Here is a 57,671-nt window from a genome sequence, read left to right on the forward strand (position 1 = left end):
ATCCGGCAGATCGCCCGAAGCTGCCTGTATCTCCTCCCATAGCAGCTCCCGCAAATGCGCGTCATTGGCGGCAGAACGGAGAAAATCAATGGCCTTGTTATGCGCCACCCTGAACAGAAATGCATCAAAGTGCTGCACCTGCGTCAGCAACTCACGGCCTGTCCATATCTTCATAAATACGTCCAGCACCAGTTCTTCCGCTACCTGCTCCGATTTGATAAACCGGGAAATGTAGTGGAACAAACGGCCACGATACTGGTCAAATAAAGCCCTGAAAGCTCTTTCATCGCCCGCCGCTATCTCCTGCAGGCTCACCTGTTCATAATTTAATACTGCCACTGGCTAAGGAATATCAGGTAAATATCAAGTGTGAAAAGCTATTGTAAAATCCTGTGCAACAATTATCTGGTCTGTGAAAATGCTGGTGTATTAATATTCTGGCTGATTCGAGTAAAACGTTTTAGTTTTCATGTCAAACGTAGAATAAAAAAATTAATCAACCAAATCAGACTATGTTATAGGGAGATTTATACCGGTAAACATTGGTGTGGTTTATATGTTTACATTTAGTATACTGAATACGATATTTACTGTTATGGCAGATACAATCAATCCGGGAAAACAGATCAGAACCGCAGTACCCCGCACTGCGCAGGGAGATTGCAGCGTTTCGCCGAAACGCCCTTCCATACTGACTTACATCAGGGAGTCAAACCGTGGCCGTATCAAACAGCTGATACCCATCCGCCACGGACGTATGAGCGCATCGCCATTTGCCTTTTACAGGGGCACTGCCGGCATCATGGCACACGACCTCTCCTTTCTGCCCCATACAAAGTTGAAAGTACAGGCCATTGGCGACTGTCACCTCATGAATTTCGGCGGCTACGCCACCCCGGAGCGCACCCTTATCTTTGATGCCAACGACTTCGATGAAACTCTCCCCGCACCCTGGGAATGGGATGTGAAACGCCTGGCCACCAGCTTTGTACTCGCCGCCAGAAACAACAGTATGAGAGAAGCCGACGCCCGCGACATGGCCATACACATGACGGCATCCTACCGCCAAGGCATATACGAATTCGCTGCCATGCCCGCACTCGACCTCTGGTATATAAAATTTGAAATGCACCAGCTCATGAACAACACGTCCAGCGAAAAGATCAGACAACTGCTGAAAGACGCCATCAGCAAAGCAGAGAAGGCGACACCGCAACAGGTGCTTTATAAGATTACACGCAACGTGCGCGGCTCTTACGAAATTGCAGACCAGCCACCACTCGTCTATCACCCTATCAAACTGGAAAAAGAGAAAGCCGCTATCAGGGTCTTCCTCGAAAGCTACAGCCGCTCCCTGCAAGCCGACAGGCGATTCCTCTTCAGTAAATATCACCTCGTGGATATCGCCCTGAAAGTAGTAGGCGTAGGCAGCGTAGGCACCCACTGCATGATAGCCCTCATGATGAATGAAAAGAATGAACCGCTGCTCCTGCAGGTAAAAGAAGCCCGGCGCAGCGTATTGGAAGACTATACCGCCCAAAGCAGGTACAAACATCCCGGCGAGCGCATCGTGCAAGGCCAACGCCTCGTACAGGCAGCCAGTGACATCTTCCTGGGATGGAGCTCCGACCTCGATGGAAAGGATTATTATCTCCGCCAGCTGCGGGATCGCAAAATAACACCGGATGTAACCCGCTTCGACAAAGAAGTAATGATGGCCTATGCAGGGCTCTGCGGCCGTGCACTGGCCCGCGCCCACGCCAAAACAGGCGATGCAGGTATGATCAGCAGCTACCTGGGCAAAAGCGATGTCATGGACCTTGCTATAGGAAAGTTCGCCGTTGCCTATGCAGATCAGACGGAGAAAGACTTTGAAGCATTCGTCAAAGCCATTAAAGCAGGGAAACTGCCAGTGGAAAAAGTTTAGTTATTATCAGGTGCACTATGGCTATTGTTGCTGCCGCTATGCCTGTTACCATTGCGGTTATGAGGCCTGCGGTTACCGCTTCTGCTATCCGGCCTGCGTTTCGGCCGCTGACTGGCAGGTCTGGGCGCAGTGGCCACTTCAGGATTACGCGCCCCCGTTTGTACAACCTCCTCAAAAGGATGGCTCACCGCGGGTATGGTTTGCTTAATCAGCTTATTGATACTGAACAAAAACGGCCTTTCTTCCGCAGCACAGAATGACAATGCCACACCCGCCGCTCCGGCTCTGCCGGTACGGCCAATACGGTGCACATACGTTTCAGATACATTGGGCAGATCAAAGTTGATCACATGCTCCAGCGCATCCACATCAATACCTCTCGCCGCAATATCAGTAGCCACCAGCACGCGAAGGCGTCCGTTCTTGAAGTTGCTGAGCGTAAGCTGACGGGATGTCTGCGACTTGTCGCCATGCAAGGCATCCGCACTCACATTGCTCTTACGCAGGTTCTTCGCAATTCTGTCTGCACCATGCTTAGTCTGCGTAAACACAATAGTCCGCCTGATATTTTTATCTTGCAGCAGATAATCCAGCAACTGCTGCTTATCTTTCTTCTTCACAAAATACACAGACTGCTCTATCCTCTCCGCTGTTGACGACACCGGCGTAATGGTCACTTTTTCCGGGTTATACAACAACGAATTGGCAAGCTTGGAGATATTGGGTGGCATAGTAGCTGAGAAGAAAAGGGTCTGCCGCTGGTCTGGCAGCTCACGGATGACCTTCTTAATATCATTAATAAAACCCATATCCAGCATCCGGTCCGCTTCATCCAGCACAAATACCTCCAGGTGACTCAGGTAAATATAGCCCTGGTTCATCAGATCCAGCAGGCGGCCCGGCGTGGCAATGAGAATATCCGTACCATTACGCAAGGCAAGGACCTGGCTGTGTTGTGGCACACCCCCGAAAATAACATCATGCTTAAGACCAGTATGGCGGCCATAAGCTTCAAAGCTTTCGTCGATCTGAACCGCCAGTTCCCTGGTAGGTGTCAGTATCAGTGTCCGTATATGCTTATATCCCTGTACAGCAGATCTGGTGTTGTACAACTGTTGCAGAATAGGAATAGCAAAAGCAGCGGTTTTACCGGTGCCTGTCTGGGCGCAGCCCAGGAGGTCTTTCCCCTGCAATACTACAGGGATAGCCTGTTGTTGGATGGGGGTTGGCGTAGTATAGCCTTCTTTCTTGATCGCTTTTAAAATAGGTTCAATCAACCCTAATTGCTCAAACAGCATATAATTATTCAAGTTCTGTAATAAAATAGAACGCCTTCACATAATATACCAGGCGTATCATAATTGAGGAGAGCAGTAAAGAAATGAGTTCCGGACAGGAGAAGAAAAGTGTTTCAGTGCTTTATGCCTTTATCTCAACATACAAGTGCAAAGGTATGGTTTTCCTTTCAGAATGCCCTATTGGACAAAAACTACTCATTTTTTTAACATAAAAGGCCGCTACAGGCGGCCTTTTACACAATTTATTTGGCTGTAGCCGCTTCTTCCGGCTTCGATTTAGGCTCTTCATTGCCATGATGGCAGGTATAACACGTTACCGCCATCACTTCCGTATTCTTAAAGAATTTCTTATTAATACGTTTTGTCATACGCATCATATCACGGGCCACATCCTTATGCGGATTGTCATTACTGGCGAAGTCCAGCTTCTTGGCATCGTCCTTCTGTGCTGCATGACAGAAGTTACATTTCACGCCCAGGGCGGCATTGAATGAGCGCATAACCGTCATCAGCTCATCATGACTGATATTTTTAGGCAATACCTTCAGGTTCTTCGCCTTTTCATGTTCATGGTCCTGGGGTAAGGCCAGGGAACATAGCGTCACCGCAGCTGACAAAGCGGCTACTACTATGAAAGTTTTCTTCATTTTCATGACCAATGGGTTTTAAGTATAATGCTTCCTTGGCCTGAATCTACAAAAAATAAGATTGGCTGCAGCATTTTTTTGATAACCCGCTCGTTTATATTTTATATCTTAACTGTGTTATCTTCACTACTACAGTTGATATTCCAAAAAATCCACACCATGAAAAAAGTTACCGGTATTGGCGGTATTTTCTTTAAATGCCAGGACCCACAGAAAGTAAAAGACTGGTACCAGCAACACCTCGGATTAAATACAAACGATTACGGCGTCAGCTTCACCTTCCGGGAAGACGATGATCCGGAAAAACAAGGCATCCTGCAATGGAGTCCCTTTCCTGCAAATACAGAGTACTTCTCCCCGTCTTCAAAAGAATTTATGATCAACTACCGCGTAGAAAATCTAACCGCCCTGGTAGAAGAACTCAAAAAAGAAGGCGTTACCATACTCGATGACATTGCAGATTACGACTATGGAAAATTCGTACACATCATGGATGTGGAAGGCAATAAAATAGAGCTGTGGGAACCGAAAGACTGATTCCCGTCTAGAAGAAATAAAACCAATAAAACGGATCGTTTATATCAATCGGGAAGCTATGTATCATCCATCTGGTGTGCATAGCATAATCTGTTTGCAGAAAGTTTAATTGCAGACATATGCTCAATGCGCCTTGTTCTGCGGTCAGAACAATCGGCTCTGTTACCATATCGCCACAGCGCCGGTAACGGATTACAACGAACAACCAGTCTACGCACCGGCTTCACTACCGTTTTCGGTCGACACATTTTCGTCAGCTCCGCAATAATCACATCATTGGGCATACCCGCCCGTAACAACAGTAATGCCTTCCCGGTGAGTTGCCTGTAAAAGGTATGTATCTTTACCGGTATTCCCCAACAACACCAAGTATTTGAATACTATACTTTCCTTGTGCTCCCCTACCGTTCCCTGCCTCCAGCTATGGGTCTACTAAGGATCAAAGGCCTGTCAACTCCCTATTAAAAGCGCACTTCCCTTAGTTCTCCTCCGCTGCTTCTCCTCCACTCCCTTACCGCTTTCAGCAAGATCCGGGTTTTCTCCTTTCCATAAGGACGATAATTTTATCACCCCATAACAAGTTATTTTTTAAACAGAAGCCAAATGTCGAGGGCTGTTCACTCCTGAACGGCCCCTTCCTTTTCAGGGGGTAAACATAAAAAAGGGCTGCCCACTCGTGAAGGACAGCCCATATTTGCTTATGAAAGAGGACCAGCACTTAAAAGCGCCCGCCGATATACACAAGGATAGTCGTAACGCAAACAATCAAAGATTGTCTACACATAATTTATTATACACAAGTTCGTCAGAAGAGATAGGCCAGATATATCCTGCTACTGAAGGCGGCACAGCAGGCACTGTACTACTCTTCAACGGGAAAGGAATACCCTGGCGGATGATCTCAGCAGCTCTGAAACCTTCTCCCAGCAACTCGATATGTTTTTCCTTCTGAATGGCAGCAATCAATATAGCAGGGGTGCCAAAATCAGCTGCAGTAAAGGTCGTACTAGCATCAGAGCGGTTCCTTACTGCGTTCAGAATAGCAATGGCGGTAGGATCTACAGCATTAGCCACACGAACTTTTGCTTCTGCAAGATTCAGCAGCACTTCCGCATACCTGATCACCGGAATATAGTCCAGGTAAGGGCTTGGCTGAGGATACTTCAGCAGCCAGGATTTACCTGCTGCCGTTACGATGAATGTACGGCGCGCATCAGCTGCCTTCCAGCCTGCATCTGCAATGATACCGGTAGCGCTCAGGGAATATTCGCCGTTACCACCGGCAGAACTGGGAGAAAAGTAATACCCCAGCTGTGTCTGCGTTCCGGGGAAGTCGCCGGGAGACTGCGTGAAAGGCATTGACAGCACTGCTTCCGGACCACCATACTTCGGTGTGAACACAGTAGCAATACTCGGCTCCAGCTTATAACCAACCGGTGAATTGAAAGGCGCTGTAGCTGATACGATCTTGCCCGCTTCCGCAATTACTTTATCATACTGCTCCATATAGAGGTATGCTCTGGTTTTCAATGCCACCGCACTGTAAGCATTCCCCTTACCGGTAATCTTCGCATTCTTTGGCAGCAACACTTCTGCCGAATCCAGATCACGGATGATCTGTGCCCATGTTTCATTCACAGTACTGCGTGCACGGCCATAGCTGCCTAACTTTGTAATAGCTTCCCAGCGCAATACCAGGCCAAGCTTGGTTCCGGCGGCATCCCAGTGAGGTCTTGTAAATAACTGTGCAAGCGCCATGTAGGTGAGCCCTCTCACAAACTTGGCATCGCCTGCATATATCTTACCGATAGAATCACCCACCACTTTGTTGCCTAGGGCATTCATCCCTGCAAGGAACACGTTGGCATTGTTAATCGCCATATATCCCTGTGACCAGATCTCTTTCACTTCCTGCGCCTCGCCGGTGGTGCTCATTTTCCAGGAAGCATTCAACGTAACGTTATTGGTCAGCTCATTCACAAAATCTTCCCCCCTCACCTCATTCGCGATAATAACTTTTCCTCCGAGGAACTTACCATTCTTCATCACGGTATATAACCCGTTGGATTCACCGGCTATACGTTCTTTGGTTTCAAATGCGCTGAAATCAGGAACGTTGGTCGTAGGCACCGGATCAAGCAGGTTCTTCTGGCATGCTCCCAATCCTGTTATAGCTGCTGCTACTATATATATGCTGTATTTTCTCATCTTCGTTCGGTTTAGAAATTAACATTTAAGCCCACTGTGATCGTACGGCCATTGGCAAGTGTGTTACGGTCCACACCCTGGCCGGAGGCATTGTTACCGTTAGATGAAACTTCCGGATCAGGACCAGGATACCTGGTAATAACAGCCAGGTTCTGCGCTCTTACATACACTTTAGCGCCGGTCATATGCGCTCTCTTCAGAAAATCTTCCGGTAAAGCATAGCTCAGTCCAACAGTACGCAGCTTAAGAAAATCTCCTTTGAACACATTCGCAGCAATAGCAAAGGAAGATCCATTGGAAATGTTATCACCATTAATAAGTTTAGGTATCTCTGTCTTATCGCCCGGATTCTTCCATCTGCTCAATACGTCAGTACTGTTGTTCCAGTAACGCTGGTCTTTCAGACCAGCATAGCTGCCATAGTACACGTAGAATCCCGTCTGATAAGTGAGCAATACATTCAGCTCAAAACCTTTGTAGCGGAAGGTATTCTCAAAACCACCCACGAATTTCGGGTTAGTGTTTTTATACGCCACGGCATCTTTCACACCAACAGCCGGGGCAATTTTTCCGTCTGCATACTTATACTTATCGTTACCGACATTAGAGAAGTAAACCTCTTCTCCCGCAGCATTAATAAAGATCCTTCTGCCTGTTTCAGGATCCACACCTTTGGTACGTACCACATACAACATACTGGCAGGATACCCAACTTTATTAATACTGGTTTGTTCCAGCGAACTGGTTACAAACGGAATAGCGTTTACATCCCCTGCCAGCTCTGTTACTTCATTCTTGTTGTAGGCAATATTGAAGGAAGAAGTCCAGGAGAAGTTCTTGCTGGCAATAACACCGGCATTCACATCAAACTCCACACCTTTGTTATACATCTTGCCCATGTTGGCCGGTATAGTGGCAACAGAGCTGGTGGAAGGAATACCGGCAGAAGGTATCTGCGGTACGTTCAGAATCAAACCGTCGATATTGTTATGATAGTACGCGATATTACCGGTAATTCTGTCATTCAATATACCAAATGAAACGCCGATATCAGTTTTCTTACTTACTTCCCAGCTCAGATCAGGGTTACCTGCCTGATTGAAATAGAGCGATGGGCTGCCCCCATATGGTAACGCCCTGTAAAGCGTCATGAAGCTGTAGTCGCCCAGTCCGTTAAAGTTACCGACCTTACCATAGCTTCCTCTCAGTTTCAAACTACTGAACACTTTGCTGATACCGCTATTCACCCAGAAGTCTTCTTTGGCAATTTCCCATCCGGCAGAAAAGCTATAGAAGGTACCTTTCTTCTTGTTGGGACCAAACGCTGAATATTGGTCCTGTCGAAGGTTTGCACTGAAGTAGTATTTCTCCTTGTAATTATAGTTAAGACGTGAGAATGCTGATAACAGGTAATTTTCTGAACGTAACATACCGTTCGACAGGTCTGTTACCCAGCCACCTCCTGCATTATTGAAATAATCATCCATCTGGTTCTGGCGTTTGATACCGAAATTTTCACGCTGATCGCGCTGCTGTTCTGTACCCAGCAACAAGCTGAAGTTATTTTGTCCGAAGCTGTGATCAAGTTGCAGTGTATTGGTCCACAACCATCTTTTATACTGACTGTGAGTACTTGTGGCGTCACCATTGGATGAAAAGCCGTCTCCCTGTTTGTTGTTCAGATACACATCATTATTCATGAGCACATAGTCTATACCATACTGGGTACGTAATGTAAACCAGTCCCAGGGTTTCAGTTGACCATAAATGCTGCTCTGAATATGGTTTGCGTCTGTGTTCGAATGATCCAGGTCGAGCAATGTTTTGGGGTTGTAGATACCAACGGGCAATGTGTTTTTACCGCCGCCAATGTTGGCGCCGCCATTGGTATTGTAGGTACCGTCGGGGTTATAGGGTCCTACGATGGGGGAAGTGAGGAAAGCCAGCCTGGCCAAGCCACCGGAGTTAAATGCTTCTCCTTCCAGTGATCCGGAAGATCCGGAGATCAGGCTCTGTTCATTGGAGAAAGAGATTTTACCCCCGGTAGAAAATATCTTACCTAGTTTCTGATCGAGATTGACGAGAATGTTTTTACGAATGAAATCATTTCTCTTTAGGATACCTTCCTGTTTGGTGTAACCGGCAGAAAGATAATAACTGGTGTTCTCAGTGCCACCGGAAACACCGAGGCTGTGGCTGTGAGAAACAGCCTGGTCGCGGTATACTACATCCAGCCATTTTGTATCGATAGTATTTCCGTTCGCATCTTTGTTTTCCACATAACGCCTGGTGCTGCCTGCATTAGCAAGACCTTCATTCTTCACTTCAAGATACTGCGCAGCATTCAGGATAGAAGGCAGGCGTGTAGGTTTCGTGAAGCCCACCCAGCCATCGTAGGAAACGCGCAGTCTGCCTGCTTTACCCTTCTTTGTTGTGATCAACACCACACCGTTGGCGGCGCGGCTACCGTAGATAGCGGTGGCTGCTGCATCTTTCGCAATGTCGATAGACTCAATATCAGTAGGATTGATACTCCCCAATGGATTCAGCGGCGCATTGGAAGAACCCACATCACCGGTAAAAGTAGGAATCCCATCCACCACGATCAGCGGGTAGGCGCTTAACGATAATGAATTGGCGCCCCTGATACGGAATACCGGCGGGTTGTTCACCACGCCGTTGGGTACAGTAATCTGTACTCCTGCAGCACGGCCGCCCAGACCAGCTTCAAAGCTCTGCACCGGCAATTCCGCCACCGCATTACCTTTGATGGAAGCAATATTACCTGTTACCTCCTTCCTGCGCTGTGTACCATAACCAACTACCACCACTTCGGAAATAGCCTTGGTATCGGCTGACAATACAATAGTGCCGAGGTTATCAGCTCCCACAGGAACTGTCTTGGATTCGTATCCCACAAAGGAAATCCTTACCGCTTTGGATTCTTTAGGTACAGAGAGGGTAAATGTTCCTTTCGCATCAGTAACAGTACCGGATTTACCTCCGGGAAGGCTTACAGAAACGCCCGGCAGCGGGCTGCCTGCCTCGTCTGTAACCTTTCCTGAAATGGTGCGATGGGATTGAGCCAGCAGGGTTGTTGCTATTAACAGCATGCTGACTACCACGAGTAATAGTTTCCTCATGTAGATTCAGATTTTGGTTGTTGTTAAAAAATATCCTTGTATGCGTTGTGTTACATTTCTATAGGCATGTAATAAAAATAAAAGAAATATTTTATCTTTTTAGTGTATTCACCCGCTCATGTATTTTTTTTGAGAAAACACTGTGTACCTTTAAGTAAAAATACCTTTATTTTCAACCCATTATATATTCAAAAGAGAATAAAAAAAAGTTTCATCATTAAATCAACGTATCATGACCAACTCTGGTAACCCTACTGGCCTCACTACCTCACAGGGCTGGGAAATAGGCATCAGACGTACGTTTCCATTCTCAGCTGAGAAAGCATGGGAAACTATTTTCAGTCAGCCGGTACTTGCTTCCTGGCTGGATGATAAGGTTAATATCCGCTTTCAGAAAAATGATACCTACACTGCTGCATCCGGGATCGCCATCACTGTTACCAGCGTAACAGAGGCAAAAGTGATACGCATGAAGTGGCAGCATGAAAATCAATCTCATGCCTCCACCCTGCAGATCAGGGTCATACCAGCCAAAGAGAAAGCAACCATCAGCTTCCACCACGAACACCTGGCGGATGGAAAAGAAAGAGAAGAGATGAAAATACACTGGGAGAATGTTCTGAACAAAATAGCATCCCTGGTGTTTTAACAGATCGTTATGCTATTTTAAGGTAATTATAATCATCCGCTATCACAGGACCCAGTACCTTTGTGTCGCATACAATGTTATAATACTGGCAGCAATTTATGAACGGTTTTAGTATAGTTAAAGGCCCCCAGCAACTGGATTTATTGCATCATGAAACATTAGCGGACCTATTTGCACACACTGTAAACCAGTATGGACATCATACCGCTCTTATCTTTCAGCAACAAGCACTTACCTACGCACAACTCGATCACTGGAGCAATGCGGTGGCAGTCCAGCTGCAATCCCAGGGCATTGGCCCCGGCAACGTGGTAGGCGTATGGTGGCCCCGCGGCCCAGAGCTGCATGCCGCCATCCTCGGTATCGTGAAGGCTGGTGCAGCCTATGTGCCACTTGATCGTGAGATGCCAGCTGAAAGAGTAGAAGGCGTACTTACAGAAGTGAAAGCAGCCGCCTGCTTCAGCGAAACTCCTTTGCAACTGGATGCACATATCCTTACTGTACCTCCGCTGCCAGACATACATGAACGGTTTCATTTACAGCCTGGCCCCGCTCCGGAAAATATTGCCTACGTGTTATACACTTCCGGCAGCACCGGCAAGCCTAAAGGCATCCCCATCAGCCATCGCCAGATCTGTCATCTTGTAAGGGCAGAACAGACAGTCCTGCAAGTCAATCATCACGATAAAGTATACCAGGGCTTCTCCGTATCCTTCGATATGTGGTGCGAAGAAACCTGGGTAAGCTATTTTGTCGGTGCCACATTGTGGGTAGCCGATGCCACCACCGCCAAAGCCATAGATGAACTGGGCGATACGCTGCGCAAAGAAAAGATTACCGTGCTGCACGCCGTACCCAGCCTGCTGGCAGTTATGGAAGACAACATCCCTTCCCTCCGCCTGATTAACGCCGGCGGTGAAGCCTGTACTCCACAGGTGTTGGCCCGCTGGGGTACGCCACCACGATTATTCTATAACAGTTACGGACCTACGGAGACTACTGTCAGCGCTACCTTCGCCGCCCTGAAAGCCGGCGATCCCATCACCATAGGACATCCGCTGCCCAATTATAATATGGCGGTAGTAGATGAACAACTCAATATACTTCCGCTCGGAGAACGTGGCGAACTCGTAATCACAGGCCCTGGTGTAGGCAATGGCTACATCGACAGGCCAGAACTAAGCAGAGAAAAATTCGTTCCCAAACCGGCCAGTATGATTGACCTGCCCGGAGATACCGTCTATCGCACCGGCGACGCGGCCATTATCCTGCCCGATGGCAGCATCGATTTCCAGGGCCGCCTCGACGATCAGATAAAACTACGTGGCTACCGTATTGAGCTGGGTGAGATTGAGAACAGGCTCAACACTCTTCCAGGCATTACCGCAGCTGCTGTCGCCGTTAAAAAAGATAACAATGACCAGGACCAGCTGGTTGGATATGTGATGAAAACAGCCGGACAGCTCTTCGATGAAAGTATCATCCGCGCCGACCTCGCCAAAGTATTGCCACCATATATGGTGCCCGGTGTGATCATGATACTGGAAGAGATGCCACGCCTTCCGAGCGGAAAAATAAACCGCAAGGCGTTGCCCGTACCACCTGCCTTCCTGCAGGCGGCCACGCACGAAGCCGTAGATCTTAACGCGCCCACACGCGAAAGGATCATGGCCATCCTCGCCAAAGTATTCCCCGACCGCACCATCGATCTGCAACAGGATTTCTTCACAGATCTCGGTGGTCACTCGCTGCTGGCTGCCGCTTTCGTATCAAGACTGCGCCGCGAAGCAAACATTCCACATGCCTCTCTCAAAGACATATATATCCACCGCCCGCTGCAATCGCTGATAGACACATGGAGCGAAGCACCGCAGACTACTCAGCGCACAGCACGCACCTTCAATAAGGTGCCCTGGTGGCGTCACCTTGCCTGCTGGACAGCTCAAACTATCTCACTGCTCATAATATTCGGATTGTTTGCTATGCAGATATTCCTCCCTTATCTCGGGTACTATTATGTAGAACAGGCTACCAGCAGCCTCGGCTATGCCATCATCACAGCATTGGGTATGTTCTGTTTATTGCCACCGGTATTCTCCGCGTTGATCATCACCACCAAATGGCTGGCAATTGGCAAAATGAAAGCCGGCGATTATCCACTGTGGGGTACCTATTATTTCAGATGGTGGCTGGTGAAAACTGTGCAACGACTCATGCCGGCACAGTTCCTCAACGGTACGCCGCTTTACCCGGTATACCTGCGTATGCTGGGCGTGAAGATTTCATCGGATGCGCAATTGGGCGCTGTTACCATTGGTGCAGAAGACCTGGTGACCATCGGCGCTGATGTGAGCATCAGCTCTCAAGCGGTCATCAACAACGCCTGGGTGGAAGACGGCCTGCTGAAATTACGGCCCGTACATCTTGGCGACCATGCCTATATCGGCAGCAGTGCCATATTGGCTGGAGATACGATAATGCAGGACTGGAGTGAATTACAGGATCTCAGTTATCTTCCTCCTAACAACACCATCGCCTCTGGCGAAATATGGCATGGCAGTCCCGCACAACTCAAAGTAAAAAAAGAGATCAGTGAATTACCGCAACCATTGGAGGTTTCAAAGGCAACACGCAGAAAATACAATCTTATCTTCTCCTTGTTCCTGCTGGTATTTCCATTCACCGTACTACTGCCGTTGCTGCCCACCATCATCATTCTGAACAGACTTGATAATGCTGCGCCGGACTACAATTTCAACTATATGGTGATCACGCCATCGCTGGCGCTGAGCTATATTATACTCTTCGCCGCACAAACGGTGATACTTACAAGGTTATTGCAATGGGGCCTGAAACCCGGTACCTATCCGCTCTACAGCCTGTTCTATGTACGCAAGTGGTTCGCAGACCAGCTGATGTCACTTTCGCTGATAGTTATACATCCTATCTTTGCCACCGTGTACATCGCTACATTATTCCGCGCCCTCGGCGCCAGAATAGGCACCAACACGGAAGTATCTACTGCCAGTAGTGTAACGCATCCGCTGCTCGAGATCGGCGACGGCGCATTCGTCGCTGATGCCGTTACACTTGGTGAATCAGATGTACGTGCGCAACAACTTACACTTGAAAAAACAATTATCCGCAATAACAGCTTCGTAGGTAACAGTGCATTGATACCACAAGGCTATGTGCTGCCGGAAAACATGCTGATAGGCGTGTTGTCTACACCGCCCAGCAAAGAACAACTGGCAGCCAGCACCGCGCGCGACTGGTTCGGATCACCGGCCATTGCCCTGCCACGACGTCAGGAAAGCCGCTTCTTTCCACCGGAACTTACATCCAATCCATCGCCACTGCGCAAGCTGGCAAGAGGCATCGCCGAATTCATCCGCATCCTCATCCCGGAAACAGTAGTGATCTGTTGCAGTATCCTCTTCATCGCCTATGCGCATGATCTGGTTACAGATAAGCCCCTGTGGATGATTCTCCTGCAATTCCCTTTCTATTACCTTTTCTTTCTGGGATTGCCCGCATTCTTTTTCACCGTAGTGATGAAGTGGATACTCACAGGTAATTACAGACCCATACAAAGCCCAATGTGGACCTCCAAGGTATGGCGCAGTGAAGGTATCACCTCCACGTATGAAGCGCTCTCCGTACCTTTCCTCATGGAATACCTGAAAGGTACACCGTGGCTGCCCGTACTACTCAGACTGCTGGGCGTAAAAACCGGCCACCGGGTATGGATGTACACAACAGACATCACTGAATTTGATATGGTGGAGATAGGAAGCGATACCGCATTGAATGAAGACAGCGGCCCACAGACTCACCTGTTTGAAGACAGGGTAATGAAGATAGGGCCCATCAAAATAGGCCAGCGTAGCAGCATTGGGGCCCGTTCCATCATTCTGTACGACAGTGAGATCGGCGACGACGTGAACCTCTCTCCATTATCGCTGGTCATGAAAGGAGAAAAACTGCAGTCCGCCACTGACTGGACAGGCAGTCCTGTAAAACCTTTATAGTAAAACAGATGCTCACTATTACGCCTATACGCATCCGCGAACACTATACGCTCATTTCATCCATGATGGAAGGACTGCATAATAATGAACACTCCTTGTTCTCTAAAACTGCGTCCTGGCAAAGTATTGAAGCGGATTATATGCAGCACGTCATCTCCACACAGGACGAATGCGATGGCACCTGCCTGATGGCTTATATGGCGGAAAAGCCGGCAGGATTTATCTTCGGCTATGTAGAAGAAGCTGATGAAAGCCGCATAGAAGATTATACCGGCAACACCCTGTATGTATCTGACGGTTATGTGGTTCCGGAATTCCGCCGCCAGGGCATCTACCGGCAACTTAACGATGTAATGGAAAAAACCTATATCGCCAAAGGTATCAGGCGTCTGGTAAGATATACGCTGAGCAACAATCTCCGTATGCAACAGTTCCTGTCGTCACAAAAATATGAACCGGTAAGGCTGGTATATGAAAAGTGGCTCACGCCAGACGGCCAGGGAACTTATGATCTGTTTTGATTTTGCAATGCGAAGATTGTCTGAACTGTGATTTATGTGATTGTTTTGATTTTCCTGATGAGCGGAAAACATTGATGAATTAATGCAGTTTAATTGATAGAAATGAAGAACCCGTTTTGATGTTCAAAACGGGTTCTTCATTTCTATCAATATCATAATCTTTACTATTACCATTCGCTCATCAGGAAAATCAAAACAATCACATAAATCACAGTATACCTTTATATCGCATCAATGCTTCTACAAAATAATAATCTGCATACGTCAACGGAACATCCACTTCTGATTTATGTGGCAGCGAACCGACGCTGTGCATAAGGATAAAGTCGTTGTTTTCTCCTTCTTTCGCAAGATAAGCGGGGCTGCATAGGCTGATGAGCATTTTCTCGGCAGCCTGCCAGTAACGCTTGCTGTTAGCCTTATCAGTATAGCGGCTCAGCTCCAGTAATGCAGATGCAGTAACAGCGGCAGCGGATACATCGCGTGGTACATTGGGAATACCGGGAGCATCATAATCCCAGTAGGGAACGAGATCTGCCGGCATGTTGCGCTGACTGAGGATATAATCAGCGATGTGGCGCGCCTGATCGAGGTATGCCTTATCTTTTGTATCGCGGTACATCGCCGTATAGCCGTATAAGCCCCATGCCTGTCCACGAGACCACGCTGAGCCATCAGCAGCACCCTGGTGCGTTTTCTTCTGAAATACGGCGCCAGTAGCGGGATCATAATCAATAACATGATATGAGCTGTAATCCGGACGGAAATGATTTTTGATGGTGGTATTCGCATGTGTACGCGCAATCTGCTCAAACTGTTTGTCGCCACTCACACGGGTAGCCCAGTTCAGCAGCTCCAGGTTCATCATGTTATCGATGATTACCGGAAACTTCCAGGTACCATGATCCCATGATTTGATGCAACCAACTGTGGGATTGAAGCGCGTAGCCAATGATCTCGCACTGGTGAGCAGAATAGTTTTATAAGCAGTATCACCGGTGAAACGTAACGCATTACCATATGGGCAATACATCATAAAGCCCAGGTCATGTGTATGGGTGTTGTATTGTTCTTTCTTCACTAGTTCCATGCGCTTGAGCGCTTCTGCTTTGAATGCGGGATCTTTTGTGTATTCATAAAGATACCAGGTAGTTCCGGGATAAAATCCGGATGTCCACCAGCCGGAGTTAGAAGTCATCAGGCTGCCGTCTTTGCTGTTGGTTGTGCGCGGCAGTAGGCTGTCAGGCACATGTTTCATCATCAGCTTATACTGGCGTGCAGCAAATTGCAACGTTTCGTCGGCCTTGCGCAGTAACGCTCTATCTGTCTTGTTTTGCGCATACGTTTGCAGAAGGAAGGCGGGTAGCAACAGTATCGTAAAGAACAGGTTCTTTTTCATAATAACGTGATTGTAAATTTATTTACTTCTTCTTTCCGGCAGCCTTTACGGCGCCGGCGGTGGATTCGCGCGCTATCAGCTGGATAGGAATAATCTCCTGTGAATAACGTGGCACAGAGGTCTGTCTATTGGTAACCAGTTCCATCAGTGCGGCTACCACCCTTTCTCCCATCATGGCAGGAAACTGATCCACGCTGGTGATGGGCGGTGTTACGATCTCTGTGCGCGGGTCATTGGAGTACCCTACTATCTTCAGGTCTTCCGGTACGCGCAACCCGATCTTGCGGCAATATTCCATAATGGTGATGGCGGTAGTATCATTGGAGGCGAAGATCGCATCCGGATAAGGCTTCTGTGCAAATATCTTCTCACAGGTCTGCCAGGCGTTATCGCGCGTAAGCTCCTGATAAAAGACCCTGGATTTCTTAAACGGCAGCTTGTGCTGCTGTAAGGCATTCTTGTAACCGGAAACACGCTCCAGGTAAAGATTACAAGTCAATGGTCCGGATATATGCACAATGTCTTTGCAGCCTTTTTCTATTAAGTGGGAAGTAGCCGTAAACCCACCCAGGTAATCATCCCCCTTGATAACTTTTACATTGTAATCCTTCGGCACGCGGTCAAAAAACACCAGCGGAATATTGTTATCCCGGAAAACATCGAAGTGGGAGAAATCGGTGGTAGACAAGGTGGTAGACACTACCAGACCATCCACCCTGGCAGAATACAGCGTATTCACCAGGGTTACTTCCTGTTCATACGAATCGTTCGACTGGCAGATGATCAGGTTATAACCGTATTCCTGTAGTTTATTCTGAATGATGGTGCTGATGGTTGCGGGAAAAAACATGGATATGCGCGGCACTATCAACCCGATGGTCTTGCTCTTATTATTGCGCAGACCAGCAGCCAGTGCATTGGGACGGTATCCCAGCTTCCGCGCCATCTTCTTCACACGGTCTTTCGTACGTGCGCTGATGTTAGGATTATCGTTCAATGCGCGTGATACCGTAGACACTGACAGTTTCAGTTCTTCCGCAATATCAACGATCGTTTTTTCTGTACGTTTGCTCATGTATTGGCTATTAGCTGTAAAAGTACATATTATCTTCCCATCCAGCCACCGTCAACAGTGAGAATGGTACCATGTACATAATCGGAAGCCTTCGAGGCGAGGAATACAGTGGGTCCGGCAAAGTCTTCCGGCTCACCCCAGCGGCCTGCCGGTATACGGTCCAGGATAGAAGTGCTGCGCTTTTCGTCAGCTCTCAGTGCCGCCGTATTATCCGTGGCTATATATCCCGGCGCTATGGCATTCACGTTCACTCCTTTAGATGCCCATTCATTGGCGAAAGCTTTTACCAGTGATCCAACGGCGCCCTTACTCGCGGCATATCCAGGTACATTGATACCACCCTGGAAGGTCAGTAAAGATGCTGTAAATATAATTTTTCCTTTGCCTCTTTCAATCATTCCTTTACCGATTTCACGGGTCAGGATAAACTGCGCATTGAGATTAATGTTGATCACTTCATCCCAGTATTCGTCAGGATGCTCTGCAGCGGGCTTACGGAGGATAGTGCCAGCATTGTTGATAAGTATATCAATCACCGGGTTTTCCTCCTTCACCTTTTCAATAAAGGCGTACAATGACTCGCGGTCGGAAAAGTCACACTGGTACGCTTTGAAGTTCCTGCCCAGTGCCGTTACTTCTTTCTCCGCATCGCTGCCACTCAGCTCCAGTGATGCGGACACACCTATAACATCAGCGCCTGCCGCTGCCAGTGCAACGGCCATCGCCTTTCCTATACCACGCTTGCATCCAGTTACTAACGCGGTTTTCCCTTTCAGTTCAAACAGATCCATATCAATAAGTTTATTGTATCGTTACTTTCAGAGGTTCTTTGATCTTTTGGGCAAACGCTTCCAGATAATCAAACCATTGTTCAGCTGTCGCAATCCTGCCGCCCTTATTCCAGGCAGCTCCTGAATAATACACATATGGCTCATTGCCAGTCGCTGTACCAGGACTCAGCAAATGTACATTATCTGTTTTCATTCCGGCTACCGACTTCGGGAATACACAGCCCAGGCCAAGTGTACCGTCTTCTCCATGTACTGGTTCCCAGTAGCCCATCACGCCATTCTTCTCATCCAGCAGCACAGCGCCCGGCTCTTTACGTTTAACAATGCCCGTTACTACCGGCAGCGTATTGCCTTTGAAGTTGTATTGCACCCGCATGCGGTTGAGCTGAGAACCGGCATCCAGTGAGATAATCTTGGTTACAGATACGGCTGTATTACCAGCCTGCCAGGTATCGTAGGTCAGGGCAAAAGTAGTACGCAACGGTCCGTTGTCCAGCGTTTTCCAACTGCGGTAATTCTTCGGGAAATAAATAGTGTCCTTACCATAAGGCGCGGTATCGCCCGCACCAAGTGTAAGACCAACACTATAGAAGTCAATCCCCTGGCCATTATCATGATGATAATTATCGAGTTTATACCAGTTATCTATCACCAGGTCGTCTGTGCGTTTAGCCCAGACGTCAATGCCATAGGCCATTTCCTTCGGGAACTTTTCCAGTGCGGCGCCGTACATACGGTAAGCCATCCGATCATTCTCCCAGGCATAGTCGTCTTTGCGTTCCGGCACAAAACGGCCATAGACCATTGCTTTCACAGGGGCCGGCGTACCTTCAGACACAGCGAGGTTCAGACTGGAACCTGGTGCAACATTTACCAGCAGCAATACTTTCTGAGGTGTTTTGCTTCCTTCATAAGCCAGCTGCTGAGGTATTTCCTGGCCACTCAATACATCAGTTACCTTAAAGCTCTTCCTGGCTGCCTTACCCAGTTTGGCGGTAAACTGTGTATAAGGGATCTCAATTACTTCTTCTCTGTTAAAACCGGTGGTATTGTTGATGACAATGTTGGCAGATGAGTTCTTATGAAGATCATATTTGATCAGCTCAGAACCGGCTAACAGGAACGCGCCTACGCCGTATACCTCTGTATCATCGGCAGTGGCTTTTCCGGGAGCTGCCGCAATTACCTGCACAAAGCCCAGCTTCCCATTAGGTTGCACACATGCTGTGAGTGCCTGCCATCCCTTCTGTATCACTGGCAGAAAATCCTTTTCCGGGAGCAGTCCATTATTCACTCCCCACATTAACGCGTACACGTAAAAACCGGTACCACTTGTTTCCTTTGATGGATAGCTCTCAGGATCCAGCAGGCTGGCATGCCAGGTGCCATCAGCAGTCTGCAGGGATGCAATCTTATAAGCCATCTTTTTGTATAGCTCCCTGAAGCGGGCTTTTCCTGCGTAACTTTCAGGCATGTTGTCCATCATGCGTACCAGTCCGCCCATCACCCAGCCGTTTCCACGGCTCCAGAATACTTTAGCGCCGTTCTTCTCTTTCTGGTCAAAGAACCGCTGGTCACGGAAATACAAGCTATCAGCCTTATCAAAAAGGTAGTCGGTAGTTTTCCACCATAATTTGTCTGCGGTTTCCAGGTACCGGGAATCGCCAGTAACAGCTGATAAATAGGCCAATGCCGGCGGCCCCATAAACAGTGCATCACACCAGGCCCATTCACGGCGATGAATGCCATTCTTCCATTCCAGCCCTTCCGTATGCGGGGCTTCTGCAATACTGTCGGCCAGTTTCCGGAAACGATCTATCATTACAGAATCTTTATACACGGCATATAACTGTGAGTACATTTGCCCGATACAATAATCATCTGCAAAAAACCGCTCCGGCCCTGTATTCCAGTTATTGTCTTTTCCTACCTGTATCAGTCGCTGAATATAAAATGGATTGGAAGTGATCTTACTCAGCGCTACCATACCAGCATACATGGCGCCGTTAGTCCAGTCTGTCTGAGGGTTGGACCAACCTTTCGATGTAATGTTTCTCCATTGCCAGGAGGCCACTTTTTCCATTTGTGCTCTCACCAGCGGAGCGGTGAAAATATCTGTTGCAGAAAGCGGTCTTTCCTGTATAACCGATGTCTCTGCACGCGCCGGTGCTGTAGCCTGGAGGAGCAGCATACTGATCATGCTTCCTGCGAGAATTGTTTTCATCTTCATGATGATGGCTGTTATCAGTTATTAACGTAATTCAGTGATCTTACAGAAATCCATATCTCCATAATCCAGGTTCTCTCCGGCCATGCCCCAGATAAAAGTATAGTTGCTGGTACCTGCGCCTGAGTGAACTGACCAGGGTGGAGAAATCACTGCCTGCTCATTCTGCATCCAGATATGACGCGTCTCCTGCGGCTGCCCCATAAAGTGGCATACCGACTGCTCTGCGGGGATTTCAAAATAGAAGTATACTTCCATTCTCCTGTCGTGTGTATGCGCCGGCATTGTGTTCCATACGCTGCCGGGTTTTAGCTCAGTCATGCCCATCTGCAACTGGCATGTTTCCAGCACAGAGTTTACCAGGAGTTTGTTGATAGTTCGGTGGTTAGACGTTTCCAACGCACCCAGCGTTACTACATCCGCCTCGTTTCTTGACACCTTACGTGTTGGATAAGTACGGTGAGCAGGGGTGGAGTTCAGATAGAACTTCGCAGGGTTGCTGGCATCCTTGCTGTGGAATACTACTTTCCTGCTGCCTCTCCCAATGTATAATGCTTCCTTGAATGTGATGTCAAACTTTTCTCCGTCTACTTCTACCGTGCCATCTCCGCCAACATTAATCATACCCAGCTCCCTTCTTTCCAGAAAATATTCTGCTTTGAGGAGATCAATGGTTTCCAGAACCACAGATCCTTTCACCGGCATGGCGCCAGCGGTAAGATAACGATCGTAATGCGTATACACCCATGAGATCACATCTGCCTCAAATATTTTTTCAATAAGAAATGCCTGTCTTAACTGAGCAGTATCCATACTCTTTACCTCGTTAGGGCTGCTGGCATACCTCGACTCATACTTTGTGTTCATATACTATAATTGGATATTATTATGGGATTCCGACCATCTGTTGCTTGTCCAGAAAACCGGAGGTTAACTGATTATTGTTAATAATTGACATGGTAGTCTTTCTTCACCGGCTTTCCGGACCAGACCTTCTTTGCGGTCCATTCCGCTGCGGGAGCCGACCAGAAAGGATCCTGTTCAGGCAGCCCCAGTGCGAGGAAGCCGTTGGTACAGATATAAAGGCTACCTGTGGAAGTATATACATCCGCCACTTCAGGCTGATGACCACAGATGCCCAATTGCAACCAACCTTGTTGATCGAAAGTACCATTCATCTCAAAGATATTTTTCATAATGGCGGTCATTGCACAACGCACTTGTGCGGGTTCTATACCATCAGGCAGCTGATGATTCAGTGCCAACTGCACCAATGGCTGGAAAGCAGCGGTACGGTAAGTCATAGACCTCCCAAGCGCAGGGTAGGTACCATCCGGCGCAATCATGCGTTCCTGCAACTCTGCAAAGCGTTGCATGCGTTTGATCGCCTGGTCATAGTCTGCTTTACCCGCCTGCTTTTTATCCACCAGCACCTTCAACATGTCTGTAAACATAGGATGGATCACATAGCCATTGTAGTAATCCAGTGAAAACTGCGGGCCATCACTGTAGAAGCCATCGCCGGCATACCACTCCTGTATCTTTTTGGTAGCCACCATTGTTCTTAATGGTTCGTATTCCTCACCAATTGACAACAAAAACGCTTCCACCATACCAGCAAACAACAGCCAGTTATTATAAGCAGGCCTGATGCGGCGCAGTTCTTTCAATTCCTTTATCACATTAGATTTGGTAGTGTTATCCAGTGGTTGCCACAAGGCTTCCGGCGCACGCATGAAAGTCTGGCAGAGATAAGCAGCATCTACAAGTGGCTGTGCTTCAGAGCGGAAGTTGAGATAATCCGGAGCGGAAGGGTTCACACCATTGACGATGCCCTGCAATACCTGTTCCCGGAGCTGCTTACGGATCTTTCCTTCAGGGGTATTATCGTCCGGTAATGCCAGCCAGGGGGCCATTCCTGAAATACATCTGCCGAAGGCTTCCAGGTAGGTGACCTTCTCCACGGCAAGACCATAACCAGGACCTTTCTCCAGTGGCATATTCTTCTTAAGTGTGCCTTTGCTCATGTTCTCTACAACAGGGGTGGTTATACGCTGCAATAATTTTACATGGTACTGCCTGTCTGTAAGAGGCGCAGCTGTATTGTTCACTGTTTCACTATTTACCGCGGAAGCCAGTGTTCTTCCCGGTGCCATAGCGCCCGCCAGTCCCGCCAGCGGCGCAATTTTAATAAAATTTCTGCGTTCCAACTTGTTTACTTTTGTGTTAAAAGGATGTTTTCCCTGTACCAGTTTGACCCTTTACTCTCTAAATTAATGCAAACGTTTGCAAAATGCAAAGCTTTTGATAAAAAAAGATCATACACGGTCATATTACTACCTGCCCTGCATATCAAAACGAATTGAGTGCTTTCCGGTCAATGCCTGCTTACGGGCTACCAGACTCACTCTGATCACTTCATTTCCCCATACGGAAGACAATCGTTTATCATCCAGCTGCTGGTGGTCTGTCGCTACCTCAAAAAGTGAGGGGTCATAAGTGATCACCAGTTTGTTGCCAGCGTCCGTCAGCACAATCTTTCCTGCTGTCTGGTTATCCACCTCCAGCGCTGTCATAAAGTGCAGCCTGAACGGTTCTTTCCAGGCATTGAGTTTATATGTTTCTTCCAGTGTCAGGCTATTACGGGAAGGGCTGAATGCAAATGTCCGTTTCCACGAAGCCACCATAGCTTGTTCAGGGTAAGCTGCTGCAATATCCATACTTAGCACACGCCCATTCTTTCCATCATTGAACTGTACATCACTGGCGTGAAACTTACGTCCATCCTGTTGCTGTACACCATTGATATCCGGGCAGTTGTGCCACTGCGACTGCATATACCAGAGTTTGTAACGGTCTGCGCTGAAGGTTTGTTTGGTATAGGTGCCAACCCCCACGTCTATCACGGCAGGACGGCCATTCATATATAGTACGAAATTGCCTACGTCGTTATGGTTATGACTCTCCGCATTATGGCCTCCCTGTGCCGCAAAGAATAGTCCCTTTGCGGAGCCTTCCTGCGCACGCAGTGATAGCACCTGCAGATCGGGCAGCCAGTTCACCGGAGTGAAAGGCTCTGCCGGCCTGGTGGCCAGCAGAGCTGCCCTGGTTTCAATATCATAAATAAAAAAGGGTACGGAAGATGTGTTCAGCTTCGTGCTATCCTTTGTCGTCAGCCGGTAGAGATAAGCAGCAAAGTTTCTCAGCAGAGGATCATTGAAAGCTTCGCCATAGAGATACACTGTATGTGGAGGAGGAATAGCAATAGCAGAAGCATCCGCAAAATTCACAAAGCGGCTGCTGTCTATATGCATCTTGTAAATGTAGGCGCCTATCCTGTGGATCAGTTCATTGCTACCCAAGTTAAGCTGATGTCCAGAGGCACTGTTCAACCAGGTGATGAATTCGACCAGCTTGCCACCCGCATGCCCCCAGTAGGTAGGGCCTTCGTCGCAGCCACCGTCTTCAGGGTAAGCATTCACAAAATTATCTGCACTCCGGATCGCCTTTTCAATTACTTTGTTCCGTGTATCCGTTTCCTTTATGCTGAGCAGGGCAGTCTGTAACACATTGGTATTGATCCAGATATTCCAGTTGTTCACCATCCTGTTGCCGTAACCCATCCACCAGAAATCATTGCGTTGCAGAAATGGCGTGATTACACGTTGTTCCAGCTCCGTATCCACACGTCTGTTGAGCATGGGAGAAATCTTATCCAGTTCGTCACGAAACAGGAACTGTACCCAGCTCACTGCAGCGGCGGTTTCTCCAGCAACCAGATCTACTATTGGTTCTGCCGGATCAGGCAGTCCCGTTCCCGCCTTCTGTACACCTACATGTGCAGGCAGTACCCAGGTACTTTCTTCCAGGATGGCCCACAAACCATTTGCTATCTGCGGCAGATATTTGCCATGCCTGTCCGCCAGCTCATCTGCCACCAGGGCGGTTAGTACTTTACGGCGCTCCGACTGCAAAGCCTCAAAATGAGAACGGTTACCATTCACCTTGAATTCTAGATAAACCGTTGCAGGTAAGGAAGGCCAGTTGAAATCCATCACCTTATCAGCATCGCGGATAAGTGCTGCACGCGTGGCTTCCGGCAGCTGCTGCATCTTTGCCGTAATGAGTATTCGTTGGGCAGCCCTCCATTTGTCTATTTCTGCAAAAGCCTTTTCTGCCCCTCCCTGCCGCCAGGCTGCATACAGGTAATTACGTGGTGCACGCTCCTGCGCAAAAGAGATATTTCCATGCAGCAGCGCAGCAAACGTTATCAGTATACCCGTTATTTTTTTAGTGTACATCTGACAATTATTTTATGCAAAATAAAAAATGTATGCCACGGCACATAGCCGTGGCATAACAACTATTATTGTTTACCTGTATATGCCTTATTTAGCATAGTCAGGATTTTGTATCAGGTTGCTGTTCAGGTCAATTTCTTTCTGGGGCAGCGGCCACAGGTTGAATGCATTGATATAAGTCAGCTTATCAAGCTGCTGTCCGGCGAGGTTTGTTACGGTCAATCCATCCATCACATCTTTCGCATTTCCCCATCTTCTCATATCAGAATAATAATTTCCTTCCATCGCAAACTCGATCATCCGCTCATGTCTGATGATCTGACGCATTTCTGTCTGAGACTTACCAGCGTCAACAGGCGGCATATTCACACCCACACGTGCACGAACACGGTTAACGGCGCTATACACAATACCGTCTGCACCGGACAGTTCATTCTCTGCTTCTGCAAGCATCAGCAATACATCCGCGAACCTGAAGACGATATAGTTAAGCGGGGAATCACCAGCTGAGAAGCCGTCCACTTCCAAAACATATTTGCGGGTCATATAACCGGTGAACAGGCTCGCGTTGTCAACACGCATGTTCTTATAATCAATCCCCTTCCAGGCGGCGCCAGGCCTTACGATGGTATAGTCAAGGCGTGGATCACGGTTGGTATAAGGATTTGCCGGGTCATAACCGGAGGCAGGGTCTGTGATCGGCTTACCGTTCTTCATCTCATAATTGTTCACAAGATACGCTGACGGGTATACGTTACTCCAACCGCTGGAGAAAGAACTGCGTGTGGATAACCGTTTATCCAGCAAGCTACCCTGTCCGAGACCCGGACCAACGTACTGCACATCGAATATCACTTCGATATTATTCTCCGCAGCAGTAGAAATAAACATGTTTCTGTAATCGCTGTAGAGATCATATCCGAGCGTCATAATAGTCTGACAAGTGCTTACCACATCCGCATACTGCTTTGCCATCAGCTGCGCCTTCGCTTTCAGTGTCAACGCAGCACCTCTTGTAGCGTGGCCAGTAAGCGATTTATCATAAGTTACAGGTAATGCTTTGGCAGCGGCATCCGCCTCTTTTATAATGAAAGTAAGCAGATTAGCTCTCGTTTCCTTCCCTGGCAGCTGGCTGTTCAGCGGAATCGTTTTCGTAATCAGTGGTACATCGCCGAAGAAATCTGTAAGATTGTAATAAAACAACGCACGCAGGAAAGTAGCTTCCCCTGTGAGGCGTGATCTTACTGAATCCGGCATCTGTGCACCTGGCAGTTTCTCCAGGGCAACATTCGCGCGGAAAACACCATTATACAATGCCCTGAATTTATTGGCCGGCGCAGTACCAAACTGGTTCATGTTTCCTTTTGAAATAGGGCCCAGTCCTGTGCCACCATCGTCCCATATCCATGCTGCGGGCGTTAATCCATCATAATATACATACAGACCATAAATGTCATTGTTCTGCAAATCGTTGTAAACAGCGGCCACACCGGCGTTCGCATCTTTCTCTGTTTTCCAGAAGTTGCTGTCAGAGGCTTTATCTGTTGGCTGAGGCTCGAGAAAGTCTTTCTTGCAGGCTCCTAATGCCAACAGGCAGCAGGAATATATAGCTAAGGTGATCCTTTTCATGATGAGTTGTTTAATAAGTTAGAATGTCACATTTACACCGCCGGTAATGATCCGTACGTTCGGATACTGAATACCGGCCCTTGTATAATCGCCCACTTCAGGATCCAGTCCTTTGAACTTCGTCCATGTAAACACGTTCTGCGCATTCATGTATACCCGGATGTTCTGGATGGTGCTCTTAAACACATGTTTCGGAATTGTATAGGACAGCTGTATGTTTTTCAGTCTGAGGAAAGATGCATCCTGCACCCAGAAAGAAGAAGCCTGTGTATTATCGGTATTACCAGAGCTTGTAAGGCGAGGGATATTGGTGTTGCGGTTGTCCGGCGTCCAGGCATTCAGGAATTCCGTGTTGATCTCACGACCAGAACGGATACCACTGGTATACCAGGAGTCCTGGTAAAATCTCTTTACATCGCCTACACCCTGGAACAGGAGCGCCAATTCAAAGCCTTTGTATCCTGCATTCAGGTTCAGGCCATAATACCATTTAGGAATGGTGTTACCGAGGTTCACACGGTCGCTTCCGTTGATTACACCATCATTATTCACATCCACATAACGGAAGTCGCCCGGCTTGTTAGTACCAGATGTACGTTGCTTGGCCCATTTCGCAATTTCGTCATCAGACTGGAAGATACCATCCACCTGGTAACCGTAGAGTGAACCAATGGACCAGCCCTTTCTCAATACAGCAGCGCCACCCAGCGTACCAATTGCTTCTGGATTGGGTTGATACTGTACTACTTCGTTATTGATATAACTAACGTTACCGGAGACACCGTAAGTGAAATTGCCAACGCGGTTATTGTAAGCAAGATTCAGCTCCAGACCTTTGTTTTCAACAATACCCACATTCTGGTATGGTGGTGTAAGACCGCCGTAGAGTGAAGACAGTTCCAGTCTTACAAGGATATCCGTTGTGCGGCGTTTGAATACGTCGAAGTTCAGTGTGAAATGATCATTGAACAGGTTAGCATCCAGACCTAAGTTGGTAGAGTTGGATGTTTCCCAACGGATATCCGGATTGGCCATATCCGTAGGAGCCAGTCCGGGAACCAGTTTACCAGCGTAAGAATAGTTAAGGCCGGATGAGTACAGGTAGAGGAACTGGAACGGTGAAATACGGTCGTTACCCAGTTGGCCCCATGACCCTCTCAGTTTCAGGTTGTTCACCCATGCTGGCATAAATGACTTGATGAATGGCTCTTCTGTAAGCCGCCATGCGGCGGAGAAAGAAGGATAGGTACCCCATTGCTTACCGGGCGCGAAGTAAGAAGAAGCATCGCGGCGCAGGTTTGCTTCCAGCAGGTATTTTCCTTTATAGTCATAGTTGATACGACCGAAGAAAGAGTAACGGTTACTTCTATATGTAGTTCCGGCAACTTTAGGCTGCTCGGAGCCAGCAGACAACTCCCACGTTTCATTGGTAGGGAAGTTCATGACGCTGGCCATCATATAAGTACCTTTCTCAGACTCAGCACTGTTACCCAGCAATACATTGATGTGGTGACCATCGCCAAAATCCTTCATGTAATTCAACGTGGCGAAGTAGGTTAACCGCAGGTTGGTACTGTCGAGCTGCTCCAGTGTGGCTGGTTGCTGATCCAGTTGTTGTACAATCACATTCTTCTGGAAGTTCCATCTGTTCTGAATAGGGCCAGCCAGCGCATAGCTTTTCTGTGCCGAATTGAAATAATCAGCAGCACCGTTCAGTTGGAACTTTAGTCCGTCAACAATGTTCCACTCACCCCACAGCTTGGCAAAAGTGCGCTGCTGGCGGTTAGGACGGTTCCATGTTTCAATGTACTGTAACGGGTTGTCGAGCTGCCCATTTTCATCATCTGTATTGCGGGCGCCGTAGCGGGTTCCGGTGGCATCCACTATTTTAGGCGTAGTTCCCGGAGAAGTGCTGGCAGCGAAAGAGAGCAAAGTGTTTACATCCTGCGGCTCTTTGCGGTCTTTCCAGGTGAGCGCGATGTTAGCGCCGATCTTTATTTTCTTGCTGATCTCGTGATCTGCATTGAGTCGTACCATATACCTGTCCTGGTTGGTATTTTTCATGATACCATTGTTGTGCAGGTAATCGAGCGACATATAGTAAGATGTTTTATCAGAGCCCCCGGATACAGATACAGTGTGACCAGTGAGGTTACCCTGACCGAACATTACGTCCATCCAGTCAGTATTGGGATATAATACCCTGTCGGTGGCATTTCTCCAGGAGTCAATGGTGGCCTGTTTAAACGGTTTTGCATTACCGGGATTGTCTGCCACGGCTATACGATTCATCAGCTCCATGTAGGTAGCATAATCACTTACCATGTCGAAGAGACGGGTAGCTTTCTGTACGCCATAGTAACCATTATAGGAAACGGTTGTTTTGCCTTTCTTACCTTTTTTGGTAGTGATGAGTACTACGCCATTAGCAGCGCGGGATCCGTAGATAGCGCCGGCAGCGGCATCTTTTAGTACGGATACGCTTTCCACGTCCGCCATGTTCACGTCGCTCATGTTGCTTTCAATACCATCTACGATTACCAGCGGGTTAGCATTGTTGAGCGTACCGACGCCGCGGATGCGGATGGTGGCGCTTTCGCGGCCTGGCTGGCCGGAAGCCTGTGATATGCTCACGCCTGGCGCCATACCACTGAGCGCTGTACTCAGATCGGTTACGGGGCGGCTCTGCATAGTTTTGTCGAAGTTCACGCTGGTCACAGCTCCCGAAAGATTGATCTTCTTCTGTACGCCATAACCTACTACTACTGTCTCATTCAGGCTGGTAGAGCTGCTTTCCAACAATACGGAGAAATTGGTACTTCTGTTTACTGCTACTTCTTTTCTGTTGAAGCCCAGGAAACTGAATACCAACGTGTCTTTTTCACTTGCGTTTACTTTGAATTTCCCATCAGGCCCGGTCACGGTTCCTGTAGCAGCATGTTTCACCCCAACTGTCACCCCCGGTAATGCTGCGCCCTGAGCGTCTTTCACGGTGCCTGTCAGTGGTTGTTTCTCCTGGGCGATCGCTATTTGTGCCATACATATCCCCCATATGCACAATGAAGCACCAAGCATTTTTTTCATAAACGTGTTTTTAATGTAAACGTTTGCATTAAACATGAAAAATAAAAGGAACATTGTTCACTGATCTGTTCCTACAGAAATCCTATGTTTATCTGGTTGTATTATATAGCATAACTCTCAAACATAACACCACAGGCGATTAAAAAAACTATAACTGGCTCTTTCTGTTCACTTATTTCTCGTAACGTGTGTTCAAACCAAAATTATTTAATTATTTGGATAATTCAAACGTTTGCATAAAATTTTCTCTACCATATGTATTATTCAAATAAAGGGGTATCCTCAGCGCAGGAAATATAACGCCTTTACGAATTGAAAAAGACAGTTTTACAGTTCATAATAATGTTGGTATTAGAAAATAGCCTAATAAACAACTAAGCAGAAGCTCTGCACACCAGCTCGACGGCTGTAATGATGGGGCGCTGTACTTCACCTTTGCGGCGCCCACGCCCTTTCATCAGCTCTAACAGTGCATCTACAGCTCTCTCGCCTACTTTGTCCGGGAACTGTTCAACGGTAGTGATAGCAGGAGATATAATAGCGGTACGGGGATCATTGGAATAGCCTACGATCTTCAACTGCTCCGGTATAACAATACCCAGGCTGCGCGCATGTTCCAGCAGTATGATAGCGGTAGTATCATTAGAGGCAAAAATACCGTCAGGGTAAGGTGGCGCGGCAAAGAGTTGCCTGGCAATACGCAGCGCGTTCTCTGGCGTCAGCTCATTGAAAAAGACCCACTCCTTCCTGAATGGTAACCGATGCTTACGCAGCGCATCCACATAACCGGCATAGCGGTCTTTATACAGGTTGCAGCTCAGTGGGCCAGACAGATGTGCAATCGTTTTACAGCCAGCCTTCGCGAGGTGGGAAGTGGCCATGAAACCGCCTTTGTAGTCATCTCCGCGGATCACTTGTGCAGGGTAAAAATCTACTGGTACCCGGTCGAAAAACACCAGTGGGATATCATTACGGGTAAATACATCAAAATGGGAGAAGTCAGTGGTATAAAAAGTAGATGCCACCATCAATCCATCCACCCTGGAGGAGAACATGGCGCTGGCCAGCTCCTTCTCCATCTCAAAGCTGTCGTTCGTCTGCCCGATAATAAGGTTGTAGCCATGCTGGTGCAGCTTGTTCTGGATCGCCGTGATGGCGGTGGCATGGAAGTACATGGACACGCGGGGTATAATAAGACCAATATTGTTGGTCCGGCTACCCCTCAACCCTGACGCCAGCGTATTCCGGCGGTACTCCAGCGCATTGGCCTGCTCCCTCACTTTCTTTTTGGTGGCCTCGCTGATCTTAGGATGATCATTCAACGCGCGCGACACTGTAGCAATGGACAAATTCAGCGCCCTGGCAATATCCACAATGGTGCTTTCATGTTTCTGCATAACAGGGAAAATTTTCTACTGTCAAAATACGAATTACCCGTGACGGATACCTACTTCTTTCCGCAATGGCTGTTGCAGAAAATGATAACCTGTAATTATCAAATCATTTGTAACTTGCCACCATCAAACGTTACAGCTGTTCTGTCAAATAGTTAAAATCTTATCAAGGATTAACATTTTAGTATTACCAGCAGGATACGTTATTTACTACTTTAGCCTTTATGAACACTTTCTTACAAATACATCCGGATGATAATGTGCTGGTGGCTTTACAGGATCTGCCCGCCGGCACCAATGTGTCATTCAACGGTCAGACGATTCAACTCAGGCAAAATACCGCAGCTAAACATAAGTTCCTGATCGACAATATCAATACGGGAGAAGCCATCACCATGTACGGCGTACTGGTGGGGAAGTCTACACGCCCGCTGGTACAAGGCGAAAGCATCACTACCGAAAATATCGTACATGATGCCAATGCTTTCCATGAGAAAGAGAGCAACCTGCAATGGCAGGCCCCTGATGTGAGCAAATGGAAGAACAGTACCTTTATGGGCTACCATCGTGAAGACGGACAGGTGGGTACGCGCAATTATTGGTTGGTGATCCCCCTTGTGTTCTGTGAGAACAGGAATGTAGGTGTTATCAAAACAGCTTTCGAAAAAGGACTGGGATTTGCTCCTACCGAGGTTTATAACGAACAGGTGAATGACCTCGTTGCGCTTTATAAAAGCGGTAACCTGGAAGCTATCAGGCAGTACGAAGCCGGTAATATAACGTCTACGGATAAACGTAAAAACACCGTTTTCCCGAATATAGACGGTATCAAGTTTCTTACACATGAAGGGGGGTGCGGTGGTACCCGTCAGGATTCTGATGCACTATGCGCTCTGCTGGCCGGATATATTCATCATCCCAACGTAGCCGGCGCCACCATCCTGAGCCTCGGCTGTCAGCACGCACAGGTATCTGTGCTCCAGGCAGCCCTTAAGAAGCTGAATCCAGCCTTCAACAAACCGGTGCTGGTATACGAGCAACAGAAGAGTGCATCCGAATTTGCGATGCTTTCTGCGGCGATTAAAGATACTTTCCTGGCATTGGTAGAAGCCAACAAGCAGACACGCCAGCCCAGCTCATTGTCGAAACTCGTCATAGGACTGGAATGCGGTGGTTCCGACGGCTTCTCCGGCATATCTGCTAACCCGGCTGTAGGCCATACTTCCGACTTGCTGGTAGCGCTGGGCGGTACTTCTATTCTGTCTGAATTCCCGGAACTGTGCGGTGTAGAGCAGGAACTAATCAACCGTTGTGTGGATCAGCAGACCTCCGATAAATTCATCCGTATCATGCGCGCCTATGAAAACCAGGCGCAGTCAGTGGGCTCAGGCTTTTATATGAACCCTTCTCCCGGCAATATCAAGGATGGGCTTATCACTGATGCCATCAAATCTGCCGGTGCAGCCAAGAAGGGCGGTTCATCGCCTGTTACTGATGTATTGGATTATACTGAGTATGTAACCAGGCCCGGACTCAATCTGTTATGTACCCCCGGCAATGATGTGGAATCCACGTCTGCAGAAGTAGGCTCCGGCGCCAACATCGTACTGTTCACCACTGGTCTGGGTACGCCTACCGGCAATCCCATTGCCCCGGTGATCAAGCTTGCAACCAGCACCCGTCTCGCAACACGTATGCCCGATATCATCGATATTGATACCGGCTCCATTATCAGCGGACAGCATTCCATCGCTGAAATGGGGGAACAAATCCTTGATTTCGTGATCAAAGCTGCCAGCGGCGAGATACATACTAAAGCTGAAGACCTCCACCAGGATGACTTTATTCCGTGGAAACGCGGCGTATCCCTGTGATTTTGTTTGATGAAGTGTGATTCTGGTGATAAGCGAAGATTACCGAGAAAATATGAATATAATTAGATAAAAGCGGAAGGCCCCATTTAGAAAAATTCTAAATGGGGCCTTCCGCTTTTATCTTCGCTCATCACCAGCATCACACTTCATCAAAAATTACAGCTTCACCGTTTCCATCTTTGGTGCAAATGCGTGCATTACCAGCCATGCCGCCAGGTAAGCCACGGCACACATACCGAAGAGGATATTGTAGCCAATGCCGATATTACCGATCTCTTTATAGTGCTGTAACATGGACCCGATTACGATAGGGAAAAGCGTACCTCCAATAGAACCTGCCATTCCGCCGATGCCCACTACAGAGCTGACGGCGCGTTTGGGGAACATATCAGAAGCGGTGGTGAAGATAGTAGCAGACCATGCCTGATGCGCGGCTGTAGCCAGGCTTATCAGGGCTATTGCAACCCATACATTGTTGGTATACTGTATAAACAGGATAGGTGTTACACACAAGGCAAAGATCAGCATAGACACTTTACGCGCCTTGAAGATAGGCCATCCGGATTTGATGAGATGTGATGAAAGCCAGCCACCACCTATACTTCCAAAACTGGTAACAGAATAGATGATAATGATAGGTAATCCCAGATTCGCTTTCAGATCGATGTGGAAAATAGATTCGAGATACGTAGGCAGCCAGAACAGGAAGAACCACCATACCGGGTCTGTCAGCAGCTTACCGAATACAAAGGCCCATGTTTGTCTTACTTTCAACAGTTTCCCCCATTTCACAGGCTGGGGTTTCACTTCTTCTATTTCCTGGTCGGAATGTATATAATCAAATTCTTCTTTTGATACTTTTTTATGTTTCCCAGGCACTTCATAGAACAATATCCACAAGACCAGCCATGCAAAACCGATGGCGCCTGTCCAGAAAAAAGCGTGGCGCCAGCCATGATTACGGGCCAGCCAGTACACCATCAGCGGGCCTACCACTGCGGCGATGTTGGCACCGCTATTGAAAATGCCTGTTGCCAGCGCACGCTCCTTTTTAGGGAACCATTCGGCTGTAGCCTTGATAGCTGCAGGAAAGTTACCGGCTTCGCTCACGCCGAGAACAGAACGCACGATACCAAATCCGAGTGTAGACCGAATCAATGCATGCGCCATAGCGGAGAGGCTCCATACGGTGATAGCAAGACTATAGCCCAGTTTGGAGCCCAGCTTGTCTACCAGCCGCCCGAAGAAGAGCAGACCGATAGAATATGCTGCGGAAAAAGTCATAACGAGATTGCTGTAGTCCTGCTCAGTCCAGTTAAACTCTTGCGACAGGTCGCCCTTCAGCAAGCCAAGTACCTGCCGGTCGATATAGTTGATTGTGGTTGCTATAAACAGTAACGCACATATACGCCAGCGATACTTACCTAAAGTTGTGGAATTCATTATTGCTGATTTGGAATTTATTAAGTTGCCTTTAAGTTAGCGTTTTGCATCCAGAAACGCAAACGTTTGCATTATTTTATCCTTTAGCCCGTTCCAGTCGCGGTCTTCAATCATTTGTTTAGAGAGCAGGTTGCTGCCCATTCCCACACATACGACACCGGCGTCAAACCAGGCATCCATACTGATGCGTGTGGGTTCCACACCACCGGTAGGCATAAACTTCAACTGTGGAAACAGCGGTTTGATTGCTTTCACATAGCTGGGGCCCAGCACATTACCCGGAAACAATTTCACCAGCGCTGCACCGTTCTTCTCTGCTACTGCGATTTCCGTTGGCGTCATACAACCGGGGATCCACAATATATTTTCTGACCGGCAGTAAGCGCCTGTTTCAGCGTCTGTGACAGGGCATACAATAAAATCTGCTCCCAGCGTAGTGAAGGCCGCGGCGTCCGCTCCATTTTTGATAGTACCGATGCCCAGGTACAGATCAGGCATGGTTAACTGTTTCATTTCCAGCAGTTTACTGAAGTTCTTACGGGCATTTGGTCCCCTGCTGGTAAATTCAAAAACACGTAACCCGCCGTCGTAGCAGGCCTGCAGCACTTCCATGCACACCTCTGCATCGTCGTGATAAAAAACCGGAATGATGCCGCTTCGTTCAAAGGCTGATATAATAGTTTCAGGTTTCGGTGCCATACTTAAATCAATTTTAAAATATCCGCTTCGGAAGTAGTATTGAAATCTCCCTTCACAAAAAATTTGGAATAAGCTGCTGCTGCTGCATAAGAAATGATCTGTTGATCATCCTTTCCCTGCAGCTGCGCATGTATCAGGCCAGCCATAAAGCAATCGCCACTGCCTACACGGTCCACTACATCACTTGTTTCATACTCCCGTGAAATACAGACCTGGCCATTGTTATAGTAAAATGCGTAATACAGGTTATGTGTGGCAGCATGACTGAAACGAAAAGTAAAAGCTACCCGTTTGCAGCGTGTATATTTTTCCGTTATTTCACGTGCTGTCTTCTCTGCCTGTTCAAGATAAACTGCTTTTGTATCTGCTCCCAGCGCAGTGTTATCAAGTGCGGTACCCAGCATATTATTGGCGGCCCATATGTTACCCATGATTACATCGCAATAGGCGGTGAGTTCCGGCATAATATCGGCAGGCTGCTTACCATACTGCCATAGTTTGCTGCGGTAATTGAGATCAGTAGAGATGATCATACCCCTGCGTGTGGCGGCTTCCAGAACTTCCTTACAAACCTCAGCTGCATCTGCATTCAATGCAGGCGTGATAGCACTCCAGTGAAACCATGCTGCATCACCGAGCAGTGCGTCCCAATCAACTGTGCCGGGCTTTATCTGACTGAATGATGAATATTTACGGTCGTATACCACCTCAGCGTGTTTAAGGTCGCTACCCTGCGCCAGGTAATAAATCCCGATGCGGTCGCCACCCCATAACATTCTGTCTGTATGGATACCACGATCAGTCAGCTGTTGCAGTACTTCTTTAGACAATCCGTTTTCCGGCACCTTACTGATATAGGCCACAGGCGTGCCCCATTGTGCCAGCGCTGCAGCGGCATTGGCCTCTGCGCCACCCACGTATATAGCGGCATTGTGTTGTGCAAGTACGGGAGACAGACGTAATAATATCTCTCCGAATGTAATAACTTTTACAGGCTTCATTTAAAATCCGAAATATGCTTTTGCGTTGTAGTAACAAATATCTTGTACCATCTTCCCCAGCCAGGGAATATCATTGGGCAGTTCACCGTTCTCTATATCATTGCCAATAAGGTTACACAAAATACGACGAAAATATTCATGACGTGGAAAAGATAGAAAACTTCTGGAATCGGTAAGCATGCCTACAAAGCGGCTGAGCAGTCCCATATTACTCAGGGCATTTATCTGTTTCTCCATACCATCCTTCTGGTCCATGAACCACCAGCCGGAACCAAACTGGATCTTACCCGGCACAGTCCCATCCTGGAAGTTGCCGGCCATTGTGGCAAACACTTCATTATAGGCGGGATTCAGATTATAGATGATGGTTTTTGTGAGCTTGTCTTTCTTATCCAGCGCATCAAAGAAGGCGCTCATTGCTTCCGCCATATTCCAGTCGCCGATAGAGTCTACGCCTGCATCTGCACCCAGTTGCTGCAACAACCGCGAGTTGTTGTTACGGATAGCGCCGGCGTGAAACTGCTGCGCCCAACCTCTGTCATGATTCCATTCGCACACGGCCAGTAACACGGCAGTTTTGAACTGTGCGCTCTCATAGGGTGTTATTTTACGGTTATTGCGGGCGTTGCTAAAAATCGCCTCCAGTTCCTGCTTTCCGGATGGAGAGAAATAAAAAGTGTTGATGCCATGATCACTCAGACGGCAACCGCTTTCATGAAAATAAGTATGGCGTTGATGCAGCGCTTCGAGCAGCTGATCGTAAGTATGAATATCTGTATCGGTCACCTCTGCCAGTTTATTCACAAAAGCGTTGAACACGGCGGGGTTTTCCACAGCCATAGCTTTATCCGGTCTGAAGGTAGGGAGGACCCTGATGCCAATAGGCTTTGCTGCAATTGCCCTGTGATGCACCAGCGAGTCTGTAGGATCATCAGTAGTACAAAGTGTTTCTACCTTAAAGTGATGTAGCATTGTCTGGGTAGAAAGCTGTGGCAATTGTGCGTTACAGGCATGATAGATTTTCTCTGCGCTCTGTTCGTTCAGCAGATCAGTGATACCAAAAGGGTTACGCAGCTCCATGTGTGACCAGTGATAAAGTGGGTTACGCATGGTATAGGGAGTGGTAGCTGCCCAGTGTCTGAACTTCGTATAATCGTCAGTGTTACCCGTTATATATTCCTCAGCAACGCCATTGGCACGCATGGCTCGCCATTTATAGTGATCGCCCTTCAGCCAAATGGCGGTAAGGGTTTCAAAGGTTTTGTTTTCTGCAATTTCATCCGGTGGAAGATGGTTGTGGTAATCAATTACCGGCATGGACTGCGCATAATCAAAATATAATCGTTTCGCCGTTTCTGTCCGGAGCAAAAAATCGTCTGTCAAAAATCCCTTCATATTGCTGTATTAAATTTTCTGTTTAAGCAGATGCATATATTGTTTTACGCCATCTTTCTGCAACTCCTGCAGGTGCGCCGCTACAGCAGCAGCAAATCCCGGGATGGAGGTGAGATCAGTTTCCCAAAGACGCGTGTCAGCGCAAACATGTTTCACCAGCTCTTCGGCAGACACACACTGTTGCCAGTATGCGGCAAAAATGCCGGCGTTATCATCTGTAATAACATATTCTTCATGTCCACGGTTGCTATAGTATTTACCGGCTTCACTACGTACCGGCTTCAGGAAAAGCAGCATGGCGGCAAATCCCAGGCACATATGATGAGGCAGCGATTTATGTTGTTCATAGTAACGAACCAATGTGCGTACGTTACGTGCATTCATTTTTGAGCTCTCCTGGAAAGTAATGCTTATCAGCTTATGCTCTATGAACGGGTTGGCAAAACGGTCCAGCACATCCTGCGCAAAAGCGGGCGCTTGCGGGCAGATGGCTTCAATGGTGGGTAATATCTCGTGCAGTATGGTTTCGCGGAAGAATTGGCCCATAAACTCATGCTGCGTGCATTCATATACTGTATTGAGGCCAGCCAGAAAAGCCAGTGGTACGGCGGCCGTATGGCTTCCATTCAGAATGCGCAGTTTCTGTTCGCGGAAAGGCACGATGCTGGGAGCTATCAGCATACGCGGATCGCTTTTGTGAAAAGACATCACTGACTTCACATATTCCTCTCCCTCTATAGCCCAAAGCAGGAAGGGCTCTACCTCGATCCACAGTTTATCTGCATAACCTGCCTGCTGTTCCTGTTCCGCCAGGTTTCGCGGCTTCCCTGGTACGATGCGGTCTACCAATGAATTACAGAAGCGGTTCTCTGCATCGATCCATTGGATGAACACTTCCGGCATAGTGTTGTAAACAGCGAGTTTCATTACTATCTCCTTCAGCAGCCGGCCATTATCCACTACCAGCTCAGTTGGCACAATCACAAAACCGCTGCCGCTGCTGCCTTTGAAGTGGTTATACCGCTCCCACAGTACTGCCAGTAACTTCCCGGGATAAGATGCCGGCGCTGCGGTCGTTATTTTCTCTTCCACATATTGTATCCCTACTTCTGTGGTATTGGAAATAATGACCTGTAACTGTGGCTGGTGGACTGCTTCTAATATAGCTCCCCAATCTGCATTCGATTGCAAAACCCGGCTAATAGAAGAGTTGATTACTTTTTCATCAACCAGTTCTCCCTGGGCAATGCCTTTGATATGCGTAGTGAAGAGGTTATCCTGATTGCTGAATTCGCCGGTATCTCCATCAGTGGATTTAACTACCACGATGCGGCCCTGAAAGACGCCTTGTCTGTTGGCGTTATCAACCAGATAATCGACCAGACCGCGTAGGAGCACGCCGGTTCCAAATTGCAGTATCTTTTCCGGGAAGGAGAAAAATTCTTCACGAACACCAGAATCTGCGTGTTCAAGTATATACTGTTTATTTAAAATATGTAGCATCGCGACTAAATTATGCTAAATAGGTTGCTTTCCCCATAAATATATAATACCCGGCTTACATTTGGGATTTTTTTACTTTTTTATTTTGATATTTAGATATTTCTCAAAAAAAAGTGCTTTCTCTTCATTTTCATATTCTTTATTAACATAAATAAATCCGATCCGGTCATTGTTTCTATCAATATCCTCCGGATGACTGTTGGCTGGATTTTATGTAAATTTGCATCCTTAAACTTTTTTCAAATGAGCAAGCATGGTAAAGTGCTGGTAGCTATGAGTGGCGGTATAGACAGTACTGTTACCGCCCTGATGCTGCATGAACAGGGGTATGAAGTGGTGGGTATCACCATGAAAACCTGGGATTATGCTAGCGCTGGTTCCAGTAAAAAGGAGACCGGCTGCTGTAATCTCGACTCATTCAACGATGCCCGTGCAGCGGCGGTGCATCATGGGTTTCCGCATTTTGTGCTGGATATCCGGGATGAGTTTGGCGACTTTGTGATCAACAATTTTGTGGAGGAATATATTGCAGGACGCACGCCCAATCCTTGTGTGTTGTGCAATACTCATATCAAATGGCGCGCGCTGATGAAGCGTGCTGACGCAATGGATTGTGAATTTATTGCAACAGGCCACTATGCACAGATTCGCCAGCATGACAATGGCAGATTTGTTATCAGCAAAGGCATAGACGAAACCAAAGACCAGAGTTATGTACTTTGGGGTATCCAGCAGGATGTCTTATCACGGACACTGTTGCCCCTTGGTAATTACCGTAAGACGGCGATCAGGCAGATGGCCTTTGACTTCGGTTACCCGGAACTGGCCAAGAAAGCAGAAAGCTATGAAATATGCTTTGTGCCTGACAATGATTACCGCGGTTTTCTGAAACGTAAAGTAGACGGACTGGAAGATAAAGTGAACGGCGGTAATTTCGTGCTGGCTGACGGTAGTATTGTGGGCAAGCACAAAGGTTATCCTTTTTATACAATCGGCCAGCGTAAGGGGCTTGAAATTGCCCTTGGACGTCCGGTGTTCGTTACGGAGATCATTCCGGAAACTAATACGATTGTATTGGGTGATGAAGATGAGCTGCGGAAGAATGAAATGTATGTAAGCGGCCTCAATATGGGTAAATACGAAACCATCCCTGAAGGTTTTGAGGCGGTAACTAAAATCCGTTATAAAGATCCCGGCGCGCTCAGCGTACTGTACAATGAGAACGGACGCGTCAGGGTGAATTTCTATGAGAATGTGAAAGGTATTGCACCTGGACAATCTGCTGTATTCTACGAAGGCGACGACGTGATTGCAGGTGGCATCATCCAGAGGGGCGCCATCCATTAATATTTAGGGATTTTTTTATTTCGTTATGTAGTTATTTATAAATGCGGCGGAGATTATGTTATATTAACAGATTATCAATCTCCGCATTTATAAATAACTACATAACGAAATAAAAAAATCCCTAAATTCATATATGTCTATTTTCTCTGACACCTTCCCTACCCTGCATACCGCGAGACTCAACCTGACAGAGATTACTCCCGGTCAGGCCCCAGAGCTTTTCCGCCTTTTTACAGACAGCCGGGTAACAGAATATTACAATGTTGTCCCGTTACAGGAAGAGAAAGACATTGTGCCAGTTATTCACCGGTTTCATCAACGCTATAAGGACAAAACAGCCATCAGGTGGGGTATTTCACTGAAAAATAGCCCGGAACTGATTGGTACCGCAGGTTATAACAGCTATATCCGCGGGCACCGCGGCGTTATCGTCTATGAGTTGGCGCATGAATGGTGGAATAAAGGTCTTGCCAGTGAAGCAATCCGGGAGGTAATACAGTATGGTTTTCATGAACTGGCGCTGGACAGGATTGAGGCTGAGGTCATGCCTGGTAACGCGGCATCTGAGAAAGTACTGGAGAAAAACGGTTTCAGATTTGAAGGACTGCTTCGGCACTGGATGCAGTGGGATAGCAAGTTCCTCGACATAAACATGTGGAGTATATTGAAACAGGACGTCGTCTGACGTTGGTTGCCTGCAGCTGTTAATAGCTGAATAATGAATTGTAGTATAGAAATTTTTCTGTGTCTTTCTGAATTACCAGCTCAGGAACTTTGTATTCCAGTGTAACACTGCAACTCTGATGGCGGAAGGAGAAGCGGGCTTTAGCCGGTTAATTTTCATATTAAGACATAACTGCATCACATTACTGCAGACAACCAATGTTTTTTTCATCATTGTGGGTTTCCTTTGTTTGGAGCTTGATAAAATGATGATGACACAAAAATGGCTTGCTCCCAGGCAAAAAACAATACGCCTTTAGCAGTATATTTATACTCCTTTATAAGTAGTACCTTGCGTCATGGCTGGTTTCCGGCCGGTAAATACAGGTACCGCACCCAGTTACTTTTAAATTTTTATGCAGAAAATTATCTTAGTTACAGGCGCCAGCTCCGGTCTTGGAGAAACAATTGCCACTCATCTGACTACTATAGGACATATCGTGTATGGCACCAGCCGCAAACCGGCCAAGCCGAATCCTGCCTGCAAGATGTTGCAGATGGACGTTCAGGATGAACAAAGTATCCGGCAGGCCATTGACGCCATTATCCGTGAACAGGGCAGAATAGATGTGCTGATCAATAATGCCGGACTGGGGCTGGTAGGACCAGCTGAATATCTGTCAACAGCAGATCTCTTCAAGATTATCGACACCAATGTGCTGGGCGTACTGCGTACATGCCAGCAGGCTTTGCCTTATATGCGACAACAAAAGAAGGGACTGATCATCAATATCAGTTCTATCGCATCTGAAAACGGGCTACCTTACCGGGCGGCATACAGCGCCAGCAAAGCGGCGGTAGACAGGATCACGGAGGCTATCAGGCTGGAAGTGGCGCCATTTGGCATCCAGGCTTGCTATGTACAACCCGGAGGCTTCAACACCGCCATCAACGACAACAGAATGGTCACACAATTACCTTCCGGTGCGGCTTACACTGAAAGCTGGGAGAGAACGCACAGCATCATCAAGGAAAGTGTAGCCACGGGCCTTGATCCGCAAAAGGCCGCCGTGTTTATCGAGAAGATCATCAATAGTAAAAAGGTAAAACGGTGCTACCGGATCGGACGACCGCTGGAAAAGCTGTCTGTGTTTTTAAAGAGGATACTACCGGATGCTACCTATGATAATATGGTGAGCAAACATTTTCAGGTATAGGCTTCCTGAAATTGGTTATGATTTTCTATCCGCAGGCAGCTCCAGTGTCTGCCTGCGTGATACAGCTCGTAGTAAAGCCGGAAACCACGTTTCTTATACCATGCGGTATTGCTTTCTATTCTTGATTCGACATAGATGGGCCTGTCCGCCGCTTTGGCATCCTCTATCAATTCATTGATCAGGCTCGTTCCGGTTCCTTTTCCAGCAGCGGCTTTACGTACACCCAGATACCAGAGATGGTACACGTGTTGATGGGGACGTAGTTTCTTAACTGCATTTTTTCTCTGCTGAGTGCTTTTAATGCCCTGCGCCAACCAGTTATTCTAAAAAGCAATTGGATATCGAGATAAATACTTCTCAAAACAGGCCTGCTGTGATCAGGAAAAAGGATCAGTGCCACTGCTTGCCGATCATCAGACAGACAGACCTTACCAGCGGTCAGAGCTGCTTCTATAGAATATTCCATCAGTCCGCGCAGTCTTTCCTTCCGTTTTGAAGGCAAAATGGTTTCATTAATCGTTTCGTTATCGTCGTAAGATTCTGCGAGAATATCCACAACGATCGATTTGTCCTTGGCAGTCCCTATAATCATAGGAAAGAATTTATAATAGAAATATCAGGCAAGTCTCACTGCAAACATCGTATCTGCGCCCTTGCCGTAGCCGGCAATGATACCGCCCTCCTGCTTTCTCAACCCACTGATCTCTTCTATATAATTTATTACCTCTTCATTCTCCTGACGAAATACAGAACAGGTAATATAAATCAGCGATCCGCCCTTTTTCAGGAAGGGTATTACATTATGAGCTATACGCTTTTGCAATTGCTGATATTTCAGGATCTCCTCCTTTTGGAAAAAACGCAGACTTTCAGGTGTGCGGCCCCAGGTACCAGACCCACTGCAGGGCGCATCGAGAATGATACCGTCAAATTCCCGTTTGCCCATAGTGGCAGGGAAGTTATCGGCCGCAAGGTCTGCTACGCGCGACTCGTATTGCTTTATGCCTGCGGCAGCAAAACGTTGCTGCAGGTTGTCGAGGATGGACCTCCGTACATCAGTGACCAGTAACTGTACATCGGGGCGCTGGTCTTTCAGGAGTATAGATTTACCTCCACTGGCGGCGCAGCAATCCCACCAGCTTTCATTTTTCCGGGGATGCAACAGCAAGCCTGTCTGCTGACTGGATGCATCCTGTATTTCGTACCAACTCTTCTCCGGCAGCAACGTTTCTATTTTGGTACCATTAGGCAGCGCCACCGTTGTTTTATTATCAGCCACCTCATAGGATACTGCCGCCTGATCCAGCAGCGGCAATACTTTACTCAGTTTGTTGTTGCGGATACGAATGAATAATCCAGGTTGCTGCAGAAACGTATAGGCGAAAGTGTTAGCATCGATATCAGGAGACAACTCATCGATAAAAGAAAACAAAGCAGCAGGTGTTAATGAAGTGGCATCTGCGGCCTGTAACTTCTCCATCAACGGCAGCTGTACCTGCGCGTTCCATTCCGGCTTCAGGTTAGCAAGCAATTCATTGGGTTTCGTTTCGCAGAGAAATGCCCCCATGAGCATGCGTGTCTTTACATCCATCTGCAGCTGCCAGTGCCCCAGGCGGAAGTAATGATATACCAGTTGGGAAATCCAGCGTCTGTCACGGCTTCCCATCTGCGGATGTTGTTTGAAAAAAGTTTTCAGGAAATGATGCAAGGGTAGCTCTCCCTTATATAGGTCAATAATTTTTTCTGCAGATAACAGGTAATTTTCCCAACGAGTCATAGAACAAAGATAAGTAGTTGCTTCGTCATCGAGGCTACGCCAGCATTCAAAAAAAATCCCATCCGCGTGACACGGATGGGATCTTACATTATTAAAACTAAATCAGACTACAATTTCAGGAGCGCTTTCAGCGGATCTTTACCGAACAGCAGTTGTTCAGGGTTTTCCAGCATTTCTTTCACTCTTACCAGGAAGCTTACTGATTCACGCCCATCAATGATGCGGTGATCGTAGCTCAGCGCGATGTACATCATCGGACGGATCACGACCTGACCGTTGACAGCCATCGGACGATCCTGGATCTTGTGCATACCAAGGATCGCAGACTGAGGAATGTTGATGATCGGGGTACTCATCAGAGAGCCGAATACACCACCGTTGGTAATGGTAAAGGTACCGCCGGTCATTTCCGGGATGGTAAGTTTGTTCTCACGCGCTTTAGTAGCCAGTTCCAGTACGGTTTTTTCGATACCGGCCATGTCCAGGCTTTCAGCGTTGCGGATTACCGGTACCACCAATCCTTTCGGTGCAGACACTGCGATAGAGATATCACAGTAATCGTGGTATACCAGTTCTTCGCCGTCGATGTAGGCATTTACAGCAGGGAACTCCCGTAATGCAAAACAGCAGGCTTTGGTGAAGAAGCTCATAAAGCCGAGGTTCACCTCGTGTTGCTTTTTGAACACTTCTTTGTATTTGGCGCGCAGCTCCATGATGTTGGTCATGTCTACCTCGTTAAAGGTAGTGAGCATAGCGGTAGTATTTTTGGCTTCTACGAGGCGACGGGAAACGGTTTTGCGCAGGTTGCTCATTTTCTCGCGGCGTTCTACGCGGCTGAACAGTTCCTGGCCAAGTGCCACGCCGGGATTCTGCAACGCAGCAAACACATCGTCTTTCCTGATCTTACCATTTGCGCCAGAACCTTTGATGGTAGCGGCATCTACATGTTTGTCAGCAATCACGGCTGCTGCTACAGGAGTAGCCTTAATATCATTGGGGATAGTGGTAACAGGAGCCTGTTGCGGCTGAGGCGCAGCTGCTTTAGCCGGCTGGGCCTGTGTTGCAGCAGGAGCAGCTTTACCAGCCGGTCTTGCAACACTTGTATCAATCTTACAAACTACGTCACCGATCTTCAGAACATCGCCTTCTTTAGCAACAAGGATCAGTGCTCCGGCTTCTTCAGCATTCAGTTCAAAAGTTGCTTTTTCTGATTCCAGTTCGCATACTACCTCATCACGCTCAACGTAGTCACCATCTTTCTTTATCCATTTCACCAGTGTTACTTCACTGATAGACTCTCCTACTGTAGGCACCTTCATGTCAACGGTTCCTTTATTAACTGCTGGTGCTGCAGGGGTGGCCGCTGCAGGGACTGGTTCTGCAGCAGGTGTTGCTGGCGCAGGAGCAGCAGTTGCGCCCTGGGCTGGTGCAGCTGCATCCGTATCAATTGTGCAGGCTACATCACCGATTTTCAGTGTAGCGCCTTCCTGTGCGGCAATTCTCAGGATACCTGCTTTCTCTGCATTCAGTTCAAAGGTTGCCTTCTCTGATTCCATTTCACATAATACCTCGTCCTGCTGCACATAATCTCCGTCTTTCTTCAACCATTTTGCAATTGTTACCTCGCTAATAGATTCTCCTACCGTAGGGACTTTGATTTCGATAACCATATTTATTCAGTTGATGGTGATTATTGTTAGTGAACGACTGTAAGCAGATACGTTCACTAACAACAATTATTTTCTATTTCAGTTTATAGTTTGCAATTTTTACTAGATGTTAAACGCTGTATCGATGATCTGCTGCTGTTCGCGGGCATGCACTTTTGCATAACCGGTAGCTGTAGATGCGCTTGGGTTGCGGCTGATAACACCATAGTTGATCTGCTTCAGGTTCATCTGCAGGTAAGCTGCAGCGCCCATATTCAGCGGTTCTTCCTGTACCCAGAAGAAAGTAGCGCCTTTATATTTCTGAGCAATGGCTTCCAGTTGTTTAACAGGCAGCGGATACAGCTGTTCCAGGCGAACGATGGCTACATCTTTACGTTCTTCTTTAATTTGTTTGTCGCTCAGATCAAAATACATTTTACCTGTACACAGCAATACTTTCTTCACTACTGAAGCATCTGTGATGAACGGATCATCCAGTACTTCCTTGAAACCACCCTGGGTGAACTCTTCCACAGCGGAGTAAGCACCTGTATGACGCAGGTTTGCTTTCGGTGAGAAGTTGATCAGCGGTTTACGGAACTGCCATGTCAGCTGGCGGCGCAGTGCATGGAAGAAGTTAGCGGCGGTTGTGATATTGGTTATCACCATATTTTCTTCTGCACATTGTTGCAGGAAACGCTCAGGGCGTGCATTGGAATGATCTGGTCCACCGCCTTCATAACCATGTGGCAGCAGCATTACCAGGCCGTTCTGCGTTGTCCACTTCTGTTCAGCGCTACTGATATATTGATCAATTACAGTTTGTGCACCGTTCACAAAGTCGCCGTATTGTGCTTCCCAGATCACCAGGCTGTTAGGCGTGGCCATTGCATAGCCGTATTCAAATCCGAGAACGCCGTACTCACTGAGCAGGGAGTTGTAGATTCTGAATTTACCCTGGTCTTCCTGGAAGTTGTTCAGGCGGTTATAGGTTTCGTTGGTATTCTCGTCGAATAATACGGCATGACGATGGGAGAAGGTACCACGTTTAACATCTTCACCACTCATTCTCACATCTTTTCCCTGGATGAGAAGGCTTGCATAGGCAAGCAGTTCACCGGTTGCCCAGTCTACCTTACCTTCCTCCTGATACAGCTTGATTTTATCCTGGAGCAGTTTGCTCACTTTGCGGAGCGGCACAAAGGTTTCGGGCCATTTCATCAGGCCGTCAAACAGGCGTTTGAAGTCAGCTTCAGAGATAGCAGTAGCCGGAGATGCTTCGAAATCCTGTGGAGTGGCTTTGCGCAGTGCCTGCCACCACTCTTCGGGTTTCTGGTTAGCGTAAGGCAGCGGATGTTGTTTCACTTCATCCAGTCGGGCTTGCAGGTCATCCCAGAAGCCTTTCTCCATTTCTTTGGCCAGTGCCTGTGCGTCGGATTCACCGTTGTTCAGCAGATACTGAGTATATACTTCACGCGGATTCTGATGTTTATCGATCAGTGCATAGAGACTTGGTTGTGTAAACTTAGGCTCATCCCCTTCGTTGTGGCCATGTTTACGGTAGCATACCATATCTATGTAGATATCCTCATTGAATTCCTGGCGGTAACGTGCTGCCAGCTGAGATACCTTCACCACGGCTTCAGCATCATCGCCATTCACATGGAATACAGGCGCCTGTACAATAGAAGCAACGCTGGTACAATAATCGGAAGAACGTGCATCATCAAAGTCGGTGGTAAAACCGATCTGGTTGTTAATCACGAAATGAATAGTACCTCCGGTATAGTAGCCTTTGAGCTTACTCATCTGTGCCACTTCATATACAATGCCCTGACCTGCAACGGCGGCATCGCCATGGATCAGGATCGGCAGTATCTTATCATAGTCGCTGTTGTAGATCACATCGGCTTTACTGCGTGCAAAGCCAATTACGATAGGATCCACTACTTCCAGGTGAGATGGATTGGGCATCAGCTGAAGGTTCACCTTTTTACCGGATGCAGTATCCACCAGTGAACGGAAGCCCAGATGGTATTTCACATCACCGCTTCCCATTGTCATATCGGGGACGGCCAGGCCTTCAAATTCATTGAAGATCTGTTCGTAAGTTTTGCCGAGGATATTGGCCAGCACATTGAGGCGGCCACGATGTGCCATACCGATCACAGATTCCTGAACGCCATATTCAGCGGCAACGTTGAGCATAGCATCCAGCGCAGGAATAGTAGACTCGCCACCTTCGAGGCCGAAGCGTTTCTGACCAATATATTTTGTGTGCAGGAATTTTTCGAAGATTACACCCTGGTTCAGCTTCTGCAGAATGCGTCGACGTTGTTCAAGCGACAGCGGCTGGGTCATAATGGTTTCGAATTCCTTTTCCAGCCATTTTGCTTTATCGCGGTCGTTGATATAAGTGTATTGAATCCCAACCGAACCGGCGTACACCTTTACCAGGCGGGCTACAATATTTTCCAGTGTTGTTTTGCCAAGGCCAATGGTGGTACCGGCAAAGAATTCTGTTTTAAGATCAGCGTCTGTGAGGCCATAGCTGCCCAGATCAAGATTAGCCCTTCTGTCCTTTCTTTCGCGGATGGGGTTGGTTTTGGCAATGAGATGGCCTTTCTTACGATATGCCTGGATCAGACGGTATACGCCCAATTCTTTAGTCAGTTGATCACCGCTCACTGGCAATGCCCCTCCTGCTGCTCCAGCGGCTGCGCTAACCGCTTTGCCGTTGGTATTGGATACCGCGAAATCAAATCCTTCAAAAAACTTTACCCAATCAGGGTCTACAGAATTGGGATCTTTGAGGAAATCCTGGTATAACGATTCAATGTAAGCAGGATGTGAGTTGGTGACAAATGAGAAGTCCTTCATTTACAACGAGTTTTGCTGATCTTCAGTTCAAATACTTTTCTGTTGATGTCCCGATATATTAATATATGGGATTGCAAATATCGTTCGTTTTTCGATACAGAGAGTGGAAAAAATGAGAAAATAATGAACTCTTAAGCCATGAAACAGATAGTTTTAAAAATGTGTACTTTTGTAGTAAGACGGAAAACTTACAATTAGTTTGTTTTGTAAATGGAATATCCTTACCTTTGCCGTCCGAAACTTGAAATTTGAAAAATGGCAAATCATAAAGCAACGAAAAAAGACGTACGTCAAAGCAGAAAACGCAATGAGCGTAACCGTTACTACGGTAAAACTACCCGTAATGCCATCCGTGATCTGAAGGCAATAACAGAGAAAGCGGCAGCGGAGAAAGAATTATCTGAAGTAGCATCTATGATCGATAAGCTGGCTAAACGTAACGTTATTCACAAGAACAAGGCTGCAAACCTGAAAAGCAAGCTGGCTAAAAGAGTTCAGACTTTAGCGTAATTACTTTTCAGTAACAATATTTACAGCTCTTCCTCGCAAAGGAAGGGCTTTTTGTTTTTCTGGTCACTTTTATATTTATAAATGTTCTTATGAGAAACTTATTGATAGCCATTGCTTCACTATGGGCAATGGCCGCCAACGGCCAGGATTTCACTACGCGGTTTGAAAAAACCAGTGGTCGTGAAACCGCCACCTACCAGGAAGTTATCACCTATTACCAGCAATTAGCCAAACGCTACCCTCAGATCAATATTCGTGAAATAGGTAGTACCGATGCCGGATATCCTCTCCACCTGGTCACTTATTCCCCGCAAAAGGACTTCGCCTTTAACAGTCTTCACAAAAAAAACAAACGGATTATCCTCATCAACAATGGCATCCATCCTGGCGAACCTGATGGCATTGATGCATCTATGATGCTGCTCCGCGATATTGCCCAGGGAAAAGCCTCCCTGCCCGGTAATGTGATCCTGGCTGTAATCCCTGTTTACAACATCGGCGGCGTATTGAACCGCTCCCCCTGGTACCGTGTGGACCAAAACGGACCTGACGCTTTCGGTTCCCGCGGCAATGCCCAGAACCTCGACCTGAACCGCGATTTCATCAAAGCAGATTCAAAGAATGCCCGCAGTTTCCAACAGATATACCATCTCATTGACCCTGACGTTTTTGTGGATAACCACGTAAGCAACGGGGCTGACTACCAACATATCATCACCCTCCTGAGTACCCAGTACGGTAAACTCGGCGGCCCTATGGGGCAGTTCCTGCACAACACCTTTGAGCCAGGTCTGTATAAGCTCATGAAGGAGAAAGGCTATGACCTCGTTCCTTACGTCAATCACTTCGATGAAACACCAGACAGCGGCTGGGTAGAGTTCTCAGATCTTCCCAGGTACTCCTCCGGTTATACCACCTTGTTCCATACTTTCGGCTTCGTACCCGAAACACATATGCTGAAACCCTACCCACAAAGGGTGAAAGCCACCTATGCCCTGATGCAGTCATTCATACAGTTCACCGGTGAGCATAGCGAAGACATCCGCCAGCTGCGCGATCAAGCCAAGCAAGCAGCCAGCACACAGCAACGCTTTCCTCTCTCCTGGAAATTCGATATGAACAAATACAGCCTCATCACCTTCAAAGGCTTTACCTCCGGACATAAACCAAGTGATATTTCCGGCCTCTCCCGTCTTTATTACGACCGTAAGCAACCATATGAAAAGCAGATAAAGTTTTATAACTACGCGGAGCCCGGTAATTTCGTGGATAAACCCAAGGCCTATATTATTCCGCAAGGCTGGTGGGCGGTAATTGATCTGCTCCGGAATAACCACATTCATATGCAGCGCCTTAACAAAGATACCACCATCCTCGTGGAAGTATATCATATAGCCGATTTCAAAACCTACCCGCGGCCTTATGAAAAACACTATTTGCATACCGACATCAAAGTAACTACAAGTAAGGATTCCATACATTTCCTGAAAGGTGATTATTATATACCACTCAATCAGCCGGGAAACCGCTATCTCATGGAAACGCTTGAGCCAACAGCCGGCGACTCTTTCTTTGCATGGAACTTCTTTGATGCTATATTAGGTCAGAAAGAAGGCTACTCCTCCTACGTATTTGAGGATACTGCTGCAGAATACCTGAAAGAACATCCGGAATTGCAGACACAATTGAATCAAAAGAAATCAGCAGATAGCTCTTTTGCCAAAAGTGCATCTGCACAACTTGATTTCATATACAAAAACTCACCTTACGCAGAACCCGGATATATGAGATACCCGGTATACCGGTTGTAAAATGCATCAAACTATCAAATGGCTGAGATGTAAGCAGATCTTATGTCTCAGCCATTTTTATTTTGACTTATGAATGAGTAAAGTGATAATGAATAGATCATAGTAGATAGAGCGAGGTGGATGATAAAAAAATATTGTAATTCGTCAGACAGTGACTGACGAATTACAATATTTAAATACCTCAGCTAAATCAGATGAGCTAAACCCTTTCCAGCCGCATGATTACGTGCTGCTCTCCCTGAAAATGATTGTAAAACAGAATGGAATTAATATGCGCTGGCAGTTGCAACGGCATGGGATACCATTGACCGGGCAATTGCTGCGCTTTCAGTATGCCGGCAGCCAGCCACAGACCGAATGCACCCGCAGTATCATATTCACCGCAGAGATGCTTGAACGGCACCTGTGTGAGGGCAGGGAAACATGCATCAACCTCCCTGTAATAATGTTCGTAATTGCTATCCCCGTTGCGGCCGGTAATGATCAGGTCTGTGCCAGCGCCCATTTCCTGCAGCACAGCCCGAAGTTTGTCGGCAGCAGGTTTGTAGAGCATCCTGAAACCAGTAATAGAAGCCTGGCTTTGCTGTGTAGGCGTACCCGTCAGTAAAAAGAACGCTGCTCCTTCACCGGAAATGCTACCGGGAGACAAATGAGCATATAGTTCGCGACTGTCTATCTGCTCCTGCTTCCAGTGACCGATACGGCTTTTGATATAGAAATGTTCCGCGGTGATCTCCTCAAAAGCACCGGTAAGTGTATGTGGCGCTCCTTCCGCAAGAAGCATTATACTGTCCAGCAACGCATTCTCGAAAGAGAAACCACGATGTACGAATGTATTATTATAGCCTGTACACTGTTGTTGCAGCGCGATCAGGCCATTCACTGAATTGTAGGTGGATTGAATAAATGGCGTGGGGTTCAGCGCCGTTTCTTTGTACTGCTCGATTTCCTTGATGAACTTTTCCGTATCCTGCAAACTTCCTTTGCCCGTGCCGGTAACAATTGGTCCTGGCGCAGTTATGCCACTGTCCTGCACACATCTGATAGCAGCGGTGAGACCCATCTTCAGCATACGTGTCATGCGGCGCAGGCTGTTGGCAGGAATAAACGGCTTGTAATCCGGTTCAATACAGGCAAACAGGTTGCGGTCCGTATGTACCAGCGGTGCAGAAAATATATCCCCGTCAAAAGTATGTTGTGGGGAAATAGCCGCCATTCCTTGTATGTAACACTTAACCTTCATATTTGCTGATCACCAGGGAGGCATTGTTTCCTCCAAAGCCGAATGAGTTTGAGATAACATTATTTACAGGATGATCTTCTATCAGCTCCGTTACCGGAGAAATGTTCAGTTCTTCCATTTTTTCAGAAAAATTGAGATTGGGGAATATCAGCCTGTTTTGTATAGCCAACACTGCATAAATGGCTTCTATTGCACCGGCTGCCGCCAGGGTGTGCCCGGTGAAAGGTTTGGTGGAGCTGAACAGCGGAACATTAGTCCCGAACATTCTCTCCAACGCTTTTCCTTCAGACACGTCATTATTCAGTGTGGCAGTTCCGTGTACATTGATATAGTCCACTTCTTCCAGGCTGCGGCCGCTCATAGCCAGCGCGGTTCTCATGGCTTCATAAGCCCCGTCGCCATCAGGTGAGGGCGAAGTAGGATGGAATGCTTCGTTGGTATTGCAGTATCCGCTCAGTTCTGCGAGGATACAGCTGTTGTTGGCTCTTGCAAAGGATTCACTTTCCAATACGAGATATGCTGCGCCTTCTCCCAGGTTTAAACCGGTACGCTGCTGATCGAAAGGACGACAAAACTGTTTATCTACATTCTTGAGAGAATTGAACCCATTCAGTGTAAACCGCGTCAGCGCTTCCGTACCACCACAGACCATGCGGGGCAACATTCCCTGCCTGATCATGCGCGCACCAAACATGAGTGCATTAGCTGAAGAGGAGCAGGCTGTACTGATCGTGGCGATATGTTCCGTAAACCCAACAATGTCGGCTATGCGCTGCGTACAGTCCGCACAATCAAGTGTATCAATGTATCTGAGGAAAGATCCTGTTTTATCAGGATTGATAATATCAAAGTAGACCTTTTCGGTATCACACATCCCTCCTACCGTGCTGGCATTGATAAAACCGGTAGGCGCCTGCTGCACATCGCTGATACCAGCCTGCCTGAATGCCTCCTGCATAGCTATCAGCCCCAGCAGTGTGGTACGTGTATATCCTTCCCGGACGGAGACGCCTGCTTTTGCAAACAAAGCCTCGTTGGGATGTTTTACTTCACCAACGGGCAGGATATTTTTGTAAATGGTATCAATATAGTCCGTAAATCCTAGCCCGCTGCGCTTCGCACGCAACTGTTCCAAATTTCCGGCTACATTATCACCTATGGCGGTGATCATTCCCATCCCTGTTATAAACACTCTTTCCGCCATGTAAGCTATTTACTTATGCGGGTTGTTTGGATTGGATAAATTCTGCCATGGACTGAACAGACTGAAGGATTTTGCGGCCTTCGCGTGGATCTTCCACTTTGATATGATAGTTTCTTTCCAGCAATACCATCAGCTCAAGGGAATCAATACTGTCGAGGCCCAGCCCATCGCCGAATAATGGTGCATTGTCATCAATATCCTCCGGTTTGGTATCCTGGAGATTTAATGCCTCGATGATCTGTTCTTTCAGTTTCTTTTTTAATTCTTCCATAATGTTGTAGGTTTATCACCCTCGTGCATGAAGGAGAACGCCCATGTAGGCGGTAAAAATACAGTTTTACTATTGTTTAGAAAACATTTATCAGTTCATTCTTCTTTTTTCCACAGCTCCTGCTATTGCCAGCATTGCAAGACCGGTAGCTATCAGCAGGACCACATTCTTCCACACATAAGCAATATCGCCATTGCGCAGGTATATGTCATTAATGGCATCCAGTCCCCAGCTAAGCGGCGAAAGATGGCCAATCAGCTGCATCTTTGCAGGCATTACTTCCAGTGGAATCCATATACCACCGATAGCTGATAATATAACGATGGAAATAGCCCCGAAATTCAATGCCTGATTAGGCGTTTTGAAAAGCGTGCCGATCAGAATGCCATAAGCAGTTGCTGCCAGTCCTATACCAGCTGCCACCAACAGGGATGCTCCCTGATGCTGCCCCATCACCAGCATGGGTAAATCGAGCAGCGGCATAATGTAAATCCCAACCAGCATCATCAGATAAAACTGCAGGACGCAGATGCCTACAAAAAATATCATCTTACCCGCTAATACTGTGAGATAAGAACCCGGTATCAGTTTCATCCTCAGCAGGCTGCCATCTTCCCGTTCGCGGATCATGTTACCTGCAATCGGTATTACGATGAAGAACATGGCGAATATGCTCCATGCCGGGACGTTATGTTGTACTGAATTCGATATAACATCTGCCTGCTTCTGCGAACCGGTTGCATATTCCTTCAATCCAACAGCCTGGAGACGGATAGCGAGCGTATCACTTTCCGTTGTGGCGGTGGTATCTTTTCTACGCAGTTGTTGCTTGATCCGATTCAGCAGGAAGTCTGTTTCCACCTGGGTCAGGAAGTTGTCTATTGCCTGATGGATTGCGCCCTTAAAGGCTTTCTTGGCGGCCGGATCAAAGTAGATGATTACATTGAGTGAATCCGGATTTTTCTTCACAGGCAGGGCAATGCTCATTCCCATGCGTTGTGAGATGTCATTCACAATCCTGTTGGCATTGCTTACAATAGCAGCTGTTGATCCTTCAGGTACGATGATCCCGACTTTGTACTTCCCGTCGTTCACCAGTTCCCTGGCCTTGCCGGCAGTAAGTGACTGTCCTTCCAGCGAATCAATGATATTGAATTGCCCGCTTTTTTCCAGTCCTTCCCTGATGTATCTGCCCAGACGTCCGTGATCATTGTCTACCGCGAGGATGTCGAACTTCACTTCCTGGTAGTCTTTGAAGGGAGCATCCTGTATCAACGCCATCACGGTGATCAGCACGAGCGGCATAACAAACAGGAGTGTGAGTCCCATTCTGTCGCGTAACAACAGTTGCCATTCTTTTCTAATTGTTGCCAGGAAACGGAGCATATGTCTTTAGCATCGGGCTGTGCCAGCTTTGGTTTTTATTTTCGTGTTATTGTTTCAGTTATCAATCTCTCAATGAGTGTCCTGTGTAGTGTAAAAATACATCTTCCAGGTTGCCGCAATCCGGGTGCAGCGCGATCAGTGATAACGGATGACCATTTACAATCATACTGCCTTCGTCCATAATAACAATCTCATCACAGATAGACTGTGCTTCTTCCAGCAGATGGGAAGTGTATAATATACTGGCTCCCTGCCGGTTGTAATCGCGCAGAAACTGAAGTATCATGCTGCGCGACTGCACATCCACGCCGGCTGTTGGTTCATCCAGTATAAGGAGTCGCGGATCATGCAGGATGGCCGCAATAATGTTAGCGCGCCTTTTCATACCGCCGGAATATTTATGAATCTCTTTGTGCGCGCTCTTCTCCAGGCCGAACAATTCCAGGTAATGCATGATCTTCTCCGTCAATACCTTTCCTTTAATTCCATAGAGGTTACCAAAATAGGTCAGGTTCTGTACAGCAGACAATTGCGGATACAATGCTATCTGTTGCGGAACAATACCAATGATCTTTTTAATGGCTTCTCTGTGTGCGGCATCCTGTGCCAGGCCATGAATCGTAACCGATCCGCTGTCGGCACGTACCAGTCCGCACAGGATCGAGATGGTCGTGGTTTTTCCGGCACCGTTAGGTCCCAGCAATCCGGCGATCTTACCTTCAGAAAACGTAAAGGACAATCCTTTCAGCGTTGGTACTGCTGATCCCTGATAAGTTTTATACAAATTATTTACTACTATGCCGGACATGCCCTTTCAGGAATTGGTTATTTATCGGCCGGGAAATATCTCCCGTAACATCATTCTCAGAAAAAATTCACCTCATCAGAATTTCACCTGCGCCAGCTTGCGGAAAAATGTTTCCTCAGCAGCAGCGCATTGCATCAGCATCTCACCCAGTTCGTTGTAGGATACATTGTCTACAGTCCTGCTCTTGCAGACGCGGCCAGCAGAAAAAGCAAAGTTACGCCACAGATCACCTGTGCGAGTCAGCTCCTGTGCAAGTACAGACAGCTCATCCTTTTTCAGCAGCAAGGCTGCTTCCTGCAGAAAAGCGGCATATACAAAGCGGAAACCGGCTCCACCCGTTCCTATCTCCTCCTGCATCCTGATGATATTTCCCAGATACAGGGCAGATCTGCGTTCACCTACTTTTTCCGGATAACGTTTTACACGGTTGGCAAGGAAACGGATACCTTTTACCCCGAACATCGGCAAAGGAATTTTCAGCATGTAATGACAAGCCTGCTCAATGCCTTCCTTGATAGGCTTTTCGAAAGAAGCATTTGCCGGCACCTGTACAGGATAATACATTTTTCCTTTGGGGGCCGGAAACCCTTTTGCAAAGCGGGCTTGCGCCAGGCTTTCGGGGTCAATTTCCGTAACGGTGTCCATTACAGGGTCGCTTACAAGATACTGCCCGTCGCGTTTACCGTACACAACGAGGTTATGCGCATTGAAATGAAAGCGGTAGGAAGGAGGAAAATAGGGTAGATAATAAACACTGGAAAGCAATCCTACAGGAGTGCCTGTACTGATCACCTGGTCCAGTGCCGTCATTCCCTTTTCCGGGGTTGAGAAAGTGGTGGATTCCATTTTCACACCCAGACGTTTGCATACGCGCTGAAAAATAGCGCCGGGCCATATCCGGTAGGTGGAACCAGGCACCCCGTTCACCTTAACAAAAGGAAGGTGTCCGAAGAAGATACCTGCACCGATACCGAAGGCCATCGGCTCACTGATACGTAAGCCATAATGTCCCAGCAGGTTGGATATAACGCCGCTTTCGCAATGTGCAGTCTGTGTGTGCTGGAATTGGATGTTGTCCATAGTTTTTTAGTGATTTAGTTATTTTTTTATTGAGGTATTTGGTTATTTAAAGTGCAGCGGAGATCTATAATTGATTTTACTATACAATCTCCGGCGCACTTTAAATAACCAAATACCTCAATAAAAAAATAACTAAATAAGATGTATTAAATCATCTGTAGTGATCTTAAAGGCGTCGGCATAGCGCTGCAGCATTTTGTTGCTGAGGCGGTTAAATACGGCGGGGTTCATATGTCTTTTCACCTGCCACTGGAATTTGCCTACATAGCTTGCCAGTAACGGCAGATCCATCAGGTTCTTCTCCATGTAATAGGCCACAGGACTTATTTCTCCGGCTTCTACGCGGGCGCGGGCGGCTTTCACTTTCTCATTTACTTCATCCCAGGCCTGACCCAGTGCAATGTACTCAGGCTCCCAGCCTGCACTCTGCACTTGTACATAGTTGCCCGAGTTATCCACCGCATACATAATCTGTTTGAATGTACCTTCATGCAGGTTATCTCCATCCTGCGGTACTTCCTCTTTTTTCATGATAGCAGTTTTAAGTAGTCCGGCTTACACCACAGTGATGTGAGCATAAGCATAAGAGAAACGGGCGCTTTCAGGAACCATCATAACCACCTTCTGGCCCTTTTTGAAGCGACCGGTATTCATCAGTTCTTCCAGCATCAGGTATGGAGAAGCAGTGCCTACATTACCTACATGTGCGAGGTTAGTAAACCATCTTTCCAGTGTAATAGGTACGCCCAGCCTGGTGATCTCTTCATCGATTTTCAATCTGAAAAATTCGGATGACAGGTGAGGCAGGAAGAAATCTATTTCATCCAGGTTGATGTTGTGGCGCTCTACGAGTTCTTTCCACATCTGCGCTCCGGAAGGAACAATATTTTTACCCAGAAGTCTGGTATCTTGTTTAAAGGAGAAAACGCTGTGCTGTGCCCATTCGTCAGGAGTCATGTCTATCCAGCCTTTGGTGTTGCCATCAGATTCTTTGATAGCACCTGCATACATACATGTTTCCAGTTCGTTGGCATAAGAAAGAATTTCTA

44 protein-coding genes (1 of these 44 running past the window's edge) are annotated in these 57,671 nt (G+C 47.4%); 11 read left to right on the top strand and 33 right to left on the bottom strand.

The annotated features are described in order from the left end of the window. Positions 1–339, bottom strand: a 339-nt coding sequence (locus VM802_RS00145; RefSeq protein WP_325526684.1) for an RNA polymerase sigma factor, incomplete at its 3' end; no start/stop codon positions are given. A 256-nt stretch (positions 340–595) separates the two neighbouring features. On the opposite strand from VM802_RS00145, the gene VM802_RS00150 reads away from it, so the two are divergent. Then, on the top strand, positions 596–1,927 hold the full coding sequence (locus VM802_RS00150) for a DUF2252 domain-containing protein (protein WP_325526686.1): 1,332 nt from the start codon (positions 596–598) through the stop codon (positions 1,925–1,927). Here the strand turns inward: VM802_RS00150 and VM802_RS00155 are convergent. Next, a complete protein-coding gene (locus VM802_RS00155; protein ID WP_325526688.1) occupies positions 1,924–3,225 on the bottom strand; it encodes a DEAD/DEAH box helicase in 1,302 nt (433 codons plus the stop codon). The two genes, VM802_RS00150 and VM802_RS00155, sit on opposite strands and share 4 nt — an antisense overlap. A gap of 242 nt (positions 3,226–3,467) precedes the next feature. After that, the gene (locus VM802_RS00160; protein WP_325526690.1) at positions 3,468–3,878 is read right to left on the bottom strand and encodes a c-type cytochrome; all 411 of its coding nucleotides are present in this window, start codon (positions 3,876–3,878) and stop codon (positions 3,468–3,470) included. 153 nt (positions 3,879–4,031) lie between these two features. Here VM802_RS00160 and VM802_RS00165 point away from each other — a divergent pair, with 153 nt between their 5' ends. After that, positions 4,032–4,409 (top strand): VOC family protein, encoded by a 378-nt coding sequence (locus VM802_RS00165; RefSeq protein WP_325526692.1) that lies wholly within the window; start codon positions 4,032–4,034, stop codon positions 4,407–4,409. 765 nt (positions 4,410–5,174) lie between these two features. On the opposite strand, the gene VM802_RS00170 is transcribed toward VM802_RS00165, so the two are convergent. Together VM802_RS00170 and VM802_RS00175 are read right to left on the bottom strand one after the other, a co-directional pair. After that, positions 5,175–6,617: a RagB/SusD family nutrient uptake outer membrane protein gene (locus VM802_RS00170; RefSeq protein WP_325526694.1), complete on the bottom strand. Its 1,443-nt coding sequence runs from the start codon at positions 6,615–6,617 to the stop codon at positions 5,175–5,177. A gap of 11 nt (positions 6,618–6,628) precedes the next feature. Then, the gene (locus VM802_RS00175; RefSeq protein ID WP_325526696.1) at positions 6,629–9,760 is read right to left on the bottom strand and encodes a SusC/RagA family TonB-linked outer membrane protein; all 3,132 of its coding nucleotides are present in this window, start codon (positions 9,758–9,760) and stop codon (positions 6,629–6,631) included. Positions 9,761–9,992: 232 nt separating this feature from the next. Here VM802_RS00175 and VM802_RS00180 point away from each other — a divergent pair, with 232 nt between their 5' ends. The 3 genes from VM802_RS00180 to VM802_RS00190 all read left to right on the top strand — a co-directional run bounded on the left by VM802_RS00180 (position 9,993) and on the right by VM802_RS00190 (position 14,961). Continuing rightward, positions 9,993–10,409: an SRPBCC domain-containing protein gene (locus VM802_RS00180; protein ID WP_325526698.1), complete on the top strand. Its 417-nt coding sequence runs from the start codon at positions 9,993–9,995 to the stop codon at positions 10,407–10,409. A 98-nt stretch (positions 10,410–10,507) separates the two neighbouring features. Beyond that, positions 10,508–14,440, top strand: coding sequence for a Pls/PosA family non-ribosomal peptide synthetase (locus VM802_RS00185; RefSeq protein ID WP_325526700.1), 3,933 nt, complete (start codon positions 10,508–10,510; stop codon positions 14,438–14,440). A gap of 8 nt (positions 14,441–14,448) precedes the next feature. Beyond that, a complete protein-coding gene (locus VM802_RS00190) occupies positions 14,449–14,961 on the top strand; it encodes a GNAT family N-acetyltransferase (protein ID WP_325526702.1) in 513 nt (170 codons plus the stop codon). Positions 14,962–15,169: 208 nt separating this feature from the next. On the opposite strand, the gene VM802_RS00195 is transcribed toward VM802_RS00190, so the two are convergent. The 10 genes from VM802_RS00195 to VM802_RS00240 all read right to left on the bottom strand — a co-directional run bounded on the left by VM802_RS00195 (position 15,170) and on the right by VM802_RS00240 (position 30,864). Continuing rightward, entirely contained in the window at positions 15,170–16,360 is a 1,191-nt protein-coding gene (locus tag VM802_RS00195; protein ID WP_325526704.1) for a glucuronyl hydrolase, read from the bottom strand. A 22-nt stretch (positions 16,361–16,382) separates the two neighbouring features. Further along, entirely contained in the window at positions 16,383–17,435 is a 1,053-nt protein-coding gene (locus VM802_RS00200; protein ID WP_325526706.1) for a LacI family DNA-binding transcriptional regulator, read from the bottom strand. Between the two features lie 29 nt (positions 17,436–17,464). Beyond that, a complete protein-coding gene (gene kduD / locus VM802_RS00205) occupies positions 17,465–18,226 on the bottom strand; it encodes a 2-dehydro-3-deoxy-D-gluconate 5-dehydrogenase KduD (protein ID WP_325526708.1) in 762 nt (253 codons plus the stop codon). A 10-nt stretch (positions 18,227–18,236) separates the two neighbouring features. Then, complete coding sequence (locus VM802_RS00210) at positions 18,237–20,456, bottom strand: BT3233 family polysaccharide utilization protein (RefSeq protein ID WP_325526710.1); 2,220 nt, start codon at positions 20,454–20,456, stop codon at positions 18,237–18,239. Positions 20,457–20,477: 21 nt separating this feature from the next. Then, a complete protein-coding gene (gene kduI, locus VM802_RS00215) occupies positions 20,478–21,320 on the bottom strand; it encodes a 5-dehydro-4-deoxy-D-glucuronate isomerase (RefSeq protein WP_325526712.1) in 843 nt (280 codons plus the stop codon). 77 nt (positions 21,321–21,397) lie between these two features. Further along, positions 21,398–22,663 carry a DUF2264 domain-containing protein gene (locus VM802_RS00220; protein WP_325526714.1) on the bottom strand — a complete coding sequence of 422 codons (1,266 nt, stop codon included), beginning with the start codon at positions 22,661–22,663 and terminating at the stop codon, positions 21,398–21,400. Positions 22,664–22,789: 126 nt separating this feature from the next. Then, a complete protein-coding gene (locus tag VM802_RS00225; protein ID WP_325526716.1) occupies positions 22,790–24,754 on the bottom strand; it encodes a heparinase II/III domain-containing protein in 1,965 nt (654 codons plus the stop codon). Between the two features lie 87 nt (positions 24,755–24,841). Beyond that, the gene (locus VM802_RS00230) at positions 24,842–26,383 is read right to left on the bottom strand and encodes a RagB/SusD family nutrient uptake outer membrane protein (protein WP_325526718.1); all 1,542 of its coding nucleotides are present in this window, start codon (positions 26,381–26,383) and stop codon (positions 24,842–24,844) included. A gap of 18 nt (positions 26,384–26,401) precedes the next feature. Continuing rightward, positions 26,402–29,467, bottom strand: a complete 3,066-nt coding sequence (locus tag VM802_RS00235) for a SusC/RagA family TonB-linked outer membrane protein (RefSeq protein ID WP_325526720.1) — start codon at positions 29,465–29,467, stop codon at positions 26,402–26,404. A 374-nt stretch (positions 29,468–29,841) separates the two neighbouring features. Next, positions 29,842–30,864, bottom strand: coding sequence for a LacI family DNA-binding transcriptional regulator (locus VM802_RS00240; RefSeq protein ID WP_325526722.1), 1,023 nt, complete (start codon positions 30,862–30,864; stop codon positions 29,842–29,844). A gap of 221 nt (positions 30,865–31,085) precedes the next feature. Here VM802_RS00240 and VM802_RS00245 point away from each other — a divergent pair, with 221 nt between their 5' ends. Then, positions 31,086–32,735, top strand: coding sequence for a UxaA family hydrolase (locus VM802_RS00245; RefSeq protein ID WP_325526724.1), 1,650 nt, complete (start codon positions 31,086–31,088; stop codon positions 32,733–32,735). 156 nt (positions 32,736–32,891) lie between these two features. Here VM802_RS00245 and VM802_RS00250 read toward each other — a convergent pair whose 3' ends face one another. The 5 genes from VM802_RS00250 to VM802_RS00270 are packed head-to-tail and all read right to left on the bottom strand — an operon-like array spanning position 32,892 to position 38,776. Then, positions 32,892–34,178, bottom strand: a complete 1,287-nt coding sequence (locus tag VM802_RS00250; protein WP_325526725.1) for an MFS transporter — start codon at positions 34,176–34,178, stop codon at positions 32,892–32,894. Between the two features lie 36 nt (positions 34,179–34,214). Next, positions 34,215–34,877: a beta/alpha barrel domain-containing protein gene (locus VM802_RS00255; protein ID WP_325526727.1), complete on the bottom strand. Its 663-nt coding sequence runs from the start codon at positions 34,875–34,877 to the stop codon at positions 34,215–34,217. A 2-nt stretch (positions 34,878–34,879) separates the two neighbouring features. Next, the gene (locus tag VM802_RS00260) at positions 34,880–35,878 is read right to left on the bottom strand and encodes a PfkB family carbohydrate kinase (protein ID WP_325526729.1); all 999 of its coding nucleotides are present in this window, start codon (positions 35,876–35,878) and stop codon (positions 34,880–34,882) included. Beyond that, positions 35,879–37,273, bottom strand: coding sequence for a glucuronate isomerase (uxaC, locus tag VM802_RS00265; RefSeq protein ID WP_325526731.1), 1,395 nt, complete (start codon positions 37,271–37,273; stop codon positions 35,879–35,881). A gap of 9 nt (positions 37,274–37,282) precedes the next feature. Next, complete coding sequence (locus VM802_RS00270) at positions 37,283–38,776, bottom strand: tagaturonate reductase (RefSeq protein WP_325526733.1); 1,494 nt, start codon at positions 38,774–38,776, stop codon at positions 37,283–37,285. A 243-nt stretch (positions 38,777–39,019) separates the two neighbouring features. Between VM802_RS00270 and mnmA the strand changes: the two genes are divergently transcribed. From mnmA to VM802_RS00285, 3 genes are all read left to right on the top strand, one after another. Further along, positions 39,020–40,123 (top strand): tRNA 2-thiouridine(34) synthase MnmA, encoded by a 1,104-nt coding sequence (gene mnmA / locus VM802_RS00275; protein ID WP_325526735.1) that lies wholly within the window; start codon positions 39,020–39,022, stop codon positions 40,121–40,123. Positions 40,124–40,256: 133 nt separating this feature from the next. Beyond that, the gene (locus VM802_RS00280; RefSeq protein ID WP_325526737.1) at positions 40,257–40,808 is read left to right on the top strand and encodes a GNAT family N-acetyltransferase; all 552 of its coding nucleotides are present in this window, start codon (positions 40,257–40,259) and stop codon (positions 40,806–40,808) included. A gap of 394 nt (positions 40,809–41,202) precedes the next feature. Then, positions 41,203–42,003 (top strand): SDR family oxidoreductase, encoded by an 801-nt coding sequence (locus tag VM802_RS00285; protein WP_325526739.1) that lies wholly within the window; start codon positions 41,203–41,205, stop codon positions 42,001–42,003. Here VM802_RS00285 and VM802_RS32275 read toward each other — a convergent pair. The 5 genes from VM802_RS32275 to VM802_RS00305 form a co-directional block, all read right to left on the bottom strand. After that, complete coding sequence (locus VM802_RS32275; protein WP_414647023.1) at positions 41,994–42,248, bottom strand: GNAT family N-acetyltransferase; 255 nt, start codon at positions 42,246–42,248, stop codon at positions 41,994–41,996. The genes VM802_RS00285 and VM802_RS32275 overlap by 10 nt on opposite strands. Then, positions 42,182–42,595 carry a hypothetical protein gene (locus VM802_RS00290; protein ID WP_325526742.1) on the bottom strand — a complete coding sequence of 138 codons (414 nt, stop codon included), beginning with the start codon at positions 42,593–42,595 and terminating at the stop codon, positions 42,182–42,184. The genes VM802_RS32275 and VM802_RS00290 overlap by 67 nt, the downstream gene beginning before the upstream one ends. Before the next feature lie 24 nt (positions 42,596–42,619). Next, a complete protein-coding gene (locus tag VM802_RS00295; protein WP_325526744.1) occupies positions 42,620–43,780 on the bottom strand; it encodes an RsmB/NOP family class I SAM-dependent RNA methyltransferase in 1,161 nt (386 codons plus the stop codon). A 107-nt stretch (positions 43,781–43,887) separates the two neighbouring features. After that, positions 43,888–45,450, bottom strand: coding sequence for a 2-oxoglutarate dehydrogenase complex dihydrolipoyllysine-residue succinyltransferase (odhB, locus tag VM802_RS00300; RefSeq protein ID WP_325526746.1), 1,563 nt, complete (start codon positions 45,448–45,450; stop codon positions 43,888–43,890). A 102-nt stretch (positions 45,451–45,552) separates the two neighbouring features. Then, positions 45,553–48,309, bottom strand: coding sequence for a 2-oxoglutarate dehydrogenase E1 component (locus tag VM802_RS00305; protein WP_325526748.1), 2,757 nt, complete (start codon positions 48,307–48,309; stop codon positions 45,553–45,555). A 255-nt stretch (positions 48,310–48,564) separates the two neighbouring features. Here VM802_RS00305 and rpsT point away from each other — a divergent pair, with 255 nt between their 5' ends. Both rpsT and VM802_RS00315 read left to right on the top strand, forming a co-directional pair. After that, positions 48,565–48,819 (top strand): 30S ribosomal protein S20, encoded by a 255-nt coding sequence (gene rpsT / locus VM802_RS00310; RefSeq protein WP_325526750.1) that lies wholly within the window; start codon positions 48,565–48,567, stop codon positions 48,817–48,819. 89 nt (positions 48,820–48,908) lie between these two features. Next, a complete protein-coding gene (locus tag VM802_RS00315; RefSeq protein WP_325526752.1) occupies positions 48,909–50,630 on the top strand; it encodes a M14 family metallopeptidase in 1,722 nt (573 codons plus the stop codon). A gap of 199 nt (positions 50,631–50,829) precedes the next feature. Here the strand turns inward: VM802_RS00315 and VM802_RS00320 are convergent, their stop codons facing one another. The 8 genes from VM802_RS00320 to darB form a co-directional block, all read right to left on the bottom strand. Further along, positions 50,830–51,846, bottom strand: coding sequence for a beta-ketoacyl synthase chain length factor (locus VM802_RS00320; RefSeq protein ID WP_325526754.1), 1,017 nt, complete (start codon positions 51,844–51,846; stop codon positions 50,830–50,832). A 16-nt stretch (positions 51,847–51,862) separates the two neighbouring features. Beyond that, a complete protein-coding gene (locus tag VM802_RS00325; protein WP_325526756.1) occupies positions 51,863–53,077 on the bottom strand; it encodes a beta-ketoacyl-[acyl-carrier-protein] synthase family protein in 1,215 nt (404 codons plus the stop codon). A gap of 13 nt (positions 53,078–53,090) precedes the next feature. Next, positions 53,091–53,348: an ApeE family acyl carrier protein gene (gene apeE / locus VM802_RS00330; protein WP_325526758.1), complete on the bottom strand. Its 258-nt coding sequence runs from the start codon at positions 53,346–53,348 to the stop codon at positions 53,091–53,093. A gap of 90 nt (positions 53,349–53,438) precedes the next feature. Continuing rightward, positions 53,439–54,734, bottom strand: a complete 1,296-nt coding sequence (locus tag VM802_RS00335) for an ABC transporter permease (protein WP_325526760.1) — start codon at positions 54,732–54,734, stop codon at positions 53,439–53,441. 61 nt (positions 54,735–54,795) lie between these two features. After that, positions 54,796–55,542 carry an ABC transporter ATP-binding protein gene (locus VM802_RS00340; protein ID WP_325526762.1) on the bottom strand — a complete coding sequence of 249 codons (747 nt, stop codon included), beginning with the start codon at positions 55,540–55,542 and terminating at the stop codon, positions 54,796–54,798. A gap of 75 nt (positions 55,543–55,617) precedes the next feature. After that, a complete protein-coding gene (darH, locus tag VM802_RS00345) occupies positions 55,618–56,622 on the bottom strand; it encodes a BtrH-related acyltransferase DarH (protein WP_325526764.1) in 1,005 nt (334 codons plus the stop codon). Positions 56,623–56,754: 132 nt separating this feature from the next. Next, positions 56,755–57,153 (bottom strand): flexirubin biosynthesis protein DarG, encoded by a 399-nt coding sequence (gene darG, locus VM802_RS00350; RefSeq protein ID WP_325526766.1) that lies wholly within the window; start codon positions 57,151–57,153, stop codon positions 56,755–56,757. A gap of 24 nt (positions 57,154–57,177) precedes the next feature. After that, positions 57,178–57,671, bottom strand: partial view of a dialkylresorcinol biosynthesis protein DarB gene (gene darB / locus VM802_RS00355; RefSeq protein ID WP_325526768.1) — the 3' end only. It continues 643 nt past the right edge of the window; the window shows 494 of its 1,137 coding nt (coding positions 644–1,137); its start codon lies beyond the right edge, outside the window; its stop codon occupies positions 57,178–57,180.

The organism is Chitinophaga sp. (assembly GCF_035538455.1).
Taxonomy (GTDB): Bacteria; Bacteroidota; Bacteroidia; order Chitinophagales; family Chitinophagaceae; genus Chitinophaga.

Bases quoted from the DNA above. Each gene is read 5' to 3' on its own strand.
- VM802_RS00150 (WP_325526686.1), top strand. From the start codon at position 596: ATGGCAGATACAATCAATCCGGGAAAACAGATCAGAACCGCAGTACCC.
- VM802_RS00155 (WP_325526688.1), bottom strand. From the start codon at position 3,225: ATGCTGTTTGAGCAATTAGGGTTGATTGAACCTATTTTAAAAGCGATC.
- VM802_RS00160 (WP_325526690.1), bottom strand. From the start codon at position 3,878: ATGAAAATGAAGAAAACTTTCATAGTAGTAGCCGCTTTGTCAGCTGCG.
- VM802_RS00165 (WP_325526692.1), top strand. From the start codon at position 4,032: ATGAAAAAAGTTACCGGTATTGGCGGTATTTTCTTTAAATGCCAGGAC.
- VM802_RS00170 (WP_325526694.1), bottom strand. From the start codon at position 6,617: ATGAGAAAATACAGCATATATATAGTAGCAGCAGCTATAACAGGATTG.
- VM802_RS00175 (WP_325526696.1), bottom strand. From the start codon at position 9,760: ATGAGGAAACTATTACTCGTGGTAGTCAGCATGCTGTTAATAGCAACA.
- VM802_RS00180 (WP_325526698.1), top strand. From the start codon at position 9,993: ATGACCAACTCTGGTAACCCTACTGGCCTCACTACCTCACAGGGCTGG.
- VM802_RS00185 (WP_325526700.1), top strand. From the start codon at position 10,508: ATGAACGGTTTTAGTATAGTTAAAGGCCCCCAGCAACTGGATTTATTG.
- VM802_RS00190 (WP_325526702.1), top strand. From the start codon at position 14,449: ATGCTCACTATTACGCCTATACGCATCCGCGAACACTATACGCTCATT.
- VM802_RS00195 (WP_325526704.1), bottom strand. From the start codon at position 16,360: ATGAAAAAGAACCTGTTCTTTACGATACTGTTGCTACCCGCCTTCCTT.
- VM802_RS00200 (WP_325526706.1), bottom strand. From the start codon at position 17,435: ATGAGCAAACGTACAGAAAAAACGATCGTTGATATTGCGGAAGAACTG.
- kduD (WP_325526708.1), bottom strand. From the start codon at position 18,226: ATGGATCTGTTTGAACTGAAAGGGAAAACCGCGTTAGTAACTGGATGC.
- VM802_RS00210 (WP_325526710.1), bottom strand. From the start codon at position 20,456: ATGAAGATGAAAACAATTCTCGCAGGAAGCATGATCAGTATGCTGCTC.
- kduI (WP_325526712.1), bottom strand. From the start codon at position 21,320: ATGAACACAAAGTATGAGTCGAGGTATGCCAGCAGCCCTAACGAGGTA.
- VM802_RS00225 (WP_325526716.1), bottom strand. From the start codon at position 24,754: ATGTACACTAAAAAAATAACGGGTATACTGATAACGTTTGCTGCGCTG.
- VM802_RS00230 (WP_325526718.1), bottom strand. From the start codon at position 26,383: ATGAAAAGGATCACCTTAGCTATATATTCCTGCTGCCTGTTGGCATTA.
- VM802_RS00235 (WP_325526720.1), bottom strand. From the start codon at position 29,467: ATGAAAAAAATGCTTGGTGCTTCATTGTGCATATGGGGGATATGTATG.
- VM802_RS00240 (WP_325526722.1), bottom strand. From the start codon at position 30,864: ATGCAGAAACATGAAAGCACCATTGTGGATATTGCCAGGGCGCTGAAT.
- VM802_RS00245 (WP_325526724.1), top strand. From the start codon at position 31,086: ATGAACACTTTCTTACAAATACATCCGGATGATAATGTGCTGGTGGCT.
- VM802_RS00250 (WP_325526725.1), bottom strand. From the start codon at position 34,178: ATGAATTCCACAACTTTAGGTAAGTATCGCTGGCGTATATGTGCGTTA.
- VM802_RS00255 (WP_325526727.1), bottom strand. From the start codon at position 34,877: ATGGCACCGAAACCTGAAACTATTATATCAGCCTTTGAACGAAGCGGC.
- VM802_RS00260 (WP_325526729.1), bottom strand. From the start codon at position 35,878: ATGAAGCCTGTAAAAGTTATTACATTCGGAGAGATATTATTACGTCTG.
- uxaC (WP_325526731.1), bottom strand. From the start codon at position 37,273: ATGAAGGGATTTTTGACAGACGATTTTTTGCTCCGGACAGAAACGGCG.
- VM802_RS00270 (WP_325526733.1), bottom strand. From the start codon at position 38,776: ATGCTACATATTTTAAATAAACAGTATATACTTGAACACGCAGATTCT.
- mnmA (WP_325526735.1), top strand. From the start codon at position 39,020: ATGAGCAAGCATGGTAAAGTGCTGGTAGCTATGAGTGGCGGTATAGAC.
- VM802_RS00280 (WP_325526737.1), top strand. From the start codon at position 40,257: ATGTCTATTTTCTCTGACACCTTCCCTACCCTGCATACCGCGAGACTC.
- VM802_RS00285 (WP_325526739.1), top strand. From the start codon at position 41,203: ATGCAGAAAATTATCTTAGTTACAGGCGCCAGCTCCGGTCTTGGAGAA.
- VM802_RS00290 (WP_325526742.1), bottom strand. From the start codon at position 42,595: ATGATTATAGGGACTGCCAAGGACAAATCGATCGTTGTGGATATTCTC.
- VM802_RS00295 (WP_325526744.1), bottom strand. From the start codon at position 43,780: ATGACTCGTTGGGAAAATTACCTGTTATCTGCAGAAAAAATTATTGAC.
- odhB (WP_325526746.1), bottom strand. From the start codon at position 45,450: ATGGTTATCGAAATCAAAGTCCCTACGGTAGGAGAATCTATTAGCGAG.
- VM802_RS00305 (WP_325526748.1), bottom strand. From the start codon at position 48,309: ATGAAGGACTTCTCATTTGTCACCAACTCACATCCTGCTTACATTGAA.
- rpsT (WP_325526750.1), top strand. From the start codon at position 48,565: ATGGCAAATCATAAAGCAACGAAAAAAGACGTACGTCAAAGCAGAAAA.
- VM802_RS00315 (WP_325526752.1), top strand. From the start codon at position 48,909: ATGAGAAACTTATTGATAGCCATTGCTTCACTATGGGCAATGGCCGCC.
- VM802_RS00320 (WP_325526754.1), bottom strand. From the start codon at position 51,846: ATGGCGGCTATTTCCCCACAACATACTTTTGACGGGGATATATTTTCT.
- VM802_RS00325 (WP_325526756.1), bottom strand. From the start codon at position 53,077: ATGGCGGAAAGAGTGTTTATAACAGGGATGGGAATGATCACCGCCATA.
- apeE (WP_325526758.1), bottom strand. From the start codon at position 53,348: ATGGAAGAATTAAAAAAGAAACTGAAAGAACAGATCATCGAGGCATTA.
- VM802_RS00335 (WP_325526760.1), bottom strand. From the start codon at position 54,734: ATGCTCCGTTTCCTGGCAACAATTAGAAAAGAATGGCAACTGTTGTTA.
- VM802_RS00340 (WP_325526762.1), bottom strand. From the start codon at position 55,542: ATGTCCGGCATAGTAGTAAATAATTTGTATAAAACTTATCAGGGATCA.
- darH (WP_325526764.1), bottom strand. From the start codon at position 56,622: ATGGACAACATCCAATTCCAGCACACACAGACTGCACATTGCGAAAGC.
- darG (WP_325526766.1), bottom strand. From the start codon at position 57,153: ATGAAAAAAGAGGAAGTACCGCAGGATGGAGATAACCTGCATGAAGGT.